The organism is Rhodococcus sp. MPR-R1B (assembly GCF_058793255.1).
Window position 1 is genome coordinate 56,050 of the sequence record NZ_JBXAFO010000015.1, and the last position, 56,244, is coordinate 112,293.

The window sequence follows — 56,244 nt, forward strand, 5'->3', positions numbered from 1 at the left end:
ATCGTCATGCCGTCGCCGCAGGGCCGCGCTGTCCTGCACTCGAAGTTGGTGTCCAACATTCAGGAGATCAAGGCGCGCGGGGCGACGACTATCGTCATCGCTGAGGAAGGCGACACCGTCGCCGCGGCGCACGCGGATCACCTGATCGAGATTCCGGCGTCACCGACTCTGCTGCAGCCGTTGCTGTCCACGGTTCCGTTGCAGATCTTTGCGGCCGAGGTTGCCGCGGCGCGTGGCTACGACGTCGACAAGCCGCGTAACCTGGCGAAATCGGTTACGGTCGAGTAGCTTTCGCTAGAAAATCGGGCCCCGCAGTCGCAAGACTGTGGGGCCCGAGCGCGTTACGGCGTCTCGACGACGACGGTTCCGCGCATCTCGGGATGCGGTGTGCAGGTGTAGTCGTAGGTTCCGGGTTCGGTGAACGTGTAGGTGTAGGTTCCCGATTTCTTGAGCGGACTGCGGAGTTTGCCCTTGGCGTCCCCGAGGCCGTTGACGTCGTGGGCCATTCCGTTGTCGTCGAACACCCACGTGACCGTCTCGCCGACATTCACGGTGATGGACGCGGGGGAGTACGCCATCCCGGAGATGGTCACCACGGGTCCGCTGGCCGTCGTTTCCGGAGCCGGTGGTGTGGAGTCGGTGCCGGAACTGCACCCGACCAGACCGAGAGCGAGCACGAGACCCGCGATTGCCGGGCGAAGACGTGATTTCATGGTTTCGAGGGTAGCGACGGCAACTGAAGGGTTCCGACATGCGTGGGTACTACACAGCCGATCAGGTGCGAGCAGCTGAGGCGCCGCTGCTCGACAAGCTGCCCGACGGGGTGCTGATGCGTCGAGCGGCGTACGGTCTTGCGCGAGTAGTCGCGGACGAATTGCGTTCCCGTACAGGGTCGGTCGCGCATCGGTCGGTGACGCTGCTGGTCGGTACGGGCGACAACGGCGGTGATGCCCTGTGGGCCGGTGCGTTGCTCCGCAAACGAGGTGTGAGCGTGCGGGCCGTGTTGCTCGATCCGGCGCGCGCTCATCGGGCGGGCCTCGATGCTCTCTTGAAGGCCGGCGGCCGAGTCGCCGCCGAAGTCGGGTCGCCGGATCTGGTGATCGACGGCATCGTCGGGATTTCCGGGCACGGCGGTCTACGGCCTGACGCGGCCGATCTCGTCGGCCAGGTGGATGCACCGATCGTGGCGGTCGATCTTCCGAGCGGCGTCGACGCGAACACCGGCGCAGTGGACGGCCCGTCGGTGACCGCTGATGTGACGGTCACATTCGGTGCGCTCAAGCCGGTACACGTACTCGCGGCTCCGCTGTGTGGTCGTGTCGAACTCGTGGACATCGGATTGAGCGTCGGCGAACCCGAATTCGGTTCGCTCGATCCGGCGGAGGTCGGTGCGCTGTGGCCGGTGCCCGGTCCGGAGGACGACAAGTATTCGCAGGGTGTGGTGGGCATCGTTGCGGGAAGTGAGCAGTATCCCGGCGCGGGCGTGCTCTGTACCGGTGCCGCGGTGACCGCGACCGCCGGCCTGGTCCGCTACGCCGGGCACGGCGCCACCGAGGTGCTCGCCCGGTTCCCGGAGGTGATTGCGAGTGAGACCTTCCAAGCCGCCGGGCGAGTTCAGGCGTGGGTGGTCGGCCCCGGTATGGGTACCGACGACGACGCCGCGCGACTTCTGGCGTCGGTGCTGGCTACTGATGTACCCGTTGTTGTCGATGCGGACGGACTTACCCTCCTCGCTCAGCGTCCCGAACTTGTCGCAGCCCGGACCGCGCCGACACTGTTGACGCCCCACGCCGGCGAGTTCGCTCGATTCACAACTCTTGGCGACGACAGGATCGCGGCCACGCGTGCTCTTGCCGCACGCCTCGGAGTCACGGTCCTGTTGAAGGGCCATACGACGGTGATCTCGGATCCCGGCGGTGAGGTGCTGGTCAACGACGCCGGCGGCTCCTGGGCATCGACGGCAGGCTCGGGTGACATCCTCTCCGGTGTGATCGGTGCGTTGCTGGCGTCGGGTCTGAGCCCTCTCGAAGCCGGGGCCGTCGGGGCGCGGGCTCACGCGTTGGCTGCGAACATCGCCGCTGCCGGCGGTCAGAGGGATGTCGCCGGAGCACCGATTTCGGCTTCACCCCTGCTGGGAGGTCTGCGGGAATCGGTGCGTGTGCTTCGCTCTTTTGCCCTCGATTGAGGGTGTTCAAACCCGAACACGTGTCCGATTCTGCGTGGGTGGCAGGATTGTCGCCATGACGCTTGCCCAGGGAAGAGCACCGAAGGAGCCTGCGGAGGGGAAGGCGAGCCGACTCGACGACGCAGTAGGGCCGCAGACGGAGGCAGTCGTCGATCTGGACGCGATCGCGCACAACGTGCGTGTTCTGCGTGAATTTGCCGGGGATGCAGCGTTGATGGCGGTCATCAAGGCGGACGGATACAACCACGGCGCAGTTGCGGTGGCGCGGACGGCGCTCTCGGCGGGAGCCCGGGAACTCGGCGTCACCACCATCGCGGAGGCACTGGTCCTTCGCGAGGCAGGCATCACCGCTCCCGTCCTTGCCTGGCTGCACGGCGTCGACGCCGATTTCGCCTCGGCGATCCGATCGGACGTCGAGATCGGCGTGTCCTCCCCGCGACACCTGGCCGCTGTCGTCGACGCGGCACGGGTTCTGGGACAACAGGCGACGGTGACGCTCAAGGTGGACACCGGTCTCAATCGCAACGGCGTATCGAGAACCGAGTGGCCGCAGATGCTCGACGACCTCGCCACTGCCCGGGACGAGGGCACGATCAGGCTGCGCGGAGTGTTCTCTCACCTCGCACACTCGGACGAACCGCATCACGACGTCATCGACATGCAGAAGCAGCGTTTGATCGACTCGGTTGCCGACGTCCGCGCTCGCGGATTCGACCCCGAAGTCGTTCATCTTTCCAACTCCGCTGCTACAGTCACCCGTCCTGACCTGCGGTTTGACATGGTTCGGCCGGGAATCGCGATATATGGATTGTCTCCGGTGCCCGAACTCGGAGATTTCGGTTTACGACCGGCGATGACGCTGCGAGCGAAGGTGATTCTGGTGAAGAAGGTAGCCGCCGGAGAGGGCGTCTCCTACGGGCATCAGTGGGTCGCACCGTACGACACCACTCTTGCGCTGCTTCCCGTCGGCTACGCCGACGGTTTGTCTCGTTCACTGAGTGGCAAGTTCGAAGTGCAGTTGGGCGGTAAGCGTCGCCAGGCTGTCGGGCGAATCTGCATGGACCAGGTATTGGTGGACCTGGGTCCGGACGGTGACGGAGTTCGCGAAGGCGACACCGCGATCTTCTTCGGCAACGGCGATCACGGCGAACCCAACGCGCAGGCCTGGGCCGACGTACTCGACACCATTCACTACGAGGTCGTGACCGGGATACGTGGACGCACTGTGCGTACGTACATCGGGGGAAAGACGTCATGAAGACTGCAGGAAAGATGAGCATTCTCGGTGGCCTGCTCAGCGCCGTGGCGCTCGGCTCGATGGCCGGCGTGAACGCTTTCAAGACCGCGACGCGTCCGGGCCGGGAAATCTACGCGGACGAGGATTTCGACCTCATGACGCGCGACCGCAAGAGCACGGTGCGCACCGAGGACGGTGTCGAGCTGGCAGTTCGCGAAGTGGGACCGGACGACGCTCCGCTGACGGTCGTTTTCGTGCACGGATACTGCCTGAGTGCGCTGTCCTGGCATTTCCAGCGCCGCCAGCTCGAAGAGCGATGGGGCAACAAGGTTCGCATGGTGTTCTACGACCAGCGCGGACACGGAGACTCGGGCATGCCGCGTTCGAAGAGTTGTACGGTTTCTCAGCTCGGCCGCGACCTCGCGACCGTCGTCGAGGCCAAGGTACCCAAGGGGCCGATAGTTCTCGTCGGTCACTCGATGGGCGGCATGACGGTACTCGCGCTCGCCGGTCAGCGACCCGAATGGTTCGAGGGCCGAGTCATCGGCGTGGGGCTGGTCGCGACGACGGCGGCAGGCCTGGCCGAGACCGGCCTGACCCGCAATCTGCAGAATCCGATCATCGACGGATTCCGGTTGGCAGTGCGCACCTCACCAGGAGTAGTTCAGCATGCCCGGGGCGCTGCGCGAGTATTGATCACGCCGATCCTGCGTGCGGCCTCGTACGGCACCGATGTCAGCCCACGGCTGCATGAACTCTCGGACGGCATGCTCGACCGGACCTCGGTTGTGACCATCGTCAATTTCCTGCGGACGTTGGAACTGCACGACGAGTCCGCTTCTCTCGAGGTCCTCGCGCACACACCGGCAGTCGTGATCTGCGGCGATCAAGACATGATGATTCCGTTCATCAGCTCCAAGCGTCTCGCTGCCGATCTCCCCGAATCCGAACTCGTGCGAGTTCACGGGGCCGGCCATCTGGTGCAGCTCGAGTTCCCGGCGATCGTGACGGACGCAATCGACAAGTTGGTGCAGCGAGCGCAGGTAGAAGAGCGGTCCGATGTCGGCTGAGAACTCCACGGGACTTCCCGTGTCCGGACAGATCACGTTGGAAACGGCCGAGGATACCGAGGCTTTCGGCCGACGCTTGGCGGCGGGACTTGTTGCCGGCGACCTGGTGGTGCTGGACGGTCCACTCGGGGCAGGCAAGACCGCGTTGACGCGCGGAATCGGCGCCGGGCTCGGGGTGCAGGGCCGGGTGACGTCCCCGACGTTCGTCATCGCTCGTGAGCATCGTCCGGGCACCCGCCCCGGCGGCGGAGTTCCCGTCGGCATGATCCACGTCGACGCATACCGGCTGGGAGACAGCGGACCGCATGCGCTCGACGAACTCGATGCCCTCGACCTCGACACCGACCTCACCGATGCAGTGGTGGTGGTCGAATGGGGTGGTGACGTCGTGGAAAGGCTCGTCGAACGGCACCTGCGAGTGCAGCTTCATCGGGAACCCGAATCGGATGTGCGGACTGCGAGTTGGTCCTGGACGTCGTGAAACGGAGTTTGGTGTCACAGACGTCGTGAAACGGCGTTTCGTGTCACAGACGTCGTGACCCTCCCGGGCCGGAAGTAGTTCTTCACGTGCGGGTACCCTGAGAAATCGTGCTTGTTCTCGCAATTGACACCTCCACTCCGGCAGTCACTGCCGGAGTCGTCTCCCTGTCGGCTTCGTCGCCGGACCCAGTGGCACCGGACGCAGTGTCACCGGACACAGTGGAGACGCTTGCCGTGCGTGTCACGGTCAATCCTCGTGCGCACGCCGAGGTCTTGACCCCTCACGTCCTCGAATGCCTCGCCGAGGCAGGGCTCACACCGGCCGACTTGAACGCCGTCGTCGTGGGTGTCGGGCCAGGGCCGTACACCGGACTGCGTGTCGGCATGGCGACGGGCGCTGCCTTCGGTGACGCACTCGGTGTTCCCGTGTACGGCGTGTGCAGCCTCGATGCGATCGCGGCTGCGGTACCGACCACACAGAGCCTGCTCGTCGTGACTGACGCGAGGCGTCGCGAGATCTACTGGGCGCGCTATGACGGCGGAGTGCGCGTCGAAGGACCGGCTGTGAATTCCGCCGGCGACGTCGATCCTGCGCCTTCGACGCTGATTGCCGGATCCGCTTCGCACGTGGACTTCTTCGATCTACCCGTCGACCCGGCGGAGACACCTTCACCGGCCGGGTTGGTGACAGTCGCTGCTCGCGAGATCCTGGCCGGCTCGGTTCCGGCCCCGCTGGAGCCGCTGTACCTCCGACGCCCGGACGCGAAGACCCTTGCAGAACGTGGCAAGTGAGGCAGAGCAGATGAAGTACAGCATCGAGCCGATGAACGTCGATGACGCCGAACGGTGCGCGGAGTTGGAGCGCGCGTTGTTCGCAGGCGACGGACCCTGGAGCGCACAAGCGTTCGTCTCGGAACTTGCAGGCGCACATAATCATTACTTCGTTGCCCGGGAGCCTGACGGTCACGTCCTCGGCTACGCCGGAGTCGCATTGTTGGGGGCGTCGCCGAACATGGAGGCCGAGGTTCACACCATCGGTACAGATCCCTCGGCTCAGCGACTCGGAATCGGCGGCGCGTTGCTCGATGCGCTTCTGACTCTGGCGGATTCACGGCAGTGCCCGGTGTTCCTGGAAGTGCGCACCGACAACGAACCTGCCATCGCGCTGTACCGGCGCGAAGGATTCGAGATCGTCGGAACACGAAAGAAGTACTACCAGCCCAGTGGGGCAGATGCGTACACGATGAGACGGCCTGCCGTGCTCGGTGTCCGCGAAATTGAGGAGCAGCAAGCATGATCGTCATGGGTGTCGAAAGTTCTTGCGACGAAACAGGTGTCGGTATCGTCCGCTGGAACGGTGACGGAACCTGCGAATTGTTGGCCGACGAGGTGGCATCGAGCGTGGATCAGCACGCCAGGTACGGGGGAGTGGTTCCCGAAGTGGCCTCGCGGGCTCACCTCGAGGCGATCGTGCCGACGATGCGCCGTGCCCTTGCTGCCGCCGGTATCGAGAAGCCCGACGCGCTGGCCGTCACCATCGGACCCGGCCTGGCCGGCGCGCTGCTGGTCGGTGTAGCCGCAGCGAAAGCCTATGCGGCAGCATGGAACATCCCGTTCTATGCGGTCAATCATCTCGGCGGTCACGTCTCGGTGGACACTCTCGAGCACGGTCCGTTGCCCTCGTGCGTCGCATTGTTGGTCTCCGGCGGTCACACACACCTGCTTCACGTCGAAGATCTGGGAAAGCCCATTGTCGAACTGGGCACGACTGTCGACGACGCCGCCGGTGAGGCCTTCGACAAGGTGGCCAGACTGCTCGGACTCGGCTTTCCCGGTGGACCGGCACTCGATGCTGCTGCGCAAGAGGGAGATCGGAACGCAATCGCCTTCCCTCGCGGCATGACGGGGCCGCGCGATTCGCGGCACGACTTCTCGTTCTCGGGACTCAAGACGTCCGTCGCGCGCTATGTCGAATCGAAAGAGCGCGCAGGCGAGACCTTTTCGATCCCGGACATCGCTGCCTCGTTCCAGGAAGCGGTTGCAGACGTCCTGACGATGAAGGCAGTGCGTGCAGCCAAGGACGTCGGGGTCGACACGTTGGTTCTCGGCGGCGGCGCCACGGCCAATTCGCGTATCCGCTCACTCGCCGAGCAGCGCTGCGCCGAAGCGGGCATCACGTTGCGCATTCCGAAACCTCGACTGTGCACGGACAACGGCGTGATGATCGCATCGTTGGCCGCTCACCTGATCGGAAACGGCGCAGGCCCTTCGGAATTGAGTGTTGCGACGGACCCGGGTCTGTCGGTCTCCGTCAGCCAGTTGATGCACTGAAAATCGGCCGACTGAGAATCAGCCGACCGGGGCCGGTTCCCGATCCGGTGTGGTCGCGGGACCGTTTTCGGGCATCGAGGTATTCGGTTCACCGGGCTTCGTCGTCGGATCACCGCCACCAGGGGTAGTGATTTCGGTTTCGGTGGAACCGGATCCAGGAGTCTCCGGCGTCGTCGGGTTCTCGCCGCCGCTCTCACCCGGGCCGAGACCGCCGCCGGGGTTTGCCTCGGTCGGATCGACCGGGGGCGTCGCCTCGGTGTCCGGCAGCGTCGGCCACCACGCCGGTGGATCGGGCAGCGTGATTCCGGGAATGGTCGGCCAATTCGGAGTGGTCGTTGTCGTGGTCGGCGGCGTGGTTGTCGTCGAGGTGTCCGGGATCGGCGCAGGCGGAAGTGTGTACTGATGCGTTGTGTACGAGTGCGTGTCGTAAGGCTGCGAGTCGAACGGGGTGGTGGGATACCCGTACCGAGGATACGTGCTGCCGGCTACCGAAGGCAGAGGATCATGAGACGGAATGATCGTCGATCCGGTGCTCGGTGTCGCTTCGGGGCTCACCGTCGTCGTGGTCGACCCGGTTCCGACGGGCGAGACCGCGGTGTCGTCGGTCGGCACCAATTCCTTTGCGCCGTAACCGAGTACCAGTCCGCCGACCACGAGCGCACCGATCAACGCTCCCGAGACCTTGGCGGTGGATCCGGAGCGCTGGTCACTTCCGGAGCCCAGCAGCGGGAAACGAATTGCGGTGATCGAATCTGCCAGGAGTGCAGCACCTTTGGTTGCCGCAGTCTCGGGCTCGACGATCTCGACCATGGGGACGTCGACGGCAGCGGCGACGGCGGACCGCACGGCCGGAATATGTGCGCCACCGCCGATGAGTACAACGGCACCGACGGGCCGCGGTGAGCCCTTCACGACTTCACGGATGAAGGTGACGGCGCGCTCGATATCCGGGGCGATGATGGCCTCGAACTCGTCGCGCGTGATCGCCATCGCGTCGATCGGAAGGTCGATGGTCACCTTGGTGGACGTGGACAGTTGCTCTTTGGCGACATGGCACCGGGCGGCAAGAAGTTCCGCGTCGGTGTACCGGCGCAAGTGCCCTGGCGCCTTCTCCGTCACGAAGTCGACCAATGCCCGGTCGATTCCGGCCCCTGCGAGGGCGTCGATACGGTCGGAGTGCAGAACTTCACCGGTGTGGTCGACGACGGACACCGTCAGACCTTGATCACCGACGTCCACCTGAGCTGTCGTGTCGTACCGCTCGGTTTTCCCTGTCTCGGCGAGATACGCGTGTACGGCGGCAGGCTCGGGGATTGCACGGACCTGCTTCGGCGAGCGCGAAAGAGATGACCTGATGCTCGCGAGTTGATCGTCCGTGCGATAGCTGACACCGATCGAGCGCGGCGCTTCAGATCCGTCCGTCACCTGCGTCGTCATCAGTTTGATGGATGCTCTGACAAGGTCACCGACGTTGGAATTGGCCTGATCCGCCGAGACGAAGCGAGTCTCGGCAGGCACGGCGCCTGGCGCGTTTGTGCTGGTATCGGTGTCGACGAGTGCTGAATAGACACCGGAAGATCCAGTGGAAATTCCCAGTGAACAACTCATCGCACACCTCCTCACAGTCAATACCGGTCAATGTTCAATCGACCGCCGTTATATGAACGTTACAGAAGGTTCGTGAGGATTGCTCAGTGCTTTTCGTCTCCGTGACGTCCTTTTCGGACCGAAAGGGTGGTTTTACCTGCGAAATTGTCGATCATTGATTCATGCGGAAAAAAGGCGATTCTCCCCACATCGACCGGGAACGACGACGCGCGCTGATCCGTGGTGCAGTGCTTCGACCCACGCTGACGGTGATCGCCTTCGGATGCGCGTATTTCTTTCTGCCGTGGATCGATGTACATACCGCCAGTGCAATCTTCCTCTTGATCGGTGGAGGCGCCGCGGTACTTGCCGTGACCACCTGGCAGGTGCGGCGAATTCTGCGTTCCGATGTGCCATCTCTGCAGGCGGTCGAAGCTGTGGCGGTGGTGATGCCGACGTACTTGTTGTTGGTGTCCATCACCTATTTTTCGGTCGAGCATGCAAGCCCTGGCAGTTTCACCGAACCGCTGTCGCGTATGGCGGCGCTGTACTTTTCGTTGTCCGTCTTCTCGACAGTCGGATTCGGTGACATCGCCGCGCAGACGGACCTTGCCCGGGGGCTCGTGAGCCTTCAGATCGTCTGCAATCTGGTGTTGATCGGATTCGGCGTTCGATTCGTCGTTGCCGCAGTGTCGTGGGCGAAAGCGCACCGCTCGCCTTCGAGCGGACCTGAAATCACCTAGGACACTGCGGCAATCGGAGTCATCGTCCGGTGTGGACCAACAATTCGACGTTCTGGTCGACGCCGGTACCCGTCAGCTTCGGGTCGCGGTGGATGTCGTTGAACGACAGTTCGCGGTACAGCGAGGCGAGCCCGGCTGCCGACTTGTCGCTGTAGTCGACGGAATTGGGACTCTCCGCCTCGAAGAGCGTCGCAAGCAACGACACCGTTCCGTCATGGTTGTCCGCGATCTCGATGATGCGTCCGAGTTGCGGGTAGTCGATGTGCGAGGCGGTGTTGATCTCCCAGAAGCCCTGCTCGGGGGTCGCGCCGGGCCACGGGGTGATCTTGTTCTCGTGGGTGTGTCCGTTGACCCAGGCAAGTACGTTCGGGAAACGATGCAGCAAGTCGAGAAGCTGTGAACCGCGCAGGCGTGGCTCGAGGACGTTCTCGGGGTCGGGAATGAGATTGTCCATCGTGTCGCTCGTGTGGTGACTGAACAGCACGAAATACGTGTCACCTCGCGACTCGGTGACGCGAGAGCCCGCGGCGTCGTAGTAGGTGCTGCTGCCGGCGCGCAGGGTGTTCTCGATCCACTGGAACTGAGCGGCGCCCAGCGAACCGTCGACGAGGCCCGCGCGGTTGGTGGAGTCCATGCTGATGCCGACGACGCCCGGTGCGATCTCGAACGAGTAGTAACCGATACCGGTTTCGCCGGCGTCGGGGGCGAAACCGTGTCCGACGGGGCCGGGACCGGTGTGCGCGGGATCAAGATGTGCGGCGATGAACTGTCGCGGTGTGAACGGCGCGCGCGACGGGTCGGGGGTGACCTGGCGCGGCGGCGTCGTGAAGGCGGACAGGATTCCGGGTATCGCACTGGGATCGAACTTGGTGGCGACGTCGATCTGCTTGGCCTGCTCCGGTGAACCAGGCACCTCGAACTTGAGAGATCCCGTGTACATCGCTTCGAGCGGCGGGATGCCGCTGGGCACCGTGCCGGACACCGAATCGTCGTGGTTGCCGAACACGCAGTACCAAGGGGTGTTCAGGCCGGGGCTCGACACGGGCGTGAAAGCGGCACCGAAGAAATCGGGGATCTCCGGGAATCCGGCCTTCTTGTACATGTCGAGCATCGGTGACTCGGGGTTCCAGTAGAGATCGGCACCCGAGTTCTGTACACCCTCGTAGCGGTCCTTGGCACCGGTGTTGGCGACGACGGTTCCGCCGTTGAGTGAGGTGAGGAACCAGTCGAGTTCGGCGAATTCCTTGTTGTCCGTGTTGTCGCCGGTGGTGACGACGGCATCGAAGGGGCGCGACGTGTGCGGGCCACTGCCGATCGAATTGACCCGGCGGACAAGTGAAATCAGCCCGTGCGCCGTCAGGGTCTCCTGGGGGCGGAACGCCGAGCCGGTGATCTGGTGGACGTACTCGAATCGCATGGGGGACTGGGCGTCGACGATGTGGACGTCGGTCAGCTGCACGAGTGAGGCGAGTGCGGTGCGTCGGTCCTCGCGTCCCGACTTCGGCTCGGCCAACTCGCTGCGCACGATGTTCGCCCAACCGGGTCCGGCGGTGAGCTTGGTGTAGCCGCTGCTGCTGACGGGGGTGGACACGGACTCGAGAGTGGTGCCAGGACCTGACGTCGGAATGGTCGACGCGCCTGCATATTGCAGGCCCCACGGCTTGCCAAGGCTGACCGCGCCGACGGCGCCGAGTCCGGCGAAGGTCAGAAAACTACGGCGATTGATGTTCGTCACGAAGTGAACAATAGGTGAACGTGGTGGACGGCTGTCCTGTTTCGCTCTGGACGAAGAGAAAAATGCGCCCAGTCCTTGAGGGTTGGCACTCTCACGTATAGAGTGCCAATTGGCGCTGATCGAGTTCCGGCACCCGCGACGACGGGACTGCAGTGACGCGCCGTAAACGGCATACCCAAACAGCTGTCCGAGGATCGCCTCGGACGCACATACCCCAAAGTGGAGGGCTCATCGTGGCGAGCGTCAACATCAAGCCGCTCGAGGACAAGATCCTCGTCCAGGCCAACGAGGCTGAAACGACGACGGCTTCCGGCCTGGTCATTCCTGACACAGCCAAGGAAAAGCCCCAGGAGGGCACCGTCGTTGCAGTCGGCGAAGGCCGCGTCAACGAGCAGGGCAACCGCATCCCGGTCGACGTCAAGGAGGGTGACACGGTCATCTACTCCAAGTACGGCGGAACCGAGATCAAGTACGCCGGCCAGGAATACCTGATCCTGTCGGCACGCGACGTGCTGGCTGTCGTCTCCAAGTAAGACACACGTGATCCGCCCCGGAGTCCACCCAGGATCCCGGGGCGGAATGCGTTCACGCCCCGAAGATTCAGGAGCTGACAGAACAGATGTCCAAGCAAATTGCGTTCAACGAGACCGCACGCCGCGCTCTCGAAGCCGGAGTCGACAAGCTTGCCGACGCCGTCAAGGTGACCTTGGGCCCGCGTGGACGCCACGTCGTGCTCGCCAAGGCATTCGGCGGCCCCACCGTCACCAACGACGGTGTGAGCATCGCCCGTGAGATCGAGCTCGAAGATCCCTTCGAGAACCTCGGCGCACAGCTCGTCAAGAGCGTCGCCACCAAGACCAACGATGTTGCCGGCGACGGCACCACCACCGCGACCGTTCTGGCCCAGGCCATCGTCCGCGGCGGACTCAAGAACATCGCAGCGGGCGCGAACCCGATGGCTCTCGGCGTCGGCATCAACGCCGCAGCCGACAAGGTCGTCGAGGAACTGCTCGCCGCAGCCACCCCCGTCGAGGGCGAGAAGTCGATCGCTCAGGTCGCCACCGTCTCCTCGCGTGACGAAGAGATCGGCAAGCTCGTCGGCGAGGCACTCACCCGTGTCGGAACCGACGGCGTCGTGACGGTCGAGGAATCCTCCACCGTTGCAACCGAACTCGTTGTCACCGAAGGTGTTCAGTTCGACAAGGGCTACCTCTCGCCCTACTTCGTCACCGACATCGATGCGCAGAAGGCCGTCTACGAAGACGCGCTGATCCTGCTCTTCCGCGAGAAGATCAGCTCACTTCCCGACTTCCTTCCGCTGCTCGAGAAGGTTGCCGAATCCGGAAAGCCGCTCTTGATCATCGCCGAGGACGTCGAGGGTGAAGTTCTCTCCACCCTCGTGGTCAACTCCATCCGCAAGACCATCAAGGCCGTCGCCGTCAAGGCGCCGTTCTTCGGTGATCGTCGCAAGGCATTCCTCGACGACCTCGCAGTCGTCACGGCAGGCACCGTCATCAACACCGACGTCGGCCTCTCGCTCAAGGAAGCCGGCCTCGAGCTGCTCGGCAGCGCTCGCCGCGTTGTCGTCACCAAGGACGAGACGGTCATCGTCGACGGTGCAGGCACCGCTGACGACATCGCGACCCGCGTTGCGCAGCTGCGTCGCGAGATCGAGAACACCGATTCGGATTGGGACCGCGAGAAGCTCGAAGAGCGTCTGGCGAAGCTGTCCGGCGGCGTGGCCGTCATCAAGGTCGGCGCAGCCACCGAAACCGATCTGAAGGAACGCAAGTTCCGCGTCGAGGATGCGGTCAACGCAGCCAAGGCAGCAGTTTCCGAGGGCATCGTCCCCGGTGGCGGATCGGCTCTCGTTCAAGCCGGTACGGCTCTGATCGGGAACCTCGGCTTGACGGGTGACGAGGCCACCGGCGTTGCCGTGGTCCGCGAAGCCCTCAACGCCCCGTTGTTCTGGATCTCCAGCAACGCAGGCATCGACGGTTCCGTCGTTGTCAGCAAGGTCGCCGAGATGACCAAGGGCGAAGGCTTCAACGCTGCCACCCTCACCTACGGCAACCTGCTTGCCGACGGCGTCGTCGACCCGGTCAAGGTCACTCGCTCGGCAGTGGTCAACGCCGCTTCCGTCGCGCGCATGATCCTCACGACCGAGAGCGCCGTCGTCGAGAAGCCGACCGAGGAAGTTGCCGACACCGGACACGGTCACAGCCACTGACTCGCTGCTCGTAGTTTCAACAAAGAAGAGATCCCCCACCGGATTCCGGTGGGGGATCTTTTTTCGTCTGGCGATCAGATGAGCGGGATCGTTGCGAACGGCTCGCTCGTCGGCTGCTGCGATCCGCCGGGCGGTTCGACAGTGAACGCCAACTTCGTATTCGGACCGATGCCGTCGAGCACCACCTGGGTAGTGGGTTTGACGTCACCCGGAGCCATCGTCCCCATCGGGATCATCGTGGTGTCGTCGGTGTCGCCCGGCACCAGCCACATCTGGTAGACGGTATCCGGACTCGGGGGAGTCACATCGTTCATCACGAGGACTGCGGCGTCTTCGGAGGGCGAGAACAGCGTCGTGGCACTACCGCCGCCCGGGATTTCACGCGTCGTGGCATGAACGTCGGGTGCTGCCATGATTTCGGACGCGGGGTTCTGCGGCGGCGTGTTGTCGGACAGCGTGCGCCCGATTCCGATGCCGCCGACCAGGATTGCGACTGCGGCGGCCGCCGCAAGAGCCACGGTCCACGGGCGTCGACGGTTACGGCGCTCGGCCAGCGAAACGGGGGCATTGGGAGCAGCGGCCTGCTCTGCGATCGAGGCAAGGACGCTGCTGCGCAGCGACGGCGGGGGCTCGACGGCGTCGACGACGGTCATCGCGGCCATGGTTTCGGCGGTGAGCCGGACCTGGGCGTCGAATTCGGCGTGGGTCGCGGAGTCCGAAGCGGCAAGTCGTTTGTCGACCTCACGGCGCTCGTCGAGGTCCAACGCATCGATCGCGTAGGCGTACGCGTAGTCGATCAGCTCTTCGTCCATCTCACATCACCCCCAAACATCCACGTAGGCGCAGTAGTCCGTCGCGAATTCGCGACTTGATCGTGGGAATCGCCACGCCGAGATCTTCGGCCACCTCGCGGTACGTTCGGCCGCCGTAATAGGCGAGAGTCACCGATTGGCGCTGAGTGTCCGTCAGCGTTTCGAGACAGTCGGTGACAGCACGATGCTCGTCTCTTCGTGTCACTTCGTCGCTGACGACGTCGAATTCGGGAGTGGCATTGGTGGTGTCGTAGAGAGCCTGTCGATCCGAACTCGACTGTTCGGAGCGCACGCGATCCACTGCGCGCCGGTGAGCAAGTGTCAGGAGCCAGGAAAGCGCGGACCCCTTGGCAGGGTCGAAGCTGTCGGCTGATTTCCAGGCCTGGAGGTAGACCTCTTGGACCGCTTCCTCGGAGAAACCTGGATCACGGAGTACACGAAGAACCATGCCGTACACACGGGAGCTGGTTCGGTCGTAGAACTCGGCGAAGGCGCTCTGGTCGCCACCGGCGACGTTCGCGAGGATCACTGCCAGCTCGCGTGATTCCGCGATTCGCGCGGTGCGGGCCGCAGAATTGTCCGTCGGGCATGCGTCGGCCGCATCCGACGCATGGTCTGGCTCGCTCACGAAGAGTTGTCTCGCTTCATCGCGTACAACCGTAGCGTGCATGTCCGGTTCTTTTCTCTTGGCCCGCCGTTGGCCGCTGTGCGCCTTTATTAACCGCGGGGGGTTGATAAAGGCGCACAGCAGGTGGGGACTACTGCGGCATCAGCACCGAATCGATGAGGTAGACGGTGGCGTTTGCGGTCTTGACTCCACCGCAGACGACAGTTGCGTCGTTGACCTTGATGTTGTCACCGGATCCGGTGACGGTGACCGTTCCGCCCTCGGCGGTGGGGTGCGTTCCGTCGATCGCGTCAGGGGCGATCTGGCCGGGAACCACGTGGTAGGTGAGGATCTTGGTCAGCGTGGCGCTGTCCGTCTTGAGGCTGTCGATCGTGGCGGGGTCGATCTTGGCGAATGCCGAGTCGATCGGTGCGAAGACGGTGAACTCGCCGCCGTTGAGGGTGTCGACCAGGTTGACGTCCGGGTTGAGCTGGCCGGAGACTGCCGCGGTCAAGGTGGTGAGCAACGGATTGTTGGATGCCGCTGTGGCAACCGGATCCTGGGCCATTCCGCTGACCGATCCGGCGCCGCTCGGCACTGCAGCTGCGTAGTCGGCACAACCGGCACCGACCAGATCAGAAGCGGGCTCTGCCATCGCGCTGCTGGGAGACATGCTCGATCCCATGGCAGAAGACGTCATGGCGGCGCTGGACGTGTCGGTCGACGAATCGTTGTCGTCCGAGGAGCAACCGACCACGCCGAAGACGGCGAAAGAGGCTGCTGCGGTGACTGCCAGAACTCGAGTAGAGGTGTTCATGGGTCTGCCTTCCTGAAGGGATGTGCTGAGGTGCACTGTCAGAAGGCATTCGGAGGCGGGCGTCGGTCGGATGGGTCGTGTCGGAAATTCTTTTCGACGGTGTCCCGTCCACACGCAAAAGCCCCCGAAAACTCTCGGGGGCCTAGTGCGCTCTACCTACGTGTATCAGGAAGCTATGCGGGTGGTGCGACGGTGGCGCGCGTGTAGTTCACGTTCGGTTTCCGACATTCCTCCCCAGATGCCGTACGGCTCGGCGACGGTCAGCGCGTGGCTGCGGCACTGCATCAGGACCGGGCACTGACGGCACATCTCTTTTGCGCGGGTTTCGCGCTGGGCACGTGCTCTACCGCGTTCGCCATCGGGATGGAAGAACATGGAGGAGTCGACTCCGCGGCACAGACCGTGCATCTGCCAGTCCCAGATGTCTGCGTTGGGGCCTGGAAGGTGATTCGGTGCAGGCATGTTGACTCCTTACTGCAAGCTCGCGTTGATCAACGAGCGGACCAAGTTGCCCGGAGGTTATCCGGGCCTTCTGAATCGTTCACGCTTGCTAACCGTAAGGGTGCTGAGTAAATCGCGTCAATAGGCTCGTTCAGTGGCGATCGGCATATATCGAAATGCGAGAGTTAACGAAGTATATATTTACATTTCGGGCCCCTCGTGCGTTGTTCTGCGCCGATGTCGAAATTGGGTCGATCGAGGTGGCGGCCGGCAAGCCTGGCTGCTCGAGATGCGAAACCTACAGATCAGGGATATGTTCGAGGCTGATCGCCCGGCGAAATCACTCGGTCATTCGGCTCGGTTTGCGTCATTTGTCCGATATTGCGTGGGCGGGGTTGCACTCCATTTCGGGACTTAGTGCCCAAGTTTCAACTAGGACATCCGTCCAATAAGTAATGCGCAGTTAACGTCACGGATATATGCCCGTTAAATATTATTACGAGTACATTTGGCAAATCTCAGTTGAATATCTGATTAACTCCGACAAACTTGCCTTTTCGTGTTTCGTGCGACTTTTGGCATCGTTGGTGTGACGCCGGTCGTGCGAATGTCTGCTCGTGCTGCTGCGATGATCAACCTGTGTCGACACCTGCGCGCCCTCAATCACCTGTGCCCAACGAAACAACTGCACTTCCAGGGCCCCTCGAGTCTGCCGCGTTCGGTGCGGATCCGGATCTCGACCGCCTCCCGGCGCCTTGCTCTACCCGAGATTGGTGGACAACGGCAGTAGTGCTGGGTGGTCAGGGCCACTACGCAAGAGCGCGGGCTGCATTGGATGTCCTCGATCGGCTCACGGCCGGGTTCTCGACGCACTCGGATCGAGTTCTTGCCTCTCTGTCTGCCAGCACGAGGGCGTCGTTTCTTCGCCAGAGCGGACGCCATGCACTCGCGTCCACGTGGGACGGGCGCGCACTGGCGATCGTCGGCGGCCTGCCAGGTGATCCAGAGGCTGCCTGTGACGCTCTGACCGGTCTGGCCGCAGACGCCCTCGGCTGTGGCAGGCTCCCGCTCGGCTGGCGCCTGCTGGCGCAATGTCGGGCGCGTCTGGATGCCGAGGGCGGGCTGTGGCGGCAGGAAATTCGGATCGAATGGGTCTCCGCAGAATTGGCGTTGGCGGGAGGCGACTTCGCTCGTGCCCGCAGACACGCAGAACGCGCCGTCGAATTGTCAGCGGAATCGGAGTCTGTGCGGCACCGCGTGAAGTCGGGTCTGCTGCGTAGCGCCGCGCTGACCGGAACCGACGCGAGCGCAGCCGTGAAGATGGCAGCAGATGTGTTCGCGCGGTGCCGGCAATACGGCCTGCTGCCCCTGGCCTGGGCGTCGTCTCTGTTGATCGAAGGTGTCAGCGGTGAGAGAACCTCACCGAGTGCCCGGGAGATCGGCGATCTGATTGCGATGCGTGGTGGATCACTCCTACCTTTGTCGTAACCACTCCACCGAAGTCTCCGGAGAACATTCCAGAAGGAGCTGTATCGATATCGCGACTGCTGGGCAGGTATGCGGAGACCAGTCGGTCCGGATGGTTACTCTTAGAGGGTTCCGCTGAGAGCGGGAGCACACCCGCTCGGGAGGTGCCACTGTAACGCCAGGATTTTCGCTGACGATGACAAATACGAGCGATGAGTTGGACACCGCGGTCGCCGCTGCTGCGCAGGGCGACCGTACAGCTCTAGCTTTGGTTCTGGAGAACATCCGACCGATGGTGGTGCGCTACTGCCGCGGTCGAGTGGGTGCGGCCGAGAGAGGACACCTGTCCGCTGACGACGTCGCACAGGAAGTCTGTCTGGCCGTGATGACCGCGCTGCCGCGTTATCAGGACCAGGGACGCCCGTTCATGGCCTTTGTGTACGGAATTGCCGCGCACAAGGTTGCGGACGCACATCGAAGCTCCGCCCGTAACAAGTCGGAGCCCGTTTCCGAAGTACCGGATGTAATAGCACTGGATGATGGTCCCGAACAGCGAGCTCTCGATTCGGAGTCCAGCAGACAGATGCACGAACTTCTCGGCACACTTCCGGAGAAGCATCGAGAAATCTTGATACTTCGCCTGGTGGTCGGGATGTCGGCCGAGGAAACGGCCGTCGCCGTCGGTAGTACCGCCGGAGCTGTACGAGTCGCTCAGCACAGAGCGATCGCGAAACTGAAAAAAGAAGTGACGAAAGCAGGTGAGAGCTTTGGCTAGAGACGAGGGGCATGACGCTTCGAATCTCGGTGATCTCGCCGACGACGGTACGCCAGTGGATTTGGCTGCGGTTCGGCGTGACGATGCGCTGATCGAATCCATTTCGAATGGTGGGCCGGTAGCAACCGATAGCACCGAACAGTACGAACTTGCGTTGATCCTCTCGCAATGGCGTGACGATGTCGTTGCGACTCCGATGCCCGAGGGTCCGTTATTGGACGATGTCATCGCTGCAATCACAGCGACGCCGTCCGGCTTCTCCGATCGTCAGCGTTCACGTTCCCGTTCTCGATTGCGTGTGGTTCGTCCGATCGCCGCCGCTGCAGCAGTTGCAGCAGTGGTCTTCGGTGGCGCCACGGCGATGGCGTACGACGCCCAGCCCGGCGATGCCCTGTGGGGCGTCAAGCAGGTCGTCTTCGCCGACGAGGCCAACTCGACAGTTGCGAAGATCGACACGACTTCCGAGCTGGAAAAGGCCGAGCGGCTGTTGGCTGCCGGAGACATTCCTGCGGCAAAGATGGTGCTGGACAACGCAGCTCACCGTGCCGATGCGGTCAAGGACTCGCAGGACAAGACCGACCTCGTCGAGCGTTGGGGCAAGTTGATGACGCAGGTCCAGGAGACCACGTCACCCGCAGTGCCGCCGTCGACGACCGACCAGCAGTCCTCGATTGCCACGTCTCCCACGGCGATTCCGGGGATCTCCGTCAATCCGGCGAACCCTCAGCTGCCTGGGGGTGTGACCACGACGACAACGCCCAATCCTGGAATCATGCAGGCGCCTGGTCCAAGCGCGGCGTCGTCGACACCGTCATCGTCGCCCACGGCAACGACCACGACAACAACGACGACAACCACGACAACGACGCCTCTGGCGCCGGCCTCGTCTCCGTCGGGTGATTCATCTTCACCCCCGCCCTGATCGCACCGTTCCGATCTGAATTCAAACGAAAGTGGCCGACAAGCAATTGCTTGTCGGCCACTTTCGTATGAGCTTGGGTGAGGCTTCGCTCAGCTGTCGAAACCGTCGCCGTGCATCGCCTCGTTCATCGACGCGTCGGCGTATCCACGGCAGTAGTCCCACGTGACATATGCCTCAGGCATCGGGTCGTAGGCAGGCTCGTGAGGGCGGACGGTTCCGTCCACGAGCAGCTGCAGCAGGTTTGCGCGCAGCATGTCCCAGTCGTGGTAGTGATCCTGTTGGCAGTCCTCGCAGCAGACTACGAGACCGCGGATACCGCGGTGAGCGAGGAGTGCCTCGTAAACAGCGAGGTCAGCGAGATCCTCCTCGACCGCTTGGCGTTCGTGGGGGTCGAGTGGTTGGCCCGGCTCGATGGCATCGAGAGCCGCGGAGGGGTCAGCTGGGTCGCCGGCGAAGGGATCTGGCGGCAGACCGGGGGGCAGTTGATCACGCACAGCACCACGGTACGCAGGTCAGGGGGGTCAGCGCCACTTGTTACGCGTACACGCAGCGTGGGTGGGATGGTTCGGACCTTTGAGTGAGCCGATACCATGGTGTGCAACGCCGGGAAAAGGTGCCAGGAATTTCTTTCCGTGCAGGCGCCTTCTATCCGATATCCAGCTTTCGTAATCCGTTTCGAGGCGGCTGCTACAGCGGTCGCCCTGGGCGAATCTAGGTCCATGGAGGGTCCTGACCGCATGAGTAGTTCTGCAGGACATGTACACACCGGAGGAGACGACCCCAACAAGGTCGCGATGCTGGGACTGACATACGACGACGTGCTGCTGTTGCCGGCTGCGTCCGACGTCATCCCGAGCCAGGTCGACACGTCCAGTCAACTGACCCGCGACATCCGTCTGCGGATTCCGTTGGTCAGTTCTGCGATGGACACCGTCACCGAGTCGCGCATGGCAATTGCGATGGCACGCGCCGGCGGCATGGGTGTTCTGCACCGCAACTCGTCGGTTGAGGTCCAGGCAGGACAGGTCGAGACGGTCAAGCGTTCCGAGGCCGGCATGGTGACCGATCCCGTCACGTGTAAGCCGACCGACACGATGGGTGAGGTCGATGCGAAGTGCGCTCGTTTCCGCATCTCGGGTCTGCCTGTCACCGACGACGCCGGCCAGCTGGTTGGCATCGTCACCAACCGGGACATGCGTTTCGAGGTCGACCAGAATCGCCCGGTCGCGGAGATCATGACCAAGATGCCCCTGATCACCGCTCAGGAAGGCGTCACCGCTGACGTGGCACTGGGCCTTCTTCGTCGGCACAAGATCGAGAAGCTGCCGATCGTCGACGGCAACGGCAAGCTCACCGGTCTGATCACGGTCAAGGACTTCGTCAAGACCGAGCAGCATCCCGACGCCACCAAGGACCGTGACGGTCGACTGCTCGTCGGCGCTGCAGTCGGTGCCGGCGATGACGCCTTCCAGCGCGCGATGGCGCTCACCGATGCCGGTGTGGACGTACTCGTGGTGGACAGTGCGCACGGGCATTCGTCCAACGTTCTCGACATGATCGCCAAGCTCAAGCGTGAACTGGGCGAGCGGGTTCAGATCATCGGTGGCAACGTCGCTACGCGCGCGGGTGCTCTGGCACTGGTCGAAGCCGGCGTCGATGCCGTCAAGGTCGGAGTCGGCCCTGGTTCCATCTGCACCACCCGCGTCATCGCCGGTGTCGGTGCCCCTCAGGTCACGGCCATCCTGGAAGCGGTTGCCGCGTGCAAGCCTCTCGGTGTGCCCGTCATCGCCGACGGTGGACTCCAGTTCTCCGGAGACATCGCGAAGGCTCTTGCCGCAGGTGCGTCGACGGCCATGCTGGGTTCACTCCTGGCCGGTACCGCTGAATCGCCCGGCGAACTGATTCTGGTCGGCGGCAAGCAGTTCAAGAGCTACCGCGGAATGGGTTCGCTCGGCGCGATGCAGTCGCGTGGCGAGGCCAAGTCGTACTCCAAGGATCGGTACTTCCAGGACGACGTGCTGTCCGAGGACAAGTTGGTTCCGGAAGGCATCGAAGGACGTGTCCCGTTCCGTGGCCCGCTCTCGCAGGTGACGCACCAGCTCACCGGTGGTCTGCGCGCTGCCATGGGATACACGGGGTCGGCGACGATCGAGCACCTGCAGAACGCTCAGTTCGTCCAGATCACGGCGGCCGGTTTGAAGGAAAGCCATCCGCACGACATCACGATGACTGTCGAAGCACCCAACTACACCGCTCGTTAGCAACCAGTACACGAGAAAGGGGCGCGCGTGCGCGACCTCGTTGAGATCGGCATGGGTCGAACGGCCCGACGTACCTACGAGTTGGACGATGTGAACATCGTTCCCTCCCGGCGAACTCGTTCGTCGAAGGAGGTGTCGACTGCTTGGCAGCTCGACGCTTACAGGTTCGACATTCCTGTCCTCGCACATCCCACCGACGCGTTGGTCTCGCCGACTTTCGCGATCGAGTTGGGTAAGCGCGGCGGCCTCGGTGTCATCAACGGTGAAGGCCTGTGGGGCCGTCACCCCGATGTCGAGGAGAAGCTCCGGCGTCTCGTCGAGATCGCCGAGAAGGACGGTGGCGTCGACGCGGCCATCCGCTACCTGCAGGAGCTGCATGCGGCTCCGCTGCAGGCCGGTCTTCTGGCAGCTGCGGTGGCGCAGGTCCGTGATTCGGGGGTCACCACTGCCGTTCGCGTCAGTCCGCAGAATGCGCGCGCACTGACGCCGGAGCTGATCAAGGCGGGAATCGACCTCCTGGTCGTCCACGGCACGATCATCTCGGCCGAGCACGTCGTGCACACCGAGCAGGAACCGCTCAACCTCAAGACGTTCATCTCGGAACTCGACGTTCCGGTTGTCGCGGGTGGGGTCAGTGACCACCGCACCGCGCTGCACCTGATGCGTACCGGCGCTGCCGGTGTCATCGTCGGGTACGGGTCTACCGAGGGTGCAACCACCACCGGTGAGGTCCTGGGCATCGGTGTTCCGATGGCCACGGCCATTGCCGATGCTGCAGCAGCCAGGCGCGACTACCTCGACGAGACGGGTGGACGCTACGTCCACGTCATCGCCGACGGTGACATCGCAACTTCGGGTGATCTGGCGAAGGCCATCGCCTGCGGTGCCGACGCTGCCGTTCTGGGCACGCCGCTGGCCGTGTCCGCCGAGGCGCCGGGTGGTGGCTGGTACTGGCCGTCCGCTGCGGCTCATCCTTCGGTTCCGCGTGGAGCACTTCTTCCGGTTTCCTATGGTGAGCGTCCGAGTCTGGACCAGGTTCTGAGCGGCCCTTCGGACGATCCGTACGGTTCGCTGAACTTCGTCGGTGGTCTCCGTCGGTCGATGGCGAAGGCCGGATACTCCGATCTCAAAGAGTTCCAGAAGGTCGGGCTGACAGTCCGCGCGTAGTTTGTACCTTTCTGTGGCCCCGGTTCTTCGTGAACCGGGGCCACAGTTCGTTGTGCAGGACTTTCTTCCGTTCCTGATACTTGCGGTTACGCTTATGGGGCCCCTTGTGGTGGTAGTCACAAGGGATAGGTGCATACTGGCGGGTAACTACGGTTCACGGTGGAGGTGTCCTGATGGGCAAGCAACGGGCAACGGACTACGACGTACTGATCGTCGGATCCGGGTTCGGCGGAAGCGTGAGCGCGCTTCGTCTCGTGGAGAAGGGCTACAAGGTCGGCGTCATCGAAGCCGGCCGACGGTATGCCGACGAAGATTTCGCGAAGACCAGTTGGGATCTCAAGAAGTTCCTCTGGGCTCCGAAGCTGGGGTGCTTCGGCATTCAGCGCGTGCACCTGTTGCGCGACTGCCTCATTCTCGCGGGCGCAGGCGTCGGCGGCGGGTCGTTGAACTACGCCAACACGCTGTACCAGCCGCCGGAGCCGTTCTTCCAGGACAAGCAGTGGGCGCACATCACCGATTGGCGAAGCGAGCTCACCCCGTACTACGAGCAGGCTCAGAAGATGCTCGGCGTCGTGCAGAATCCGCACATGACGCCCGCTGACGAGATCATGAAGTCCGTCGCAGATGACATGGGCGTCGGCGACACGTTCATCCAGACCCCTGTCGGCGTCTACTTCGGTGAACCTGGCAAGAAGGCGAAGGACCCGTACTTCGGCGGCGTCGGACCCGAGCGCACCGGTTGCATCGAGTGTGGCGAGTGCATGACGGGCTGCCGTCACGGAGCGAAGAACACGCTCCTCAAGAACTATCTGGGCCTTGCCGAGACAGCCGGCGCCGAGATCATTCCGATGACCACCGTGTCCGGGCTTCGTGAGGCTCGCGACGGTTCGTGGGACGTGTTCACCGAGCGAACCGGTGCATTCGGACGAAAGAACCGCCGCACCTACACGGCTGCGAACGTCATTCTCGCGGCCGGAACGTGGGGCACTCAGCATCTGCTCTTCGACATGAAGGACACCGGAGCGCTGCCCAAGCTCTCCGACAAGCTCGGCGAGCTGACTCGAACGAACTCCGAATCCATTGTCGGCGCAGGCAAGTACAAGGTCGATCCCGCACTCGACCTGACCCGCGGAGTGGCGATCACCTCGTCGTTCCACCCGAGCAGCGACACCCACATCGAGCCGGTCCGCTACGGCAAGGGATCGAACGCGATGGGCCTGTTGCAGACCTTGATGACGGACGGCGGCGGCAAGACGCCCCGATGGATCAAGTTCCTCGGTGTGGTTGCGAAGAATCCGTACCAGATGTTGCGCATGTTGACGGTCAAGGACTGGAGTGAGCGCACGATCATCGCGTTGGTCATGCAGAACCTCGACAACTCCATCACCACGTACACGAAGAAGGGCCTGTTCGGTCGACGCAAGGTCACCAGCAAGCAGGGCCACGGTCAGCCGAACCCGACGTGGATCCCGGAGGGCAACGAGGCGACGCGTCGAGTTGCCGAGAAGATCGACGGCGTCGCGGGCGGCACGTGGGGCGAGATCTTCAACGTTCCACTGACGGCGCACTTCCTCGGCGGTTGCGCTATCGCGTCGGATTCCGATCACGGCGTCATCGATCCGTACCACCGCGTGTACGGCTACCCGACGCTCAGCGTCGTCGACGGCGCAGCGGTCTCGGCCAACCTCGGCGTGAATCCGTCGCTGACCATTGCCGCTCAGGCCGAGCGTTCGGCCTCGCTGTGGCCGAACAAGGGGGAGACCGACCTGCGTCCCGCCCAGGGCAGCGGCTACGAGCGTTTGGCTCCGATTGCACCCAAGTCGCCTGTGGTGCCGGCGTCGGCCCCGGCCGCGCTGGTCCTGCCGATCGTGAAGATCACCGGCGGCAAGACAGCTACCGCTGTTCCGGCGGAGCCGGCAGCCGGATAGTTCGCCGCGAACGAAGATGGGGCGTGTCGTCGAGGATTCGACGACACGCCCCATCTCTGTTTCAGAGTGTCAGCCTCCTAGCGACCCGAACAGAGTGCCGAGGTCGAGGCTGCCGGTCCCGCCTCCGGGCCCGCCGTCCGTATCGCCGGGGACGGTCAGGGTCTGCGGCGCGGATGCGGAGGCCGTGTAGCCCGAAGCGCCCACGAATTCGGCGGTGACACTGTAGGTCCCGGAGTTGTAGAACGTCGCCGGTACCGTTGCGACACCGTTGACCACGTCGACCGGTCCACCGATGAGGGTGTCACCGACCTTGAACTGGACCTTGCCTGTGGCGCCGGACGGATCGACCGTTGCCTTGAGCGTCACCGGGGTGTTCTTCTGAACAGTTCCGACAGCGTCGAGAACCGTGGTCGTCTCGACGTCGGCCGGAGCCGGCGTCGTCACACTGACCGGGAATGCCGGGGCAGCGGACGGCGCGAATCCTGGTGAGCCCGTGAACTTCGCGACAACCTTGTGCGTTCCGGTCGAGGTGAAGGTGTACGGAGCGACGGCAACTCCGTCGGTTCCGACCGGAGCACTGACCGTTTCGGTGCCGTCGACGATGAAATCGACGGTGCCGCCGGTACCCTGCGGATCGACCTTGGCAGTCAGGTTGACGTCCTGTCCGACCTTCGCGGTCGACGGCGACACCGTGGCGGTAGTGGTCACGGCGTCCGGCGGTGCATCGGTCGTGACGGTCACGATCTTGGCCGACGCCGACGTCGACGCCAGGAACCCGGGGGCTCCGCTGTAGCTCGCGGTGATGGAGTGCGGTCCGTCCTCGGTGAAGGTCGGGGAGATGCTGGCCGACCCTCCGGTTACCGGCACGGCGTCCTCGAGTGGGTTGTCGCCGTCGAAGAACTGGACGGTTCCACCGTTTGCGCCGCCGCTCACGTTGGCTGACAGGGTGACGGGAGTTCCGTTCTTGGCGTTGGCCGGTCCGACGACTGTGGTGGTGGTTGCCTTGTCCGCCTCGATGATCCGCGTCGTGGCGAGGGGGCCTGCGCCGCTGTTGAGCGGACCGTTCTCGGCGTCACGCGGGGTGCATCGCGTGGGTGCCCAGGCGGTGATGACCAGGGTGGCCTTGGGGAGGAACGTGAGGAAGTTGCGATCGTTGTTCCACGCTCCCGCGCTGCCGCCGGTGCGTACCTTCATCGCGACGTCCCCTGAATCGCCGGCCTTGAGAACTGCCTTGACCTGGGGGAGCTGGAACTGCGTGTAGCCGTCGGCATTGTTGGAACCATCGACGTTCTTGCCGGTCGCCTTGACGACGATGCCGCCCTCGGAGTTGATGCTCGAGCTGGGGCTGTTTCCGATGACCTGGTTGTTTCCGGAGAGGCGCAGAATCGTTCCGTTGGGATCGACGTTGCCGTTCTCGTTGACGCGCAGGATGTTCGGCGCGACACCGCTGAGCCCAGCCGAGGTGCCGGGGACGATGGTGGCTTCCACCAGGGTGGCGTTCGCAGGAACGTCGACGTCGACCTTGATGCGGGAGACGTTCTGGACGGTCGCCCCGGAAGCGGAGCCGGGAAAGGCGATGGGGCCGGGTTGGATGGTGACCTCGAAGGTCTCACCGGCGCCGATGGATTCCGGTGCGTCGACGATGACCGAGCCGGACTGTGACTGCGTGGTCGGACCGGCGACAGCGGACGGGGTTGCCAGGCAACTCGTGCCGAAGGTTGTTGTCACGGGGGCCGCTGATGCGGGGATTCCCGCGAGGATGACGCCACTGGCGAGTGCCGTGGCGGCGATCGGCGCCGCGATGCGACGTCTGGAGTGCACGAACATGGATTCTCCTGAGCTGGGTACGGGAGTGGTGTCCAAAGCTGATGTGGGGGACTAGCTTCCGAAGAGCGGGATGAGGCCGCTGAGCGAACCGGTATCCACGCTTCCGGTGCCGCCGCCGTCTGTCGGTGCGGTGCCGACCTGCACGACCGTCGGGCCGGAGACGGAGTTCTTCCAACCGGCGTCGCCGACGAAGTTGGCAGTGAGGCCGAACGTTCCCTCGTCGTCGAAGGTGTGCGTGAGTGTCGCGACGCCGTTGACGACGGCAACGGGTGCGCCGATGGGCGTCGTGCCCGACTTGAACTGGATCATTCCGTTTGCTGTTCCGGGTGCGACGGTGGCCTTGAGCTGCAATGCCTTTCCGACCTGAGCCGAGCCGCTGACGGTCAGAGACGTCGTGGTGTCGGCGCGAGCGGGTTCGGGATCGGTCACGTTCACCGTGAACGACGTGGACGTGGAGCCGATGAATCCGGTTCCGCCGGAGAACTCTGCCGTCACGGCTGCAGCGCCCGCTGATGCGAAGGTGTGCGGGAGGATCGCGACACCGTCACCCGTGCCGACCGGTGCGGTACCGATCTCGGCGCCGTCGACCTTGAACGTCACGGTTCCGCTGCTCGGGATGGGGGAGACGGTGGCCGAGAGGTTGGTCGGTTCACCGACAACAGCGGTGAGTGGTTCGACAACTGTGGTCGTGGTTCCCCAGTCGGGATCGCTGACGTCGAGTTGGGTTGCGGTGGAGACGGAATCGCCGTAACCGGCCTCGCCGGTGAACACTGCGGTGAAGCTGTGGGTGCCCGAAGCGTCGTAGCTGCGGGTCAGGGAAGCCGTCCCGTTGACTACAGCCACCGGTGCGCCGAGGTTGGTCTCGCCGTCTTTGAACTGCACCGTGCCCACGGCGTTTGCCGGTGTGACGACAGCGCTCACGGTGATGCTGTCACCTACCAGCGCGGCGTTCGGGGCCGAGATCGTGGTGGTGGTGTCCGCGGAGACGTCGACGGTCTGGACTCCGGAGGTCGAGCTGTGGAATCCCGGACCGGCGTTGTACGCGGCGGTGATGTCGTGGGCGCCGACGCTGTCGAAAGTGTGGGAGAGGGTGGCGCTACCGCCCGAAACCGGGACCGGTGAGCCGATGTCGTTGCCGCCGTCCTTGAACTGGACGGTGCCGCTCGCGTCGGACGGCGCAACTGTCGCGGTCAGGTCGACCGGCGTGCCGACCTTCGCCGTTGCCGGTGCAACCAGTGTGGTTCCGGTGGCGACAGACGGGTCGACTACCTGGACGTTGACGTTGATCGGGTTGAGGCCCTGCTGTGTGCTGAAGGCGTTGACGTCGAAGAGCATGCCGCTGTCGTACGTCCCGAATGCTGTGCCGACGGGGACCGTGTAGGTCGCTTCCAGTGTGACGGGTTGGTTCTTCTTGACGACGAATCCACCGACCAGGAAGGTGCAGCCGCTCGAGCACTTCGCGGAGACTCCGCCGTCTGATTCGTTGCTGATCGTGGCCCGGTTGGTCACACCCAGGTAGGTGGCCTTGGCGCTGCCCGGCACGAGGACGAATCCTGCGGGCGGGATGTCACGGATCTTTGCGATCGACCGTTCGATGCCGCTTTCGTTGTGCTTGATCTCGGTCTTGTACGTGACGGTGTCGCCTGGGTGAACTGCCGCGTTCCCGATGACACTCTTCGTGAAGATCAGGTTGTCGGTCGTGCCGGTGAAAGTGGTCGGCGGGGCTTCGTCAGCAGTGGCCGGCGTGCCGAGGACTAGAAGTCCGGCGGCAGCCGTCACAGCCGCGACAGGTATGGCGAGTCGTCGTATGAATCGACGCACAGGTCCTCCTCGAGGTGAGCGCCGTTCGGCGGCGCCGGCCGTTTGCGATCGTGATCCTGATCACTTGACGGGCGAGATTACCTTTACTGGACGTTTGGTTCAGGCGAATCGGTCAAACGTCCAGAAAATTCACCCTTCGTCCATTTCGGGCTCTGGCCTGCGATGATGCTGCCGAATTGATTGCCGAAGCTAAGGTGCGGGTGATTGGGGCGCCGTTGACCTGGACGGTGGTCTAGATCCGCGCGAGGTCGCCGCGCAGTTCTGAGGGGCGGCCTTTGTAGTGACGTACCTCGCGCTCGCTCGGCCGAGTAGCGGGCTGAGTCCATGCATGCGCAGAAGCGCTGGCTGCGGCGATTAGACTGCACCTGTGGCAGATATCGAGCAGCAGAGACCAGTTCTTGTCGTCGACTTCGGGGCGCAGTACGCGCAGTTGATCGCACGGCGAGTTCGCGAAGCCAAGGTCTACTCGGAGGTGATTCCGCACACCACGACCGTCGAGGAGATCGTGGCCAAGAACCCCTTGGCTGTTGTGCTCTCGGGTGGGCCCTCGAGTGTCTACGCAGACGGTGCTCCCAAGCTTGATCCCGCACTGTTCGATCACGACATTCCGGTTTTCGGAATCTGCTACGGATTCCAGGCAATGGCAGGCGCCCTGGGCGGCACCGTCGCCGAGACCGGTACCCGCGAATACGGCCGTACCGACATCGCGGTATCCGGCGGATTGCTCCACGACGGTCTTCCCTCGACGCAGCCGGTATGGATGAGCCACGGTGACGCCGTCACCGAAGCGCCTTCCGGCTTCGAGGTGACCGCGACCAGCGACGGTGCTCCCGTCGCGGCGTTCGAGGACCGCGCCCGCAAGCTCGCCGGTGTGCAGTACCACCCTGAGGTTCTGCATTCCCCGCACGGTCAGCAGGTCCTGAGCCGCTTCCTGCACGAGATTGCCGGTATTCCGGCAGCGTGGACGGCGTCGAACATCGCCGATGCGCTGATCGAGCAGGTTCGCGAGCAGGTCGGAGACGGACACGCCATCTGCGGTCTGTCCGGTGGCGTCGACTCCGCTGTCGCTGCGGCTTTGGTTCAGCGCGCAATCGGCGACCGGTTGACATGCGTCTTCGTCGATCACGGTTTGATGCGAGCCGGTGAGCGCACGCAGGTCGAGCAGGATTTTGTCGCGGCAACCGGCGCTCGTCTGATCACCGTGGATGCCGCGGACACCTTCATCGGTGAGTTGGCAGGCGTCACCGATCCCGAGACCAAGCGCAAGATCATCGGCCGCGAGTTCATCCGCAGCTTCGAAGGCGCAGTCAGTGATGTTCTGGGCGAGAACGCATCTCATGGTGCGACCGTCGACTTCCTCGTCCAGGGCACGCTCTACCCGGATGTCGTGGAGTCGGGCGGCGGCACGGGAACTGCAAACATCAAGAGCCACCACAATGTCGGCGGGCTGCCGGAAGACCTGCAGTTCAAGTTGGTCGAACCGTTGCGTCTGCTGTTCAAGGACGAGGTCCGTGCAGTGGGCCGCGAACTCGGCCTGCCCGAAGAGATCGTCGGACGCCAGCCGTTCCCCGGTCCCGGACTCGGTATCCGCATCATCGGTGAGGTCACCCGCGATCGCCTCGAGATCTTGCGTCAGGCAGATTCCATTGCGCGCGAAGAGCTTACGTCTGCAGGCTTGGACGGAACCATCTGGCAGTGCCCGGTCGTTCTCCTTGCCGACGTCCGAAGCGTGGGCGTGCAGGGTGACGGCCGGACGTACGGTCATCCGATCGTGCTGCGTCCGGTCTCGAGTGAAGACGCGATGACCGCGGACTGGACGCGTCTGCCGTACGAGACCCTCGAGCGCATCTCGACTCGAATCACCAACGAGGTTGCGGACGTGAACCGCGTAGTCCTCGACGTGACGAGCAAGCCGCCGGGAACTATCGAGTGGGAGTAAAAACAACTGTGCGCCTTTATTAACCCCCCGCGGTTAATAAAGGCGCACAGCAGTTTTACTTCCGGTTGCGCCGATTCGGCAGAATCACCAGCAGTAGTCCTGCCACGACGGCGGCACCGACGAACAGCCAACGGAATTGAATGTTCGCTGCCGGCGCCAGGGAGAACGGCCCGACCAACGCCCACACACTGACCAGAAGTGCGGCCAGTCCGGCGATCAGCAGAAGTGCCGAGGGGCGCTTGGATTCTCGGGTCTCGTCGTGCTCTGTGGTCTCGTCGTAGTCGCTCATGATTGCGTCACCTTCAGACTGCCGAACGTAGCTTTGGCGTTGATGGTCAGTGTGGGCGAATCCGGTGTCACATCACGGCCCGGGTGTATTCCGCCGTCGAGGCAACCTGATCCGTCACCCATGACGACGGTGCAGCTGTTCTTGACGTTGACGGTTGGTGGCACCATGACGACGAACTCACCGAACGACGCCGCGACGTCGATGGTCTTGTCCTCGGTGAACTTGACCCCGTTGAGGTCGAGAGTGAAGCTTCCGAAGGCTCCCGAGTACGACGGCTCCAACTCGGAAGCGGTTGCCGGAGTCCATCTTTGCTCACCCGAGGCGTCGAAATCGATCGGGTAGACCAACGAGGCGAGAAGCACGAAACCCACGAGCGGTCCGGTGACGACCAGCAGGCCGTACCCCTTGCGGAAGAATGCCCCGAGGATCAGGCCGAGCGCGATGACGGCGAGTCCGACAGCACCGACTCGGCCGGGAGTGAACCACTCGTTGCCGGTTGCCGCGCCCGCTGCCCCGGTGACGGCGGCGACGATGATCGCGAGTCCGAGCACTGTCAGCGTCCATCGCGAGCGACGCTTACGTGGTGGCAAAGGCAGCAGCGGCGTGGCTTTGACTGCCGGGTCCGGGAGATCCCAGGCGAACGGAGCGACACCGAGCGGATCCCAGGAGGGCGGTGTGATGGCGGCCTCGCCGATCACCTCGGTCGGATTGGCGGCGGCTGAAGCGCTCGGGTCCTTCGACAGGTTGATCGTCGGATGATCGGCCTGAGATTGCGGTGACTGTTCGGCCGGCCGTTCCTCGGGCACGTAGCTGTCGGGGAGTTTTGTGTACGGCGTGTACACGGGCGGCTGATTGGGTGCGAAGTATCCGGGAGTGAACGGCCCGGGCGTGAATCCCGTGCCTGGATACGCGGTACCCGCGCCGACGTACGGTGACGTGCTCTGTGGCAGCGCAGGCGGGACCGGCGCTCGTTGGTAGAGCAGCCACAGGCCTCCGACCATCAGAATCAACCCGATCAGACCGGAACCACCCAGGCCGACGCCGACAGGCCCGACGGTCGTAGCCGCGATGGCGAGAGCCACCAACAAGACGATGGTCTTGGTGCTGGAATCGGAGCTGTGTCCGCGGCCCATCAACGACTGTGCGGGGGACGATCCGTCACCGGCGCGGGCGAGCACCAACCACCCGGCGAGGTAGAGAAGGATGCCTGAGCCGCCGAAAATAGTGGAGGCCACAAACGCGACACGTACCAGAATGGGGTCGATGCCATACCGGTATCCGATTCCGGCGCATACCCCGGCCACGTGACCTTGTGCCGGCAGACGCACGGGGCGGGTCCGCCACAGATCCTGGATCTGTTCTTGGAAAGTCGGATTGTTCATGAATCAATCCTGGCTTCCGGGGCGGCCTCCGCGCATCAGGGCCAACCCTGATCTTTGCGACGATCGGGGCCAGGGGCGCCGCCCTGATTCAGGGTTGGACCCTGATGTGAGTGCGAGTGGTTCGTGCCAGTATCGACTATGTGCAATATCTGTCAGATCCGCCGTTCGTGAGCGGTCCCGTTCCCGGGTTCACGGGAGGCCCGCCCGTCAACGGGGTACCGGTGCATGCCGTACCCATGAAGAAGGGTGTGCCCATCCCGGGCGGTGTTCCATTGCGAAAGCTGGAGCGGCGCTCCGGCGGTCGCATCGTCGCCGGTGTTGCAGGCGGTATCGCCGATCATCTCGGGATCGACGTCCTGAAGGTTCGAGTCGCCTTCGCGATTCTGGCGGCGATGGCCGGATCCGGCATCGTGATTTACGGCGCCCTCTGGATCTTCACCTCAGCCGGCACGGACACCCAGAAGCCGTCCGCGGCCGAGCGGCAGCGGGCGTACGGCTTGATCGCACTCGGATTGGGCGGCGCAGCCGCGTTGTCCTGGCTGTTCAGCGGCACGGCGGGTTCGGTGCTCGCACCGTTCTTCGTCGTCGCGATCGGTGCCGCTTTGGTGTGGCGCGAGTTCGACTCCGACGGTCCCCGGACCGTCATCGGCTTGCCGCAGCGGCCTACCGTTCTCACGTGGGCGCGGGTGGTCGGGGGAGCGACCTTGATCATCTTGGGTCTCGGCGTCGTCGTCCTCGCTCAGGTCGACCTCGAAGCACTGCGCTCGTCCCTGCTGGCCGTGGTGGTGACGCTGATCGGTGTCGGTTTGTTGACGGTGCCGCTGTGGCTGCGGATGTGGCGGGCTCTCGGCGCCGAGCGTGCGGCCCGAATTCGCAACGACGAACGTGAAGAGATCGCCTCGCATCTGCACGACTCCGTACTTCAGACGTTGGCGCTGATTCAGAAGCAGTCCGACAATCCGCAAGAGGTGGCGCGCCTGGCCCGTGGTCAGGAACGCGAGCTGCGCAAGTGGTTGTTCAGCGGCGGGGATATCGACCACACGAGCCTGACCGAAGGTCTGAAGATCATCGCCGGTGAAGTGGAGGACCAGCATGGCGTCACGGTCCGCCCCGTCACGGTCGGCGACGTACAACTCGAAGGCGAAGGCGTCGAGAACGGTCTGCCCAAGGAAGCGTTCACCGCGCTCCTCGGTGCGACGCGTGAAGCTCTCGTGAACTCGGCAAAGCACTCGGGGGAGAAGGAAATCAATCTTTTCGCCGAGGTCGAGGGCGACCAGGTCAGTGTGTTCGTTCGTGATCGCGGAGTCGGATTCGACGTCAATGCGGTGCCGGAGGACCGTCAGGGTTTGGCCAAGTCGATTCGTGGTCGCATCGAGCGACGGGGTGGCCGCGTCGTGGTTCGATCCGACATCGGAAAGGGCACCGAGATCCGCGTGCACATGCCGCTCGGTGACTCTGCTCTAAAGTGGGACCAGACTGCTGACCGTGTCGACAACCCCGAGGAACAGCCCCAGTGACTTCGCTTGCGCCGCCCCCGTACCGCGTATTTCTTGTCGACGATCATGCAGTGTTCCGCTCCGGGGTGAGGGCGGAACTCTCGCGCGAGGCAGACATGGACGTAGTCGGTGAAGCCGGTGGCGTCGCTGAGGCGATCGCGGGTATCAACTCGACGAAACCGCATGTCGTTCTGCTCGATGTCCACATGCCTGACGGTGGTGGAGTGGCAGTTCTGCGCGGAATCGATTCCGGCCCGGTGTGCTTGGCGCTCAGCGTTTCCGATGCGGCCGAGGACGTGATCGCGGTGATCCGCGGCGGTGCGCGCGGGTACGTGACCAAGACGATCTCGGGATCCGAACTGGCCGAGGGTGTACGACGCGTTGCCGGTGGTGACGCAGTGTTCGGGCCTCGCCTGGCAGGCTTCGTACTGGACTCCTTCACCGGGCGTTCCAACGCACCCGAGCCGCAACTCGATCCGGAACTCGACTCGCTGACTCCGCGAGAACTCGAAGTGCTCAGATTGCTGGCACGTGGGTACACCTACCGTGAAATCGCCGAGGACCTGGTGATTTCCGTGAAGACGGTCGAGACTCACGCATCGAACGTCCTGCGAAAGACTCAGCAGTCCAATCGCAATGCGTTGACGCGTTGGGCACATCGCCGCCAGATCGACTGAATTCCCGCGCGCTCTTTCGCGATTGCGTGCGAAGGCGCACCATGGACCGATGACGGAACCACTGGCGCTCGCGTCGAAGCGTGGGCGTTGGGTTGTCGCCGCCACCGTTCTCGGCTCGAGCATGGCTCTCCTCGACGGCACCGTCGTCAACATTGCTCTTCCTCACATCGGTGAAGAACTGGGTTCCGGTGTCGCCGGACTGCAGTGGACGCTCAGCGGTTACACCTTGGCCTTGGCGTCGCTGATTCTGCTCGGGGGAGCCCTCGGTGATCGTTGGGGTCGGCGACGGGTATTCGTGTGGGGGACGGTCTGGTTCGCGGTCGCGTCGTTGCTCTGCGGAATTGCACCTGACATCACGTTTCTGGTGATTGCACGAATCCTGCAGGGAGTGGGAGCTGCGCTCTTGACACCTGGCAGCCTTGCCATCATCTCCGCGTCACTTCGTGAGGAGGACCGCGGCGCGGCAATCGGATTGTGGTCGGGTTTAGGTGGTGTTGCCGGCGCCATCGGACCGCTTTTCGGTGGTTGGCTGGTGGAAGTGGCGGGATGGCGATCGGTATTCCTGCTCAATATCCCGCTGGCGATCGTCGTGGTGTGGGCAGCGGTGCGCCATGTACCGGAGAGCCGCGACCCGCATCCGCCCGAGCACCTGGACGTGGTCGGATCTGCCTGCGCAGTAGTCGGTCTCGGCGCACTGACGTACGGGCTGATCGAGGTCAACCCGATAGTCGGGCTGATCGGAGTGATCGCGCTCTGCCTGTTCGTCGTGGTGGAACGACGCTCACCGAGTGCCCTTGTGCCGCCGTCCCTGTTCCGTTCGCGGATGTTCGTCGCGGCCAATCTGGTGACCCTTGCGGTCTATGCGGCGCTGGGCGGTGTGTTCTTCCTGCTCGTGCTGCAACTGCAATTGGTTGCCGGGTACTCGCCGGTGGCTGCCGGCGTCGCAACGGTACCGATCACCTTGGCATTGCTGCTGTTGTCTTCGCGCGCGGGCAGTTACGCGCAGACGCACGGACCGCGGTTGCCGATGACGGTCGGGCCCGCCGTTGCCGCGGTGGGGTTGGTGTTGATGACGCGGATCGGCCCGGATGCGTCGTACCTGACCGTCGTGCTGCCGGGAGTTCTTGTGTTCGGGCTCGGCCTGGCGGTGATGGTCGCGCCGTTGACCGCCGCGGTGCTTGGTTCGGTACCGGTGGAGCAGTCCGGAATCGCATCCGGTGTGAACAATGCCGTTGCTCGCACGAGCCAACTTCTTGCCGTCGCGGCCTTGCCTGCCCTCGTGGGTATCGACGCCGAAAGTCTGGTCGATCCGACGAGTTTCTCCGACGGGTTCCGGTACGCGATGTACATCTGTGTGGCACTGCTGTTGATCGGTGCAGCGATCGCCGCGACGCTGATCCGAACTCCGACAGTAGAGCCTGTTCAGGAAGCGGATTCGGTTGCCTGCAAGCCGCATTGTGATCTGACGGGACCTGCAGTGCAACCGAATCCGATGAGGGACTAGACGCTGATGTCGCGATCGCGGCTGGGCACCAAGGGAATTGCTGCGGCGGGAAATGCCGCGACTATCGCGAAGGCGAGCGGGTAGCCGACCGCGCCGATCAGCGCACCGACCACCGGGCCCACTGCTGACGCGGCAATGAACTGCCCGGTGTTCTGTGCGCCCAATGCTTTTCCTTGCCATTTCGGCCCGGCAGCTTCGGCGACGGAAGTGAATGCCAAACCGTTGTCGGCGACGCTGATAGTGGTTGCCAGCAGCAGGATCAAGGCGGGAACGCCCCAAGGCGCTGCGCCGGCTGCCGCCATTGCCAACATGACCGCAGACGCGGAGACGGCAACCAACCGCAGCGGGCCTACTCTGCTTCCGGCGCGATCACTCCAGATGCCGACAACGATGCGTCCGAGTGCACCCACGAACTGGGAGATCCCGATCAGGAGCCCAGCGGGCGCAGCGTCCCATCCTTGCTCGCTGATCAGCCAGACCAGACCGAATGTCGAAAGGGTGAACTGCGGAAACACCAGCAGTGCCGAGACGACGTGAATGCGCCACAGGAACCAGTTCGAGCGATAAGGGTTGATCGTCTCGACCGGGATGTCTGTGGGCCGCGCCGCCGGCCGCGGGGGATTGATCAATGCGACGGCGCAGATCAGGGCGAGAACGCCGTTGAGAGCTACCGACAGTCCGACGGCCGAACCGATTCCTACGTTCGCAGCGAGAGTCGGGATGGTCAGCGACGCGATGGTCACGCCCAGGGGCTGTGACATCTGCCGGATTCCCATCGCGAGGCCGCGCCGATCCTTGGGAAACCAGCCGACCACAACACGTCCACTGGCAGCGTTGGTGCTCGCCGCAGCCATTCCGCCCAGCAGAAATGCGATCCCGAGGAGGGTGTAGTTGTCGGTGGTGGTCGCGGCCAGCGCGGCGATCGCCGTCAGGCCGAGCCCGATGGAGATGACCCATTTCTCGCCGAATCTGTCAGCCATCGCTCCCCACGCCACCAGCGTGAGAACCATGCCGAAAGTGGGTGCAGCGGCCAGAGTTCCGGCCTGCGTCAACGAGAGGCCGTGCTCGGAATGCAGCAGCGGGATCAAAAAGGCGGGGGTGCTGACGAAGACGGTGCCTGCGGCCTGGGCTGCGACGCCGATTCCGAGCATCGTCCACGCCTTCGGGGAGACGGCCGTCTTTTCCAGCCGCGACGCCTGCGTCATGGTGCCCTCCGATCTCTACGCTGTTCGACGATGCCGACGCTACTCGCGTGGTTTCACATGTTGAAACCAGAATCCCACTATTTGGTCGAACGCGGACGGTTCAGGGTGCGAAGTGCCCACCCCTTTTCGAGCGAACGGTACGACGATCGCCTTGGGTGCGCCGAAAGGTACGTTCGCTCGGGAAGGGGTCAGCGACGGGGCAGGCGAACCGTGAAGACCGTGCGACCATCCACCTGGTCGACGCCGATGGTGCCGCCGTGCAGGTGCACGTTCTCGACGGCGAGCGAGAGTCCGAGTCCGCTGCCCTCGCTGCGTCCGCGCGCGGTGTCGACCTTGTAGAACCGCCGAAAGATCGCCTGCCGGTCTTCGGGTGAGATGCCGGGGCCGTGGTCGACGACGGTGATGACGGAGAAACCGGATTCGACGCTCAACTCGACGCGAACCGGGGGCGCTCCGTGGCGCAGTGCATTGCCGACGAGGTTGGCGACGACAATGTCGATCCGACGCGAATCGACTCTGGCGCTGACACTTTCGGGTGCGCGCAGTTCGACGGTGTCTGTCCATCCGCGGCTCTCGAGTGTGCGCTCGGTCAATTCGACGAGGTCGACGTCGTCGAGGACGAGGTGCGCTTGCTGAGAGTCGTGGCGAGACATTTCGATGAGGTCTTCGACAAGTCGAGTGAGCTTGCCGATCTCACTGCTCACGATGCGCGCGGCAGCGGCGGCGTCGGGCGGAAGATTGGGGATCTCTTCACGGAGGATCTCACTGACCGGCACCAGTGCTGCGAGCGGCGTCCGGAGCTCGTGGGAGACGTCTGCGACAAACCTTCTCGACTGCTCTTCCGATTCTTCCAGACCTCGGATGACCGCTTCGTTGCGAGCGACCATGTTGTTGAACGTTGTTGTGACCTGGGCGAGTTCGGCTACTCCGTCTTCGGGGAGTCGGACGCTGAGGTCGCCGTCGGCAGCGCGGGCGGCCGCCTTGTCCAGGCGTTTGAGCGGACGGACAAGCGTCGACGCGATCCACAGCCCGAGTAGTCCGCTCACCAACACACCGGCGGCGAGGGTGAGGCCGACAGCTCGAAGCAGGTCGTCGAACTTGTCCTGCACTCCTACCAGCGGCCGGATGGTGACGGCTTTGACCAATGTCTCGTTGTCGTAGCTGTCGTCCGTGCTCATGTCCACGACATTGACGGACATTCCCAACATGATGCGCTGGGAGTCGAGCCTCTCGAAACGGATCAGCTTCGGACTGTCCAAACCTTCGTCGAAGCTGGGCGGAATGGTCGCCGCATCCACGGATCCTTGACGGATGACTTCGCCGTCGACGATCAGCGTCATGTCGGACTGGAAGATCTGTTGGAGGTTGGCAGGCGTCAACTCGTCTACCGGTGTTCCGTTGACGTATTGCAGTTCGTCGCGAAATTGTGCGGTCGCGACATCCTGAGCGTTGGAATAGATCCACGACCGTGCCATGAACGAGACGACACCCGCGGTTGCCCCGGCGATGATCACGACGATTGCGATGAACACGAGCACGAGCCTGGTTCGCAGACCGTCGACCTGAAGCCAGGTCGGTCTCATCGGGCTGGGCTGGTGTTGAAGCGATACCCGAACCCGCGCACCGTTTCGATGACGGTCGGCGCGGCCGGGTCGTCCTCGATCTTTCCGCGCAGCCGCTGCACTGCTGCATCGACGATTCTGGAATCACCCAGATACTCCTGGTCCCAGGCTGCGGACAACAACTGTCGGCGGCTCAGGACCTGTCCGGGGTTCTCGGTCAGCGCCAGGATCAGTCGGAGTTCGGTCGGGGTGAGGGTCAGCAGCATCCCGGCCTTGCGGACCTGCAGCGACGACCGATCCAATTCCAGGTCGCCGAACGTCTCTGCACCCGGCGTCGCATCCGGGCGCGTCGTTGCCGGTGCCGAGCGCCGCACGACGGCTTTGATACGAGCGTCGAGGACGCGCGGACTGGCCGGTTTGACGACGTAGTCGTCGGCACCGGCTTCCAGGCCGGCGACGGTGTCGATGTCGTCGGACCGAGCGGTCAGAATGATGATCGGGATCGAACTTCGGGTGCGGATACGTCGGCAGATCTCGTAACCGTCGGCACCCGGCAGCCCGAGGTCGAGTAGGACGAGGTCCGTGGCACCCAGGGTGTCGTCGAAATCACCGTTACCGTCGGGGCGATGGCTGACGTTGTGCCCGAGTCGGTTCAGTCCCAACGTGATTGCCTCGGCCACGGCTGGATCGTCTTCTATGAAAAGAATGCTCACCATGAGCTCACCTTGGACTCGCCATGATCAGGGGCCTTCTGCGGTCGGAGAAATCTCGGTCAGCCAAGGGTACAGGGGTCACACTCGCGAGAGTCGCTCGTTGCCTGAGTCTGCCAGCACCGCATGCCGGGCGACGCTGGTGTTCAACGGAAATGCCGACACAGCGAGGGTGTAGCAGCCGACGAGCAGTAGTGCACCGATCACGTCGCTCGGGCGGTGCCATTGCAGCACGACTACCGAGATCGCGGTTCCGATGGTGATCAGCGCACCGTTGACCGCAACGACCGCCCGCCACCTCGAGGGCGTGACGATCACGATCGCGCAGACCAGAGCAGCTATGGCCGTCAAAGTGCCGCTGGGGAAGGAATTGTGCATCACCAGACCGTTCAGGTCCGGTCGATCCAGCGATTGTTTGAGAACCCAGGCCGTCGTGATGGGACCGAGGGTCACGACGACGACGCGTAAAGCTAGCGCAATCGGGTTGTTGCGCAATGTGATCATGAGCGCCACGAGCACTCCTCCCACTATCAGTATCGGGGTGACGAGGCCGATGAACTCGGCGGAGAACACGCTGAGGCGTTCGGAGGTGGCCGCACCCACCATGAGTTGTTGGTCGACGATCTGACCACCGGTGGTGTTGACCGCCAATTCGAATTCGACGACTCCGAGGATCAAGAGTGCCAGTGCGGCAATCAGTCTCGCTGGTTTGACTCGTGTCATGATCAGCCTTCCGCTCTCTCGTCCGAGGGGTTGCTCAGTTGTGGCGGGCATTCCCCGCCAGGAGTGGTTGCCAATTCGAAATGCCACATCTCGTTGGCGTAGGTCTGGCAGAGGCCGTAATCGCTGCCGTGCTGAATGAGCCAGTCGTCGGCGTCGGTCGGTCCGATGTCGACGGCCTGTCCACTGACATGCTTGGACAGGCTCGGCGAGTGCACCCACTTGGACGCTTCGTCCACGCTGCCGTACTTGACGACGGCTTCGTCGAACAGTCGCTGTTGGTATGCCGCGGACCGCCAACCCGACGTGACGTGCATGTCCACGCCGGATGCCTGTGCGTCGGCCGCTGCCGACTGGAGCGCCGCGAGCAGTGCGGAATCGAGACGGGCAAGCGCGGGCACATGAGTGTCCTGCAAGCTGATGCCGTCCTCGATCTCGCCGCCTGAAGGTCCTGAATCAGGCTGAGTGGCAAGGTAGTTACCGCTCTTCGGTTGTGCTTCTTCTGTGTACGAGCAGGAGCTGAGCGCGACCGCACCGAGCACGACTGCACCGAGTGCGACGAAGCGGATGATTCCGCGGTGGCTGGGCATACAACAGAGACTTCTCGGTCAGTGTCACCGGCAGGTGGTCACCGTTCGTCGACGGTGTCACGGTCTGCAACAGCTCTGTAACAGGACGGAACGGGGCTGGTGAGCGCGCGCTACGCGGGGCGCGGGATCGACGCGAAAGTCGACAGCTCGAACCACGAAGGCAGGCTACGACGCAACGCAGTAGGCCCAGAAATGGTGACGTCACCGGACCGTATGGCGTCCGACCAGGTCAGGTTACCTCGCCAGATCTCGGTCATCTGTCGCAAGCCCGCAGAGACCGACACTGCAACGTCGAAACCCGGATCGATATCGCACATGTCCACCTCACCGGAATTGATGACGAGCCACCAGTTCCGCGAATGTCCACGTACTCCGGAGAATGCGAAGTGCACCACGGTCTTGCCTTCAGGCACCACGGAATGATCCACGCGGCGATGCATGTCCCACAGCAGCAGCTTCGGATCCAGATCTTCGTCGCCCAGTTCACCGATCCACCTGGTACCCCAGATGCCGAGAGCTTCGACCACAGGGCGCAGTTCGCGGCCGGCGTCGGTCAGACGATAGCTGACGACACAGTCGGTTTCTTCTCGCTCCACAATGCCGGCGACCGCGAGTTGGTGAAGCCGGGTCGAGAGCAGAGTCGGTGACATTCGCGGGAGCCCGCGGCGGAGATCGTTGAAATGTTCGCTTCCCATGATCAGTTCGCGGAGGAGAAGCAGTGTCCACCGCTCGTCGAGTAGCTCCATCGCCTTGGCGACGGGGCAGAACTGGTGGTACGAGGACCCCATCTCTCGATCGTAGGCCTCCGGGGTGCTCCGGTACAGATTTCGTACTGGAGAGGAGCGAACCGTCGTCGTAGCGTCGGAGTAACGGCATGAACGCTGTCGGGCTCCGAGTACGAAAATTATTGAAGGAGAACGGTAATGAGTGAATCAACGGGGACTCTCGGGTTGGACCGGGAGCTGAAGGCCAAGCACCGGGCAATGTGGGGGCTTGGTAACTATCCGGCGGTGGCGACGCAGGTCATCGCGGAACTCGGACCTGTATTGGTGCGTGAATGCGGCGTGCAGAAAGGAGATCGGGTGCTCGACGTCGCGGCGGGGTCCGGCAACGCCGCCATTCCGGCGGCTGCGCTGGGTGCGCAGGTGATCGCCACCGACCTGGCTCCCGAACTGTTCGTGGCAGGACGGGAGGCCGCGGCACTCGCGGGTGTCGAACTCGATTGGCAGGAGGCCGATGCCGAGGCTCTTCCGTTCGGCGACAACGAGTTCGACGTAGTGCTCTCGTGCGTCGGTGTGATGTTTGCCCCGCATCATCAGCGCGCCGCGGACGAACTTTTGCGAGTATGCCGACCCGGCGGAAAGATCGGAGTGCTGAGTTGGACTCCGACGGGGTTCATCGGCGAGATGTTCAAAACGATGAAGCCGTATGCACCGCCCCCGCCTCCTGGTTCGCAGCCGGCGCCTTTGTGGGGCGACGAGAACCATGTTCGTGATCTGCTCGGCGATGTTGCCGCAAGGAAAGACGTACTTCGTGTGGACACATTCAGCGGGCCGGAAGATTTCCGCGATTTCTTCAAGAAGAATTACGGCCCGACCATCGCGGTGTACCGGAACATCGCCGACGATCCTGACCGCACGCAGGCGCTCGATCGCGATCTGCTCGAGTTGGCAAAGAAGTACGGCAGCGGAAGCGAGCCGTTCGTGATGGAGTGGGAGTACCTGCTTCTCACCGCGACACCCGATGAGGACGGTGCATGATGACGACGGTCGAGTTCGCGCCACTGAAATCGGCGATCACGGGTTCTGTGTTCAGCCCCCGAGATCCGGAGTACGACGACGCCAGGTCGATCTGGAACGGGCAGATCGATCATCGTCCGGCGGTGATCGCCAGGTGCCGGTCGGCGTCGGATGTGTCTGTGGCACTTGCATTTGCCAGAGCCCATTCGTTGGAGGTTTCGGTCAGAGGCGGTGGGCATTCCTACCGAGGTACCTCGGTGTGTGAAGGCGGTGTGATGATCGATCTCAGTGCGATCAACGTAGTCAGTGTCGCCCCGTCCGCGAAGCGAGCCAGGGTCGGTGGTGGTGCGACGATTGCCGACCTCGACGCCGCGACGCAGGAACACGGATTGGCAGTGACCGGTGGAGTGATCAGTGATACCGGCGTCGGTGGCCTGACCCTCGGCGGCGGCATGGGGTGGTTGACGCGCACGCTCGGCCTGGCGATCGACAATCTGGTGTCGGCAGAGGTGGTGCTCGCCGACGGTTCGATCGTGCGGGCCTCCGAGAACGATCACAGCGACTTGTTCTGGGCGCTGCGCGGCGGCGGCGGAAACTTCGGAGTGGTCACCGAGTTCGAGTACCGTCTGAGCGAGATCGGTCCGGAAGTGCATCTGGGACTGTTCTTCTGGGGGATGGAGGACGGACCCGCAGCGCTTCGTCTGTGCCGCGAAGTGGTGCCTGCCCTGCCGAGAAATGCAGGAGCGATGGTTGCCGTCGGTTTGTCCGCGCCTCCGGCACCGTTTGTTCCGGATCAGTTTCACCTGCTGCCCGGATACGCGTTGCTGGTAGCCGGTTTCGGATCGGAAGAGGAACACTCGAACGCGATTGCGCCGATTCGAGAGGGCGTGCCGACGCTGTTCGAGTTCGTCACCCCGCTCCCGTACATCGGTTTACAGTCGATGCTCGACGAATCGGAACCATGGGGTGCATACGCCTATGAGAAGGCCTTGGACCTGGTGGATTTCTCCGACGACGTGATCGATGTTCTGACCGAGCAAGCGGGCAAGAAATCGTCGCCGATGTCCTTCATGCCGATCTTTCCGCTGCAGGGAGCTTTCACCTCCGTCGGCGAGGACGACACTGCGTTCGGTGGTTCTCGCACACCACATTACGTGTGCAACATGACGGCTACGGCCACCGATGCCGGGACACTGGAATTGGATCGATCGTGGGTGCGTGAGACCTGGGAAGCCTTGCGTCCGTTCTCGTCCAATCAAGGCGGGTACGTCAACTTCATGACCGATGTCGACGAGGACCGAGTGCGAGCGTCCTACGGTGCGGCGAAGTACGCGCGATTGTCCGCCGTCAAGGCGAAGTACGACCCGGACAACGTGTTTCACCTCAACGCAAACATTCTGCCCGCGTAGAGCGTCCGGTCAGGCCGTGAACACCAGGATGACGACAATCAGTGCGGCCAAGATGATGACGGCAACCATGCCTGTCATGGCGAGGGGAGCCCAGGCCACTACCTTGTCGCGGGTGCTGGCATCGGCGGGGCCGGTCGGTATCCGCGGCGGCCAGGAGAACATGTCCATGGGGCTGGGGACGTTCCGCAGTGGCGTGTTCTGTTGCACTGCAGGCAGTCCGGTGATCGTGGAGCCGGTCAGGCGATTGCGGCGGTGTGGGTCGGCGAGTTGTGTGGTGCGGTGAGCCCACGCCGGCACGGCGCCTTCGGACGAGTAGACGGGAGCGTCGATCAACTGCTCGATCGTGCCACCGCCCGTCGCGGCTGCAGCGAGCGCGTCGCGTGCCTGAGCCATCGTCGGCCGACGGGTGGGGTCCGGCTCGAGGAGCTGAAGGAGAACGTCGGTGAGCGGTCCGGACTTGGTGGGTCGGTAGATCTCGGCCTTGGCGACACGATGCAGTAGAGCGATGGCGTCCGAGTCGATGCCGAAGGGCGGTTGACCCTCGATCACCGTGTAGAGCGTCGACCCGAGTGAGAAGACGTCACTGGCCTCGGTGGGATCGTCGCCGCGGGCAACTTCGGGTGCAAAGTACGCGGGAGTGCCGGTGATGACCTCGTCCTGGGTGTCGGATACGTCGCTCTTTGCGCGGGCGATGCCGAAGTCACTGATCTTGACGGTGCCGAGAGACTTGCCTCGGTCGGCGATCAGGATGTTGCCGGGCTTGATGTCGCGGTGGACGATGCCGGCGGCGTGCGCCTCGGTGAGTGCCGCAGCGATCTGCGCGCCGATCTGCGCGACCTCCAGCGGTGGCAACGTGTCGGCCAGGTTCATCGCCTGGGCGAGGCTGCGGGCGGGGAAGTACTCCATGACCAACCACGGTTCACCGGACTCGATCGCGACGTCGTACATGGCGATGGAGTGGGGGTGGGTGAGCTTTGCGGCGTTCCTGCCTTCGCGCAATGTACGTTCACGGACCTCTTCGGCCGTTTCGGTGTCGAGGCCTTCCGTGCTTGTGACCTGTTTCACCGCGACGTCACGGCTGAGGAGGGTGTCGCGGGCCAGCCAGACGGCGCCCATGCCTCCGTCGCCGATCTTGGAGCGGAGTCGGTACCGCCCCGCCAGCAGGTATTCGGGCCCGATGCCCCTCCCGGTCTGCTCCTGAGCTGTCACATCTCAAGGTTAATGGATTGATGCCACTGTGACGCTCGAGGCTCCTGTGAACTGGGTTTTTTGCTCTGCTTGACGTGTCGGGGGTGACACGGTTTACTGAAAACAGTTCGAAAATATGTTCGAAATTGCTGTTCGTTGGATGCATGTCAGACCCGACTTCCCCGCGGTTTGCCGGCTGGTTATGGATTGCTGCCGAGTGAGTTTTTCCGGTGTTCCGGAGGATGGGGATGACCGAGGTGACCGAGTTGGTGGAGCTGTCGGCAGATGCGGCGGGGTTGTCCCGTCAGGATCGGCTGGCACAGCTCCGCCGACAGATCGCGTCCATTCCCTCTCGCGGCGATACGTCGTTTTCGGGACCGAGTGTTTCCGTGGCTGGTGTTTCCGGGACAAGTGCAGCAGCCTTCGAGAGTGTTGCCGACCGGGACATACCGGTCGTGGACCGCGCGCACAAGGCTGGTGTTCTCCCAGTGCCGGAAGGTATCGGGGCATTGCTACCGCAGGGCGGTTTGGTGCGCGGAACCGTGGTGTCCGTCGAGGGCGCTGCTTCCTTGCTCTTGGGATTGGTCGCGTCCGTGACGGCGTCCGGGGGGCATGTGGCAGTCATCGGGCAACCTCGACTGGGATTGCTGGCGGCGTACGAGATGGGTGCGCAACTGGAACGTCTGGCGCTCATTCCGGCGCCTGGGCCGGATCCGGTCGAGATCGCTGCTGTGCTGCTCGACGGTATGGATCTGGTGATTCTGGGATTGGCGGGTGCGTCGGTATCCCCGTCGCGTGCGCGAGCGGTGGTGGCGCGCGCCCGGAGCAAGGGCTCGACTCTTGTTGTCACCGAAGGTCACTGGGACGGGGCCGAAGTTCGGTTGGACGCTCGGGTTCATGGTTACGGTGGGTTCGGTCAGGGCCGTGAGTTGGGGCGTGGTCGGCTCAGTTCCCTGAGCCTCGCGGTTCGTGCTCGGGGGCGCTCGTTCCAGCCCCGGACCACGCGTCTGGACATCTGCAGTGCAGCCGGGCGGGTCGAGTGGGTACCTTCCCGGCCGGTCGAGGCCGTGTCGGAGCAGGTGGTGTCGGAGCGGGTGGTGTCGGAGCGGGTGGTGTCGTCGCGGGTGGTGTCACTGTGAGCAGAGTTCTGGCGTTGTGGTGCCCGGACTGGCCGGCGGTGGCAGCGGCAGCGCTTGCCGATCTTCCTGCCACGCATCCTGTCGCAGTCACCTCGGGTAATCGGGTGATCGCATGTTCGGCGACGGCCCGCGCGGAGGGAGTGCGACGAGGCCTGCGCCGACGCGAGTCGCAGGCCCGCTGCCCGGAACTGTATGTGGCGATGGCAGATCCGGAACGCGACGCCAGATTGTTCGAGCCGGTCGCCGCGGCCATCGATGCGGTGGCACCGGGCGTCGAGGTACTTCGTCCTGGTTTGTTGGTGCTCAGTGCGCGAGGTGTCAGTCGGTACTTCGGTTCGGAGGAAGCCGCGGCGGAACGATTGGTGGATCAGGCATCTGCTGCGGGCGTCGAGAGTCAGGTGGGTGTGGCGGATCAACTGTCCACAGCGGTCATTGCCGCGCGCCGGGCAGCGCTGGTGCCGCCGGGGGAGGGGGCACGGTTTCTGGCGCCGCTACCCATGCCGGAGTTGGCGGCCGAGCCCAGTCTGTCTGCGCCGCATCGCGGGGAGTTGGTGGATCTGCTGCGCAGGCTCGGGATCAGAACCATCGGTGCTTTCGCGGATTTACCGGCAGTGGACGTCGCTTCGCGTTTCGGGGCCGATGCGGTGCTCGCGCATCGTGCGGCGCGCGGTGAACCCGAGCGGCCGCCGTCGGCGCGGACGCTTCCGCCGGATCTGGAAGTGGAGCAGCATTACGATCCGTCGATCGAGCGGGTGGATGCCGCAGCGTTTGCCGGGCGCGCCTTGGCGAGTCTCCTGCACGACAAATTGTCGGCTGCCGCAGTGGCGTGCACCCGCCTGTCGATTTCGGCCAGCACGGGCAACGGTGAAAATCTTTCTCGGACTTGGCGTTGCGCCGAACCTCTGACACCGGAGGGAACGGCCGATCGAGTGCGATGGCAACTGGACGGCTGGCTCACCGGGCGCAGTGAGACCCGGCCGACCGCAGGCATAGCGGTGTTGCGTCTGGAACCGGTGGAGGTGGTCAGTGCCGGCGCTTTGCAGTTGGGGCTGTGGGGCGGTGTCGGCGACGAGGAGGAGCGGGCCAGGCGAGCATTGGTGCGCGTGCAAGGTCTTCTGGGCGGCGAATCTGTTCAGGTCGGTGTCCTGAGCGGTGGTCGAGGGCCCTCGGAGCGAATTACCCTGTTGCCCTTGGGTGACGAGCGGGTAACTGCTCATGATCCGACAGCCCCGTGGCCTGGTCGTCTGCCGCAGCCGTCTCCGGGGTCGATCTTCGTCGACAATCCCAAGGTATGGCTGGAGGATGTGGCCGGCAACGCCGTGTACGTCACTGAGCGCGGTGTCTTCAGCTCGCAGCCGGGAAGGCTGAAGTGGGGGAGCAAGGAATGGGCAGTGCAGGGATGGGCCGGGCCCTGGCCGGTGGACGAGCGATGGTGGGACGCAGCCTCGGCGCGCACGGCCGCGCGGGCTCAGGTGCTGTTGGAGGAATCGCGGGCGTTGCTGATGATCTGTGAAGGCGGTGGATGGTCGGTGGAGGGCGTGTACGAATGAGCTCGTAGGTACAGCCAGCTGTACCGGACATGGTCGAGTCGACTGTACGAACAGTAGGGGCGCTGGCGCCATCGCACTGACGCCATCGGGCGCCTAGCGTTGATGACATTCAAAAACTCACTGTTGCAATGATTCTCGTCGTTGCAACTCTTCGCGAGGAGTGTCATGAAAACGGCGGGTCGAGCTGACGTTTCCGGAACCGATCGACTTCACTACGAGCCGATGGAGCTACGCGACGCACAACTTCTGGCGTACGACGAGACCGGCGAAGGCCGGATCGTGGAGGTGTTCGGCGATGTCGCCACCGCCGAGCACATCATGATCTTCGTGCCGGGCAACGACAACGGACTGGGAAACTACTTCGACGAGAACCGTCCGACAGGACCACGGGCGAGCGGATGGACACTGGGAAGGATGCTCCGAACGCTCGGGCCGAACGACCGCGTCGCGGTGATCGTGTGGGTCGGTTATCGGACGCCGTGGGGATTTCTCGAGTCGTTCTCCCGGACACTTGCAGAACTTGGTGCGATAGATCTGGCGCGGTTGACTCGTATCCTGCCGCGATCGGCGCATGTGACGCTCGTCGGGCACAGCTACGGGGCCGTGGTGTGCGGACTCGCTCTCCCGTCGGCGCGAGTGGACGATTGCGTGGTGCTGGGTAGTCCGGGGATGGGGACCAGTTCGCGCGAAGACCTGTGCTTTGCCGGAAATCTCTGGGCTGCGCTTGGTCCGTCGGACTGGATCCGCTACTTCCCACGCGTGAAGATCGGCCACATCGGGCACGGCCCGTCTCCAGTTCGGGCGCAGCACGGAGCCATTGTTTTCGGTACCGGTGCCGTTCGAGGGCATTGCGGCTACTTCGCCGATGCAAGCGAGTCGCTGCGAAACATCGCGAGGATCGGACTCGGTCGCTACGACGAGGTCACGCGACCAGGGGAGTTGCAGCCTCGGCTGACCGCGTCAGCAATCCGTGAGGACGGGTCTATCCTGGGAACTCGTGAGTGTCGCTAACGTACGAAGTGCCGGCGGGGTCCAGATCAGCTACCGCGATTCCGGCTCGCATCCCAGTGTGGCCGATCTGCCTCCGGTAGTCCTCGTGCACGGGATGGGCGGCGACAGCGGTACCTGGGACAAGTTCGCGCGGACCTTGCGATCACGCAACCGGCGAGTTGTCTCGGTCGACCTTCGCGGCCACGGCCGGAGCGCTCGTGCGTCGTCGTATCTGTTCGAGGAGTTCGCGGACGACGTCATGGACGTGTGTGATCATCTCGAACTCGAGCAGGTGGACCTGGTCGGCCACTCGCTCGGCGGGCACGCGGCGTCGTTGATCGCGCAGAAACGTCCCACTGCGGTGCGGAAGTTGGTCATCGAGGAAGCGCCGTTACCACTACGTGCGGGTGACCCGGAACAGGTGTTCGCGAGGAAATTGCCGAGTGTCCCAGAACTGTGGCATGCCACAACAAGTTTGGTGCGGCATCCGCGAGCCGCGTTGACGTTCGATCGCTCGATGACGCGGTCCGCGCTCGAGCAGTTCCGCCGACCGGATCCGCAGTGGTGGGATCGGTTGCCGCTCATCGAGGCTGACGTGTTGTTCCTGCGTGGAGGTCTGGGCGGGATGGTGGATCCTGTTCGCCTCGACGCTGTTGCAGCCACCGTCGCACGCTGCGAATTGGTCTCTTTCCGTACCGGCCACAGTGTCCACCGCGACGGTCATCGCCAATTCGAATCCGTTGTGTTGCCGTTCATTTCCTGAAAGCGCAATACTCGATCGGTGATGCCACGAACCCATCCGAAACGTGTGTGGCACCGAATGTACTTCCATGCATACCAACGGCAACGACTGGTCCGCACACGAATACGTCGACGCGGTAGCACGATCCGTTCACGGTGAGACAGTTCGATGGCCGCAGGGTCCGAGCACGGATGCGGTGATCGTTCTCCCCGTTCATGCCCGAAACCATCCGGGGAAGAACGCAGTTCTGCTCTGGAATCACGACTTCGGTTGGTCGTGGGGTGTCGAGGAGGCTGATGTGCGAAGGACGATTTCGATAGTCGACACCCTCGGTATCGGCCGGACACCGGATCCGCTGCGCTGTGCGGATCGGGTTATCGAACTGATCAGCGCACGGGCAGTTTGCTCGCGCATGTGTAGCGAAGAGTGATTCGGTCAACTCTGGGGCGACAACGCCTCCGAGAGGACGACGCCCGTGAACCCAGAGAACGTTCCAGCCCCGCATTGTCATTCATTGCCGCGCCGGACGTTCCTCGGTGGCGTCGGTGCCCTTGTCCTCGCGGGAGTGGCAGACGTCGCGGCCGGCGCGGTGAGCGCGGTGCCGGTACAAGCAGCACCCGCCGATCGGTTTCCGCAGAAACCCAACATCGTTGTCATCATCACCGATCAGGAACGCCGGCCGATGTACTGGCCACAAGGCTGGGCTGAACAGAATCTGCCCAACCGCAAGAGGATTGCCGATCACGGGCTGAGTTTCGACCAGGCAGTGTGCAACACCGCGATGTGCTCGCCCAGTCGCAGTACGTTCTTCACCGGCCTCTACCCCGCGCAGCACGGGGTCACCAGAACGCTCACCGAAGGTGGCACTGTCTCACCCACCGAGCCACAGTTGCAGGTCTCCGAACAGAACATGGCAAAGCTGCTGGCGTCGGCCGGCTACAACGTCCAGTACCGGGGGAAATGGCATCTGAGCAAAGGCGTCGAGGGTGGTGATCCGACAAGCGCGGACGTGGCAGGATTCGGCTTCGAGGGGTGGATTCCGCCGGACGCGGGCCAGGACACCAATCCGGATCACTTCGGTGGCGGGTGCGCAGACCATGATCGCCGTGTCGCCGAGGAAGCTGTCGAGTTTCTCTCCGGACCCGCAGTCGCATCCGGACAGCCTTGGGCGCTGATCGTCTCGTTCGTGAACCCGCACGATGTCCTCGCGTACCCCCAGACGTGGAACGCGATGAACGGCACGTGCGACAACTACGGATCGGACGCGCCAGGCGCCTTCGAGCAGGGTATCGACTTGCCGCCCACCTTCGACGAGATCCTGGCGCTCAATCACAAACCGACAGCCCAGGTTCAGTCGGAACTGCTGTTGGCAGCCGGGCTCGGGCCGCTGCTCGGACCCGATCAGGCGCGTAACTACATCAACTTCTACGCCTATATGCACAGGGTGGTCGACGAACACATCGGCAGCGTGCTCGACGCGATCGAAGCCACTCCACAGATGCTGGACGACACGGTGATCGTTCGGATGTCCGATCACGGGGAGATGGGGATGAGCCACGGAGGTTTGCGGCAGAAAGTGTTCAACGCCTACGAGGAAACACTGCGCGTTCCACTGGTCATCAGCAACCCCTTGCTGTTTCCCGAACCCGTTCGCACCGACGCCCTGGCGTCGTTGATCGACGTGATGCCCACTCTCGCCACGCTCGCCCAAGCGCCTGCGCGTCAATCGTGGAACTTCCTGGGTACCGATCTGACACCGGTCATCGTCGACGCTGCCGCTTATCCGCAAAGTCCCAGCACGCAGGTTCAGGACACGATTCTGTTCACCTACGACGATCAGAACTGTGCGACGCCCGACGGTCAGAACATCGTCACGCAGCCCAACCACATTCGGTGCATACGCGAGAGTCGCTGGAAGTACACGATGTACTTCGATCCTGCGGGAGTTGCTGCGCCGCAATACGAACTGTACGACTTACAAGCCGACCCCTTGGAACTGAACAATCTCGCCAATCCGCTCAACATCGGCTCGTATCGGCCGGATCTGGCAGCTCAGATGAACGCCAAGCTCTTCGCAGTGATGGAGACCAAGGGGGTTTCCCTGAAGGAATAGATCGAATTTCGTCAAAACTGATTCACGTTTCAGTTCTGCGGGCATGCTGGTGGGGCATCTGTCTTCGGTTCGGGAAGAAGGAATGTCATGACTGTCACCTCGCCGGGGCGAGAAGGTTTCAGTTCTCTTCGGTCGGGAGGGTTGAACTGGGATTCGTTCCCACTCCGATTGTTCACCAAGGGAAATGCCAAATTCTGGAACCCAACCGACCTCGATTTTTCGCAGGATGCCCGTGACTGGCAGGAGCTGACCAGCGAACAACAGCGCAGCGCCACCTTCCTGTGTGCACAGTTCATCGCCGGTGAAGAAGCCGTCACCGAAGACATTCAACCGTTCATGAAAGCAATGTCGACCGAGGGACGATTCGGCGACGAGATGTACTTGACGCAGTTCTGTTTCGAGGAAGCCAAGCACACCCAGGTGTTTCGGCTGTGGATGGACGAAGTGGGATTGACCAGTGACCTGCATTCCTACGTCGCTGACAATCCGTACTACCGGCAACTGTTCTACGAGGAGCTGCCGTCGTCGCTACGCATTCTCGAGACGGACCCCAGCCCGGTCAACCAGGTGCGTGCCAGCGTCACGTACAACCACGTCATCGAGGGCAGTCTGGCACTGACGGGTTACTACGCCTGGCAGAAAGTTTGTGCGACGCGCGGAATCCTCCCTGGCATGCAGCAATTGGTGCGAAAGATCGGTGACGACGAACGACGGCACATGGCTTGGGGGACGTTCACCTGCCGAAGGCACGTCGCCGCCGACGATCACAACTGGGACGTCGTCCAGCAGCGGATGGGTGAACTCATGCCCATGGCCCTCGGAATGATCAACTGGGTCAACGATCAATTCGAGGTGCAGCCGTTCGGTTTGGACAATCAGGAGTTCCTCGAGTATGCCGCAGACCGTGCACAGCGCCGACTTTCGGCGATCGAGTCTGCACGCGGGCGCGACGTCGCCGAGATCGACCTCGACTATTCGCCGGAGACCCTCGAGGAAAAGTTCGGGGCAGAAGATGCCGCTGCGATGAGTGAGGCGGCCAAATGACTGCGGATTCTATTGGGGCCAAGCCGAGTTCTGGATGACCTCGACAAAATCGATGTGCCGAAATCCCGGCACAAAATGTTCGAGTACGTCAGCGTTCACCGTCCCGAACGTACTTTCGGGACGGTGCTTGAAGCCGTCGGTGAAGGCCTTCAAGATCTGATTCTTGAAATCCGGACGGGGGTGGGCCGCGGTGACGGCGTCGATGTCGGCCTGGTCGAGTTCGCTGTATCCGATTCCCAGTACATCGGTCTCCACACCCGCTGTCACCAAGGCGATTTCGGGCTCCAGCCGCGAGGGGACCTCGGGCGTCGTATGTAGAGCGATGCCTTCCCACACTTTGCGGATGTCGGTTTCGTCGACTTCGTAGCCGGTGAGGAATCGCCGCGCTTCGTCCGCGCTGTCCAATTCGAATCGCGCCGTACTGTCCCGGAATTTCTCGGTGAGCCCCAGGTCGTGAAACATGGCGCCGACGTAGAGCAATTCAGGGTCGGCGTGCAGTCCCAAACGCGCGCCTTGCAGCGATCCGAAGAGGAAGACGCGTCGCGAGTGGTGAAACAGAAACTCGGACGCCGTATCTCGGACGAGTTCGGTGGCGTCGGCAGCCATCTTCGAATCGGGGATTTTCACACCGGCAATGATCGTGTTCATCGGTACCTGCTCTGCTCGTCGCTGCTGCGAATTTCTCGGTCTGTCCCAGTGTCGGTCGAGCACGCACGCGGGCGCACCCTGATCTCGGCCATACTGTCCACAGATCAGGACGAAGGGGAGCGATCGTGACCGCAGTGCATCGAGTTGCCGTCCTGGTGTTCGACGGCGTCAAACTGCTCGACGTCGCAGGTCCGAGTGAGGTGTTCGCAGAGGCCAATCGCGGCGGAGCGAACTACGAGTTGGTGATCTGCTCGGTAGGTGGACACGATGTCGACTCGTCGACCGGCATGCGCATTCCGGTCGACTGTGACGTCGCAGATTCCGGTTCCTTCGACACGTTGCTGGTCATGGGTGGCGACGTGTTCCCGTCGATGCCGGTGAGTCCGGAACTGCGTGAGGCAGCGAGCGATCTGGCGAGACGTTCGGGTCGGGTTGCCTCGATCTGTACCGGGACATTCATCCTGGCGGCGAGTGGACTGCTCGACGGACGCCGCGCAACGACGCATTGGCAACACACGGCAACGCTGGCGCGCGCCTATCCGCAGATCACGGTAGTTCCCGACGCCATTTTCATCCAGGACGGCACGGTGTTCTCGTCTGCGGGTGTGACCGCCGGGATCGACCTCGCGCTCGCATTGCTCGAGCGAGATCATGGTGCAGAAATGGCCCGACGTGTCGCACAGCTTCTGGTGGTATTTCTCCAACGTCCAGGTGGGCAGTCACAGTTCTCGCCGTCGTTGAGCGGGCCGCGGCCCCGGGTGCCCGCGCTTCGCGCAGTGGTCGAGGCGGTGGCCGCCGATCCGGCGGGGGAGTACTCGGTCGACGAACTGGCTGCCCTGGCGCACCTGAGCCCACGGCATCTGACGAGGCTCTTTCGGGAAGAACTCGGTACGACGCCGGCCAAATACGTCGAGTTGATCCGTTTCGACTCCGCGAAAGCGCTCCTCGATGCCGGCCACTCGGTGACCGAAGCCGCGCAATTGGCGGGATTCGGCAGTTCGGAATCCCTACGACGAGCATTTTCGACGCATCTCGGAATCTCGCCGCAGGTGTACCGCCGTCGTTTTCAAGCTTTCGGCTGAGACTGACTTTCGTGCTTGCCTTGCGGCGGGCTCATGCCCTGCTTGTCGAGCCAGGCAAGGCTGTAGTCCGCGATCTCACGCCAGCCGTGGTCGATGGTCAGCGAGTGACCTCGATCGCCGAAGACCTTGTATTCGTTGATCGTCGGGGCCTTGGCGTACTTCTTGAACGAGCTGTCCGAACTGGCTTTCGGGACTGTGCGATCCTTGCCGCCGCCGATCATCAGGAGTGGCCCGCGGCGGGCGTTGAAATCTACTGCAGCGGGGCTGTGGGGCGCGAAGTTGGCGAGTGCTGCCTCGAACAAGGGCCGACCAGGGGCGGGAATCGCATACTGCTCGAACAAGGCGTCGGACTCGTCCTTGGACACGGCGCTGGCAAAGGATTTGTGGAACGACTCTCTGTTGTGTGAGTACGCCTTCCGGTAGTTCCCGGGGTTGGACAGGACCGGGAAAACACTGCCCAGTTGAACGAGGGGAAGTTTCAACACCCCTTTGGGCTGAGCCGGGTCGATGGCAATTGCCGCGGTCGCCAGCTTCTGGCCGAGAAGTTTCTGCGCGATCAAACCTCCGAACGAATGCCCCACCACGATCGGTGGTTCGTCGAGATCGGCTATCACCTTGGCGTAGTGATCCGTCACGTCCTCGATGCCGTGTCCCGCGATGTCTTCCGGGTGTTCACGCGTCTCACCCACGGTCGACGCGTCCCCTGGCCACCCCGGCGCCATCGTGGGGTATCCCTGCGCGTTGAAAACCTGCGCCCAGGGGTCCCACGTGGTCGGGTGCATCCAAAGTCCGTGGATGAACAGAACAGTCGGGTTGGACTTGGGCGACATGCGCGCTCCCCGCTATCGGACCGATGATCGATACGGAATGCCCGCTTTTTACAACCTCATTCACATTCTCGGCGAGCTCTTCCGTCGGGCCGTTCCGTTCTGTTGTGCGAAGATGGCACGATCGTGGCATGGCACCAACTGGACCTGCGAAGGCGATGGCACTGTGGACCACCGCTTTTGTTGTCTCACAAGCGAATATTGCTCGCCTACTCGGGCCGGTGGCTCCCAAAGTATTGGAAGTGCAGACGGCGTTCTCCGCTCGCCGGTACGTCGAGATCTTGGACTCCATGGACGACGAGGCCACGGCACGATTTCGTAGTCACTACTACCCCGACTTCGTACATCCCGCGATCTACGCGATGGCTTTGCGGTCAGCGGGCACGAGGCTCGGGGAGCGGGTTCCCCTTTCCCCGGCAACTCGGCGCGCCCTTGCCGTAGTGCCGGTACTGTCGGCGGCCGGCGACTACGTCGAGAACGTGGTCGGACTCCATTTCCTCGATCATCGCGACAGGATCACCGACTCGAGGGTTCGCGCCGCTTCGACCGTCAGTATTGCCAAATGGGTGCTCGCACTCGGAACTCTCGGATATTTGTCGCAGGGTTTTGTCAGAGTATGGGTATCGCGAAAATGAGGAGCACTGATGGCAGTCGAACTCGGCACCGAATACTTCGCTGACGGAGAAGAGTTCCGTCGATGGCTGTCCGAGAACCACGAGTTGGTCCCCGGCCTTTGGCTGAAAATGGCCAAGAAGACCTCGTCGCACAGTTCGATCGACTACGACCAAGCGTTGGACGTTGCCCTGTGCTTCGGCTGGATCGACAGCCTCGCACGGCGAATCGACGACGATTTCTTCGTACAGAAGTTTTCGCGACGCACCGCGCGGAGTCCGTGGTCCAAACGCAACGTCGAGATAGTCGCCCGCCTCGACGCTGCGGGACTTCTCGAGCCTTCCGGCATCGCCGAGATCGAGAAGGCCAAGGCCGACGGTCGATGGGATCGCGCGTACGAGGGATCAGCCAAGGCCGAGGTCCCGAAAGACTTTCTCGATGCGCTCGCGGAAAACCCGAAGGCTCGTGAGTTCTACGCGACGCTCAATTCCACCAACCGATTCACCATCGCGTACCGACTGCAGGAGGCAAAGCGTCCGGAGACGCGAGCCAGGCGGATCGAGAAGTTCGTGAACCAGCTTGCGGAGGGCAAGAAGTTCTATTGAGCTGCCGCGTCACTGGGCCACAGGGACTTGCTAATCGAC

The 56,244-nt window shown here is 63.3% G+C and carries 54 protein-coding genes (1 of these 54 only partly in view); 33 read left to right on the plus strand and 21 right to left on the minus strand.

Features of this window, described 5'->3' with window-relative positions; all coding sequences use genetic code 11:
- Window positions 1-288, plus strand: partial view of a glutamine--fructose-6-phosphate transaminase (isomerizing) gene (gene glmS, locus AC1Q61_RS20590; protein WP_003940837.1) — the 3' portion only. 1,575 nt of this gene lie to the left of the window's left edge; only the last 288 of its 1,863 coding nucleotides appear in the window; its start codon lies beyond the left edge, outside the window; it ends in the stop codon at window positions 286-288.
- 53 nt (window positions 289-341) lie between these two features.
- On the opposite strand, the gene AC1Q61_RS20595 is transcribed toward glmS, so the two are convergent.
- Entirely contained in the window at window positions 342-713 is a 372-nt protein-coding gene (locus AC1Q61_RS20595) for a plastocyanin/azurin family copper-binding protein (RefSeq protein ID WP_003940908.1), read from the minus strand.
- A gap of 38 nt (window positions 714-751) precedes the next feature.
- Between AC1Q61_RS20595 and AC1Q61_RS20600 the strand changes: the two genes are divergently transcribed.
- The 7 genes from AC1Q61_RS20600 to tsaD all read left to right on the plus strand — a co-directional run bounded on the left by AC1Q61_RS20600 (window position 752) and on the right by tsaD (window position 7,303).
- Window positions 752-2,185 carry an NAD(P)H-hydrate dehydratase gene (locus AC1Q61_RS20600; RefSeq protein ID WP_042922489.1) on the plus strand — a complete coding sequence of 478 codons (1,434 nt, stop codon included), beginning with the start codon at window positions 752-754 and terminating at the stop codon, window positions 2,183-2,185.
- 55 nt (window positions 2,186-2,240) lie between these two features.
- Entirely contained in the window at window positions 2,241-3,443 is a 1,203-nt protein-coding gene (gene alr / locus AC1Q61_RS20605; protein WP_042922490.1) for an alanine racemase, read from the plus strand.
- Window positions 3,440-4,492 (plus strand): alpha/beta fold hydrolase, encoded by a 1,053-nt coding sequence (locus AC1Q61_RS20610; protein ID WP_003940782.1) that lies wholly within the window; start codon window positions 3,440-3,442, stop codon window positions 4,490-4,492. The genes alr and AC1Q61_RS20610 overlap by 4 nt, the downstream gene beginning before the upstream one ends.
- The gene (tsaE, locus tag AC1Q61_RS20615; protein ID WP_003940673.1) at window positions 4,482-4,973 is read left to right on the plus strand and encodes a tRNA (adenosine(37)-N6)-threonylcarbamoyltransferase complex ATPase subunit type 1 TsaE; all 492 of its coding nucleotides are present in this window, start codon (window positions 4,482-4,484) and stop codon (window positions 4,971-4,973) included. The genes AC1Q61_RS20610 and tsaE overlap by 11 nt, the downstream gene beginning before the upstream one ends.
- A 107-nt stretch (window positions 4,974-5,080) precedes the next feature.
- The gene (tsaB, locus tag AC1Q61_RS20620; protein ID WP_042922493.1) at window positions 5,081-5,764 is read left to right on the plus strand and encodes a tRNA (adenosine(37)-N6)-threonylcarbamoyltransferase complex dimerization subunit type 1 TsaB; all 684 of its coding nucleotides are present in this window, start codon (window positions 5,081-5,083) and stop codon (window positions 5,762-5,764) included.
- 10 nt (window positions 5,765-5,774) lie between these two features.
- Entirely contained in the window at window positions 5,775-6,269 is a 495-nt protein-coding gene (gene rimI / locus AC1Q61_RS20625) for a ribosomal protein S18-alanine N-acetyltransferase (protein WP_003940971.1), read from the plus strand.
- The gene (gene tsaD / locus AC1Q61_RS20630; protein ID WP_007728610.1) at window positions 6,266-7,303 is read left to right on the plus strand and encodes a tRNA (adenosine(37)-N6)-threonylcarbamoyltransferase complex transferase subunit TsaD; all 1,038 of its coding nucleotides are present in this window, start codon (window positions 6,266-6,268) and stop codon (window positions 7,301-7,303) included. The genes rimI and tsaD overlap by 4 nt, the downstream gene beginning before the upstream one ends.
- An 18-nt stretch (window positions 7,304-7,321) precedes the next feature.
- On the opposite strand, the gene AC1Q61_RS20635 is transcribed toward tsaD, so the two are convergent.
- Window positions 7,322-8,911 carry an Hsp70 family protein gene (locus tag AC1Q61_RS20635; protein ID WP_042922496.1) on the minus strand — a complete coding sequence of 530 codons (1,590 nt, stop codon included), beginning with the start codon at window positions 8,909-8,911 and terminating at the stop codon, window positions 7,322-7,324.
- Between the two features lie 161 nt (window positions 8,912-9,072).
- On the opposite strand from AC1Q61_RS20635, the gene AC1Q61_RS20640 reads away from it, so the two are divergent.
- Window positions 9,073-9,633: a potassium channel family protein gene (locus tag AC1Q61_RS20640; protein ID WP_042922497.1), complete on the plus strand. Its 561-nt coding sequence runs from the start codon at window positions 9,073-9,075 to the stop codon at window positions 9,631-9,633.
- A gap of 19 nt (window positions 9,634-9,652) precedes the next feature.
- On the opposite strand, the gene AC1Q61_RS20645 is transcribed toward AC1Q61_RS20640, so the two are convergent.
- A complete protein-coding gene (locus tag AC1Q61_RS20645) occupies window positions 9,653-11,368 on the minus strand; it encodes a TIGR03767 family metallophosphoesterase (RefSeq protein WP_007728613.1) in 1,716 nt (571 codons plus the stop codon).
- A gap of 233 nt (window positions 11,369-11,601) precedes the next feature.
- Between AC1Q61_RS20645 and groES the strand changes: the two genes are divergently transcribed.
- A complete protein-coding gene (groES, locus tag AC1Q61_RS20650; protein ID WP_003940763.1) occupies window positions 11,602-11,901 on the plus strand; it encodes a co-chaperone GroES in 300 nt (99 codons plus the stop codon).
- An 86-nt stretch (window positions 11,902-11,987) separates the two neighbouring features.
- Entirely contained in the window at window positions 11,988-13,598 is a 1,611-nt protein-coding gene (groL, locus tag AC1Q61_RS20655) for a chaperonin GroEL (RefSeq protein ID WP_003940715.1), read from the plus strand.
- Window positions 13,599-13,672: 74 nt separating this feature from the next.
- Here groL and AC1Q61_RS20660 read toward each other — a convergent pair whose 3' ends face one another.
- From AC1Q61_RS20660 to AC1Q61_RS20675, 4 genes are all read right to left on the minus strand, one after another.
- The gene (locus AC1Q61_RS20660) at window positions 13,673-14,410 is read right to left on the minus strand and encodes an anti-sigma factor (protein ID WP_054188123.1); all 738 of its coding nucleotides are present in this window, start codon (window positions 14,408-14,410) and stop codon (window positions 13,673-13,675) included.
- A gap of 1 nt (window position 14,411) precedes the next feature.
- Complete coding sequence (locus AC1Q61_RS20665) at window positions 14,412-15,080, minus strand: sigma-70 family RNA polymerase sigma factor (protein WP_007728615.1); 669 nt, start codon at window positions 15,078-15,080, stop codon at window positions 14,412-14,414.
- 88 nt (window positions 15,081-15,168) lie between these two features.
- Window positions 15,169-15,834: a fasciclin domain-containing protein gene (locus AC1Q61_RS20670; RefSeq protein ID WP_007728616.1), complete on the minus strand. Its 666-nt coding sequence runs from the start codon at window positions 15,832-15,834 to the stop codon at window positions 15,169-15,171.
- 165 nt (window positions 15,835-15,999) lie between these two features.
- Complete coding sequence (locus AC1Q61_RS20675; protein WP_003940939.1) at window positions 16,000-16,296, minus strand: WhiB family transcriptional regulator; 297 nt, start codon at window positions 16,294-16,296, stop codon at window positions 16,000-16,002.
- A gap of 768 nt (window positions 16,297-17,064) precedes the next feature.
- Here AC1Q61_RS20675 and AC1Q61_RS20680 point away from each other — a divergent pair.
- The 3 genes from AC1Q61_RS20680 (at window position 17,065) to AC1Q61_RS20690 (ending at window position 19,439) form a co-directional block, all read left to right on the plus strand.
- Window positions 17,065-17,763: a hypothetical protein gene (locus AC1Q61_RS20680; protein ID WP_042926374.1), complete on the plus strand. Its 699-nt coding sequence runs from the start codon at window positions 17,065-17,067 to the stop codon at window positions 17,761-17,763.
- Between the two features lie 175 nt (window positions 17,764-17,938).
- Window positions 17,939-18,517 (plus strand): sigma-70 family RNA polymerase sigma factor, encoded by a 579-nt coding sequence (locus AC1Q61_RS20685; RefSeq protein WP_003940953.1) that lies wholly within the window; start codon window positions 17,939-17,941, stop codon window positions 18,515-18,517.
- On the plus strand, window positions 18,501-19,439 hold the full coding sequence (locus tag AC1Q61_RS20690) for an anti-sigma-D factor RsdA (protein ID WP_228402069.1): 939 nt from the start codon (window positions 18,501-18,503) through the stop codon (window positions 19,437-19,439). Before AC1Q61_RS20685 ends, AC1Q61_RS20690 begins: the two co-directional genes overlap by 17 nt.
- Before the next feature lie 89 nt (window positions 19,440-19,528).
- Here the strand turns inward: AC1Q61_RS20690 and AC1Q61_RS20695 are convergent, their stop codons facing one another.
- Complete coding sequence (locus AC1Q61_RS20695; protein ID WP_003940777.1) at window positions 19,529-19,933, minus strand: DUF5319 domain-containing protein; 405 nt, start codon at window positions 19,931-19,933, stop codon at window positions 19,529-19,531.
- Window positions 19,934-20,176: 243 nt separating this feature from the next.
- On the opposite strand from AC1Q61_RS20695, the gene guaB reads away from it, so the two are divergent.
- The 3 genes from guaB (at window position 20,177) to AC1Q61_RS20710 (ending at window position 24,795) form a co-directional block, all read left to right on the plus strand.
- On the plus strand, window positions 20,177-21,700 hold the full coding sequence (gene guaB / locus AC1Q61_RS20700) for an IMP dehydrogenase (protein ID WP_003940903.1): 1,524 nt from the start codon (window positions 20,177-20,179) through the stop codon (window positions 21,698-21,700).
- A 27-nt stretch (window positions 21,701-21,727) separates the two neighbouring features.
- The gene (locus AC1Q61_RS20705) at window positions 21,728-22,867 is read left to right on the plus strand and encodes a GuaB3 family IMP dehydrogenase-related protein (RefSeq protein ID WP_003940976.1); all 1,140 of its coding nucleotides are present in this window, start codon (window positions 21,728-21,730) and stop codon (window positions 22,865-22,867) included.
- Window positions 22,868-23,040: 173 nt separating this feature from the next.
- Window positions 23,041-24,795 carry a GMC oxidoreductase gene (locus AC1Q61_RS20710; RefSeq protein ID WP_003940689.1) on the plus strand — a complete coding sequence of 585 codons (1,755 nt, stop codon included), beginning with the start codon at window positions 23,041-23,043 and terminating at the stop codon, window positions 24,793-24,795.
- Window positions 24,796-24,864: 69 nt separating this feature from the next.
- Here AC1Q61_RS20710 and AC1Q61_RS20715 read toward each other — a convergent pair whose 3' ends face one another.
- Window positions 24,865-26,622 (minus strand): Ig-like domain-containing protein, encoded by a 1,758-nt coding sequence (locus AC1Q61_RS20715; RefSeq protein WP_492650995.1) that lies wholly within the window; start codon window positions 26,620-26,622, stop codon window positions 24,865-24,867.
- A 51-nt stretch (window positions 26,623-26,673) separates the two neighbouring features.
- A complete protein-coding gene (locus tag AC1Q61_RS20720) occupies window positions 26,674-28,443 on the minus strand; it encodes an Ig-like domain-containing protein (RefSeq protein WP_042926364.1) in 1,770 nt (589 codons plus the stop codon).
- A 367-nt stretch (window positions 28,444-28,810) separates the two neighbouring features.
- Here AC1Q61_RS20720 and guaA point away from each other — a divergent pair, with 367 nt between their 5' ends.
- The gene (gene guaA, locus AC1Q61_RS20725; protein ID WP_007727510.1) at window positions 28,811-30,382 is read left to right on the plus strand and encodes a glutamine-hydrolyzing GMP synthase; all 1,572 of its coding nucleotides are present in this window, start codon (window positions 28,811-28,813) and stop codon (window positions 30,380-30,382) included.
- Between the two features lie 55 nt (window positions 30,383-30,437).
- On the opposite strand, the gene AC1Q61_RS20730 is transcribed toward guaA, so the two are convergent.
- Window positions 30,438-30,671: a hypothetical protein gene (locus tag AC1Q61_RS20730; protein ID WP_042926362.1), complete on the minus strand. Its 234-nt coding sequence runs from the start codon at window positions 30,669-30,671 to the stop codon at window positions 30,438-30,440.
- A complete protein-coding gene (locus tag AC1Q61_RS20735) occupies window positions 30,668-32,053 on the minus strand; it encodes a PspC domain-containing protein (RefSeq protein WP_007727507.1) in 1,386 nt (461 codons plus the stop codon). The genes AC1Q61_RS20730 and AC1Q61_RS20735 overlap by 4 nt, the downstream gene beginning before the upstream one ends.
- A gap of 236 nt (window positions 32,054-32,289) precedes the next feature.
- Here AC1Q61_RS20735 and AC1Q61_RS20740 point away from each other — a divergent pair, with 236 nt between their 5' ends.
- Genes AC1Q61_RS20740 through AC1Q61_RS20750 form a run of 3 tightly spaced genes read left to right on the plus strand, consistent with a single transcriptional unit; the run spans window position 32,290 to window position 35,730 of the window.
- Complete coding sequence (locus tag AC1Q61_RS20740; RefSeq protein WP_037125680.1) at window positions 32,290-33,570, plus strand: ATP-binding protein; 1,281 nt, start codon at window positions 32,290-32,292, stop codon at window positions 33,568-33,570.
- Window positions 33,567-34,226 carry a response regulator gene (locus AC1Q61_RS20745; RefSeq protein ID WP_003940972.1) on the plus strand — a complete coding sequence of 220 codons (660 nt, stop codon included), beginning with the start codon at window positions 33,567-33,569 and terminating at the stop codon, window positions 34,224-34,226. The genes AC1Q61_RS20740 and AC1Q61_RS20745 overlap by 4 nt, the downstream gene beginning before the upstream one ends.
- A 49-nt stretch (window positions 34,227-34,275) precedes the next feature.
- Complete coding sequence (locus AC1Q61_RS20750) at window positions 34,276-35,730, plus strand: MFS transporter (protein ID WP_064689592.1); 1,455 nt, start codon at window positions 34,276-34,278, stop codon at window positions 35,728-35,730.
- Here AC1Q61_RS20750 and AC1Q61_RS20755 read toward each other — a convergent pair.
- The 6 genes from AC1Q61_RS20755 to AC1Q61_RS20780 form a co-directional block, all read right to left on the minus strand.
- Window positions 35,727-36,935: an MFS transporter gene (locus AC1Q61_RS20755; protein ID WP_161120812.1), complete on the minus strand. Its 1,209-nt coding sequence runs from the start codon at window positions 36,933-36,935 to the stop codon at window positions 35,727-35,729. The genes AC1Q61_RS20750 and AC1Q61_RS20755 overlap by 4 nt on opposite strands.
- A gap of 188 nt (window positions 36,936-37,123) precedes the next feature.
- The gene (locus AC1Q61_RS20760; protein WP_042923423.1) at window positions 37,124-38,518 is read right to left on the minus strand and encodes a sensor histidine kinase; all 1,395 of its coding nucleotides are present in this window, start codon (window positions 38,516-38,518) and stop codon (window positions 37,124-37,126) included.
- Window positions 38,515-39,213 carry a response regulator transcription factor gene (locus AC1Q61_RS20765; protein WP_042923426.1) on the minus strand — a complete coding sequence of 233 codons (699 nt, stop codon included), beginning with the start codon at window positions 39,211-39,213 and terminating at the stop codon, window positions 38,515-38,517. Before AC1Q61_RS20765 ends, AC1Q61_RS20760 begins: the two co-directional genes overlap by 4 nt.
- A 75-nt stretch (window positions 39,214-39,288) precedes the next feature.
- On the minus strand, window positions 39,289-39,930 hold the full coding sequence (locus AC1Q61_RS20770; protein WP_047270193.1) for a phosphatase PAP2 family protein: 642 nt from the start codon (window positions 39,928-39,930) through the stop codon (window positions 39,289-39,291).
- A gap of 2 nt (window positions 39,931-39,932) precedes the next feature.
- Window positions 39,933-40,517 carry a M15 family metallopeptidase gene (locus AC1Q61_RS20775; protein ID WP_003940687.1) on the minus strand — a complete coding sequence of 195 codons (585 nt, stop codon included), beginning with the start codon at window positions 40,515-40,517 and terminating at the stop codon, window positions 39,933-39,935.
- Between the two features lie 110 nt (window positions 40,518-40,627).
- Complete coding sequence (locus AC1Q61_RS20780; protein ID WP_003940889.1) at window positions 40,628-41,305, minus strand: winged helix-turn-helix transcriptional regulator; 678 nt, start codon at window positions 41,303-41,305, stop codon at window positions 40,628-40,630.
- A gap of 135 nt (window positions 41,306-41,440) precedes the next feature.
- On the opposite strand from AC1Q61_RS20780, the gene AC1Q61_RS20785 reads away from it, so the two are divergent.
- Both AC1Q61_RS20785 and AC1Q61_RS20790 read left to right on the plus strand, forming a co-directional pair.
- Complete coding sequence (locus tag AC1Q61_RS20785; RefSeq protein ID WP_042923427.1) at window positions 41,441-42,277, plus strand: class I SAM-dependent methyltransferase; 837 nt, start codon at window positions 41,441-41,443, stop codon at window positions 42,275-42,277.
- Window positions 42,274-43,665, plus strand: a complete 1,392-nt coding sequence (locus tag AC1Q61_RS20790) for an FAD-binding oxidoreductase (RefSeq protein ID WP_003940869.1) — start codon at window positions 42,274-42,276, stop codon at window positions 43,663-43,665. Before AC1Q61_RS20785 ends, AC1Q61_RS20790 begins: the two co-directional genes overlap by 4 nt.
- A gap of 9 nt (window positions 43,666-43,674) precedes the next feature.
- Here the strand turns inward: AC1Q61_RS20790 and AC1Q61_RS20795 are convergent, their stop codons facing one another.
- Complete coding sequence (locus AC1Q61_RS20795; protein WP_003940952.1) at window positions 43,675-44,874, minus strand: serine/threonine-protein kinase; 1,200 nt, start codon at window positions 44,872-44,874, stop codon at window positions 43,675-43,677.
- A 227-nt stretch (window positions 44,875-45,101) separates the two neighbouring features.
- On the opposite strand from AC1Q61_RS20795, the gene imuA' reads away from it, so the two are divergent.
- The 7 genes from imuA' (at window position 45,102) to AC1Q61_RS20830 (ending at window position 52,431) form a co-directional block, all read left to right on the plus strand.
- Entirely contained in the window at window positions 45,102-45,992 is an 891-nt protein-coding gene (gene imuA' / locus AC1Q61_RS20800; RefSeq protein WP_042923430.1) for a DnaE2-dependent mutagenesis accessory factor ImuA', read from the plus strand.
- The gene (locus AC1Q61_RS20805) at window positions 45,989-47,542 is read left to right on the plus strand and encodes a DNA polymerase Y family protein (protein ID WP_492654899.1); all 1,554 of its coding nucleotides are present in this window, start codon (window positions 45,989-45,991) and stop codon (window positions 47,540-47,542) included. Before imuA' ends, AC1Q61_RS20805 begins: the two co-directional genes overlap by 4 nt.
- A 165-nt stretch (window positions 47,543-47,707) precedes the next feature.
- Window positions 47,708-48,553, plus strand: a complete 846-nt coding sequence (locus AC1Q61_RS20810) for an alpha/beta hydrolase (protein ID WP_042923433.1) — start codon at window positions 47,708-47,710, stop codon at window positions 48,551-48,553.
- Window positions 48,540-49,295: an alpha/beta fold hydrolase gene (locus tag AC1Q61_RS20815; RefSeq protein WP_042923436.1), complete on the plus strand. Its 756-nt coding sequence runs from the start codon at window positions 48,540-48,542 to the stop codon at window positions 49,293-49,295. The genes AC1Q61_RS20810 and AC1Q61_RS20815 overlap by 14 nt, the downstream gene beginning before the upstream one ends.
- Before the next feature lie 67 nt (window positions 49,296-49,362).
- On the plus strand, window positions 49,363-49,704 hold the full coding sequence (locus AC1Q61_RS20820) for a DUF6292 family protein (RefSeq protein WP_042923438.1): 342 nt from the start codon (window positions 49,363-49,365) through the stop codon (window positions 49,702-49,704).
- A 45-nt stretch (window positions 49,705-49,749) separates the two neighbouring features.
- Complete coding sequence (locus tag AC1Q61_RS20825; protein WP_042923441.1) at window positions 49,750-51,387, plus strand: sulfatase family protein; 1,638 nt, start codon at window positions 49,750-49,752, stop codon at window positions 51,385-51,387.
- Between the two features lie 87 nt (window positions 51,388-51,474).
- Window positions 51,475-52,431: a R2-like ligand-binding oxidase gene (locus AC1Q61_RS20830; RefSeq protein ID WP_003940790.1), complete on the plus strand. Its 957-nt coding sequence runs from the start codon at window positions 51,475-51,477 to the stop codon at window positions 52,429-52,431.
- Between the two features lie 9 nt (window positions 52,432-52,440).
- On the opposite strand, the gene AC1Q61_RS20835 is transcribed toward AC1Q61_RS20830, so the two are convergent.
- A complete protein-coding gene (locus AC1Q61_RS20835) occupies window positions 52,441-53,079 on the minus strand; it encodes an HD domain-containing protein (RefSeq protein WP_042923444.1) in 639 nt (212 codons plus the stop codon).
- 125 nt (window positions 53,080-53,204) lie between these two features.
- Between AC1Q61_RS20835 and AC1Q61_RS20840 the strand changes: the two genes are divergently transcribed.
- Window positions 53,205-54,161, plus strand: a complete 957-nt coding sequence (locus tag AC1Q61_RS20840; protein ID WP_007727480.1) for a GlxA family transcriptional regulator — start codon at window positions 53,205-53,207, stop codon at window positions 54,159-54,161.
- Here AC1Q61_RS20840 and AC1Q61_RS20845 read toward each other — a convergent pair.
- Window positions 54,146-54,991: an alpha/beta hydrolase gene (locus AC1Q61_RS20845; RefSeq protein ID WP_042923446.1), complete on the minus strand. Its 846-nt coding sequence runs from the start codon at window positions 54,989-54,991 to the stop codon at window positions 54,146-54,148. The two genes, AC1Q61_RS20840 and AC1Q61_RS20845, sit on opposite strands and share 16 nt — an antisense overlap.
- Window positions 54,992-55,119: 128 nt before the next feature.
- On the opposite strand from AC1Q61_RS20845, the gene AC1Q61_RS20850 reads away from it, so the two are divergent.
- Window positions 55,120-55,623, plus strand: a complete 504-nt coding sequence (locus AC1Q61_RS20850; protein WP_030535111.1) for a hypothetical protein — start codon at window positions 55,120-55,122, stop codon at window positions 55,621-55,623.
- Window positions 55,624-55,632: 9 nt separating this feature from the next.
- Entirely contained in the window at window positions 55,633-56,205 is a 573-nt protein-coding gene (locus tag AC1Q61_RS20855) for a YdeI/OmpD-associated family protein (RefSeq protein WP_042923448.1), read from the plus strand.
- Window positions 56,206-56,244: the final 39 nt, after the last annotated feature.

Coding starts and splice junctions, on each gene's coding strand:
- AC1Q61_RS20770 (WP_047270193.1), bottom strand. CDS start 39,930: ATGACACGAGTCAAACCAGCGAGACTGATTGCCGCACTGGCACTCTTG.
- AC1Q61_RS20775 (WP_003940687.1), bottom strand. CDS start 40,517: ATGCCCAGCCACCGCGGAATCATCCGCTTCGTCGCACTCGGTGCAGTC.
- AC1Q61_RS20715 (WP_492650995.1), bottom strand. CDS start 26,622: ATGTTCGTGCACTCCAGACGTCGCATCGCGGCGCCGATCGCCGCCACG.
- AC1Q61_RS20855 (WP_042923448.1), top strand. CDS start 55,633: ATGGCAGTCGAACTCGGCACCGAATACTTCGCTGACGGAGAAGAGTTC.
- groL (WP_003940715.1), top strand. CDS start 11,988: ATGTCCAAGCAAATTGCGTTCAACGAGACCGCACGCCGCGCTCTCGAA.
- AC1Q61_RS20640 (WP_042922497.1), top strand. CDS start 9,073: ATGCGGAAAAAAGGCGATTCTCCCCACATCGACCGGGAACGACGACGC.
- AC1Q61_RS20685 (WP_003940953.1), top strand. CDS start 17,939: ATGACAAATACGAGCGATGAGTTGGACACCGCGGTCGCCGCTGCTGCG.
- AC1Q61_RS20850 (WP_030535111.1), top strand. CDS start 55,120: ATGGCACCAACTGGACCTGCGAAGGCGATGGCACTGTGGACCACCGCT.
- AC1Q61_RS20635 (WP_042922496.1), bottom strand. CDS start 8,911: ATGAGTTGTTCACTGGGAATTTCCACTGGATCTTCCGGTGTCTATTCA.
- tsaE (WP_003940673.1), top strand. CDS start 4,482: ATGTCGGCTGAGAACTCCACGGGACTTCCCGTGTCCGGACAGATCACG.
- AC1Q61_RS20765 (WP_042923426.1), bottom strand. CDS start 39,213: ATGGTGAGCATTCTTTTCATAGAAGACGATCCAGCCGTGGCCGAGGCA.
- AC1Q61_RS20780 (WP_003940889.1), bottom strand. CDS start 41,305: ATGGGGTCCTCGTACCACCAGTTCTGCCCCGTCGCCAAGGCGATGGAG.
- AC1Q61_RS20835 (WP_042923444.1), bottom strand. CDS start 53,079: ATGAACACGATCATTGCCGGTGTGAAAATCCCCGATTCGAAGATGGCT.
- AC1Q61_RS20665 (WP_007728615.1), bottom strand. CDS start 15,080: ATGCACGCTACGGTTGTACGCGATGAAGCGAGACAACTCTTCGTGAGC.
- AC1Q61_RS20760 (WP_042923423.1), bottom strand. CDS start 38,518: ATGAGACCGACCTGGCTTCAGGTCGACGGTCTGCGAACCAGGCTCGTG.
- AC1Q61_RS20810 (WP_042923433.1), top strand. CDS start 47,708: ATGAAAACGGCGGGTCGAGCTGACGTTTCCGGAACCGATCGACTTCAC.
- AC1Q61_RS20710 (WP_003940689.1), top strand. CDS start 23,041: ATGGGCAAGCAACGGGCAACGGACTACGACGTACTGATCGTCGGATCC.
- AC1Q61_RS20675 (WP_003940939.1), bottom strand. CDS start 16,296: ATGCCTGCACCGAATCACCTTCCAGGCCCCAACGCAGACATCTGGGAC.
- AC1Q61_RS20820 (WP_042923438.1), top strand. CDS start 49,363: ATGCATACCAACGGCAACGACTGGTCCGCACACGAATACGTCGACGCG.
- AC1Q61_RS20670 (WP_007728616.1), bottom strand. CDS start 15,834: ATGAACACCTCTACTCGAGTTCTGGCAGTCACCGCAGCAGCCTCTTTC.
- rimI (WP_003940971.1), top strand. CDS start 5,775: ATGAAGTACAGCATCGAGCCGATGAACGTCGATGACGCCGAACGGTGC.
- AC1Q61_RS20785 (WP_042923427.1), top strand. CDS start 41,441: ATGAGTGAATCAACGGGGACTCTCGGGTTGGACCGGGAGCTGAAGGCC.
- AC1Q61_RS20730 (WP_042926362.1), bottom strand. CDS start 30,671: ATGAGCGACTACGACGAGACCACAGAGCACGACGAGACCCGAGAATCC.
- AC1Q61_RS20755 (WP_161120812.1), bottom strand. CDS start 36,935: ATGACGCAGGCGTCGCGGCTGGAAAAGACGGCCGTCTCCCCGAAGGCG.
- imuA' (WP_042923430.1), top strand. CDS start 45,102: ATGACCGAGGTGACCGAGTTGGTGGAGCTGTCGGCAGATGCGGCGGGG.
- AC1Q61_RS20610 (WP_003940782.1), top strand. CDS start 3,440: ATGAAGACTGCAGGAAAGATGAGCATTCTCGGTGGCCTGCTCAGCGCC.
- tsaD (WP_007728610.1), top strand. CDS start 6,266: ATGATCGTCATGGGTGTCGAAAGTTCTTGCGACGAAACAGGTGTCGGT.
- AC1Q61_RS20845 (WP_042923446.1), bottom strand. CDS start 54,991: ATGTCGCCCAAGTCCAACCCGACTGTTCTGTTCATCCACGGACTTTGG.
- AC1Q61_RS20790 (WP_003940869.1), top strand. CDS start 42,274: ATGATGACGACGGTCGAGTTCGCGCCACTGAAATCGGCGATCACGGGT.
- AC1Q61_RS20600 (WP_042922489.1), top strand. CDS start 752: ATGCGTGGGTACTACACAGCCGATCAGGTGCGAGCAGCTGAGGCGCCG.
- AC1Q61_RS20735 (WP_007727507.1), bottom strand. CDS start 32,053: ATGAACAATCCGACTTTCCAAGAACAGATCCAGGATCTGTGGCGGACC.
- AC1Q61_RS20740 (WP_037125680.1), top strand. CDS start 32,290: ATGAAGAAGGGTGTGCCCATCCCGGGCGGTGTTCCATTGCGAAAGCTG.
- AC1Q61_RS20660 (WP_054188123.1), bottom strand. CDS start 14,410: ATGGACGAAGAGCTGATCGACTACGCGTACGCCTACGCGATCGATGCG.
- AC1Q61_RS20750 (WP_064689592.1), top strand. CDS start 34,276: ATGACGGAACCACTGGCGCTCGCGTCGAAGCGTGGGCGTTGGGTTGTC.
- guaB (WP_003940903.1), top strand. CDS start 20,177: ATGAGTAGTTCTGCAGGACATGTACACACCGGAGGAGACGACCCCAAC.
- alr (WP_042922490.1), top strand. CDS start 2,241: ATGACGCTTGCCCAGGGAAGAGCACCGAAGGAGCCTGCGGAGGGGAAG.
- AC1Q61_RS20595 (WP_003940908.1), bottom strand. CDS start 713: ATGAAATCACGTCTTCGCCCGGCAATCGCGGGTCTCGTGCTCGCTCTC.
- AC1Q61_RS20830 (WP_003940790.1), top strand. CDS start 51,475: ATGACTGTCACCTCGCCGGGGCGAGAAGGTTTCAGTTCTCTTCGGTCG.